The 53,927-nt window shown below is 68.1% G+C and carries 58 protein-coding genes and 8 pseudogenes (1 of these 66 running past the window's edge); 37 read left to right on the top strand and 29 right to left on the bottom strand.

The window, feature by feature from the left end:
- The first annotated feature begins 192 nt into the window (after window positions 1-192).
- On the top strand, window positions 193-747 hold the full coding sequence (locus tag ACIA8E_RS34155) for an SMI1/KNR4 family protein (RefSeq protein ID WP_399304073.1): 555 nt from the start codon (window positions 193-195) through the stop codon (window positions 745-747).
- A 118-nt stretch (window positions 748-865) separates the two neighbouring features.
- A pseudogene (locus tag ACIA8E_RS34160) lies at window positions 866-1,348 on the top strand (transposase); the annotation flags it as partial.
- Window positions 1,349-1,356: 8 nt separating this feature from the next.
- On the opposite strand, the gene ACIA8E_RS34165 reads toward ACIA8E_RS34160, so the two are convergent.
- The gene (locus tag ACIA8E_RS34165; RefSeq protein WP_399304075.1) at window positions 1,357-1,521 is read right to left on the bottom strand and encodes a hypothetical protein; all 165 of its coding nucleotides are present in this window, start codon (window positions 1,519-1,521) and stop codon (window positions 1,357-1,359) included.
- Between the two features lie 402 nt (window positions 1,522-1,923).
- Window positions 1,924-2,721 (bottom strand): maleylpyruvate isomerase family mycothiol-dependent enzyme, encoded by a 798-nt coding sequence (locus ACIA8E_RS34170; RefSeq protein WP_399304077.1) that lies wholly within the window; start codon window positions 2,719-2,721, stop codon window positions 1,924-1,926.
- Between the two features lie 362 nt (window positions 2,722-3,083).
- On the opposite strand from ACIA8E_RS34170, the pseudogene ACIA8E_RS34175 reads away from it, so the two are divergent.
- A pseudogene (locus tag ACIA8E_RS34175) lies at window positions 3,084-3,359 on the top strand (site-specific integrase); the annotation flags it as partial.
- Window positions 3,360-3,800: 441 nt separating this feature from the next.
- On the opposite strand, the gene ACIA8E_RS34180 reads toward ACIA8E_RS34175, so the two are convergent.
- The gene (locus ACIA8E_RS34180) at window positions 3,801-4,271 is read right to left on the bottom strand and encodes an ArsI/CadI family heavy metal resistance metalloenzyme (protein ID WP_399304079.1); all 471 of its coding nucleotides are present in this window, start codon (window positions 4,269-4,271) and stop codon (window positions 3,801-3,803) included.
- A 96-nt stretch (window positions 4,272-4,367) separates the two neighbouring features.
- On the opposite strand from ACIA8E_RS34180, the gene ACIA8E_RS34185 reads away from it, so the two are divergent.
- The 4 genes and pseudogenes from ACIA8E_RS34185 to ACIA8E_RS34200 all read left to right on the top strand — a co-directional run bounded on the left by ACIA8E_RS34185 (window position 4,368) and on the right by ACIA8E_RS34200 (window position 7,835).
- The gene (locus ACIA8E_RS34185; RefSeq protein WP_399304081.1) at window positions 4,368-4,751 is read left to right on the top strand and encodes an ArsR/SmtB family transcription factor; all 384 of its coding nucleotides are present in this window, start codon (window positions 4,368-4,370) and stop codon (window positions 4,749-4,751) included.
- Window positions 4,752-4,759: 8 nt separating this feature from the next.
- Window positions 4,760-5,169: pseudogene (locus tag ACIA8E_RS34190) on the top strand (aquaporin); the annotation flags it as partial.
- 65 nt (window positions 5,170-5,234) lie between these two features.
- Entirely contained in the window at window positions 5,235-6,233 is a 999-nt protein-coding gene (locus ACIA8E_RS34195; RefSeq protein WP_399304083.1) for an NAD(P)H-dependent flavin oxidoreductase, read from the top strand.
- 564 nt (window positions 6,234-6,797) lie between these two features.
- Entirely contained in the window at window positions 6,798-7,835 is a 1,038-nt protein-coding gene (locus ACIA8E_RS34200) for a YihY/virulence factor BrkB family protein (protein ID WP_399304085.1), read from the top strand.
- 229 nt (window positions 7,836-8,064) lie between these two features.
- Here the strand turns inward: ACIA8E_RS34200 and ACIA8E_RS34205 are convergent, their stop codons facing one another.
- Both ACIA8E_RS34205 and ACIA8E_RS34210 read right to left on the bottom strand, forming a co-directional pair.
- Window positions 8,065-9,045 carry an aldo/keto reductase gene (locus ACIA8E_RS34205; RefSeq protein WP_399304087.1) on the bottom strand — a complete coding sequence of 327 codons (981 nt, stop codon included), beginning with the start codon at window positions 9,043-9,045 and terminating at the stop codon, window positions 8,065-8,067.
- 303 nt (window positions 9,046-9,348) lie between these two features.
- The gene (locus ACIA8E_RS34210; protein WP_399304201.1) at window positions 9,349-11,379 is read right to left on the bottom strand and encodes a prolyl oligopeptidase family protein; all 2,031 of its coding nucleotides are present in this window, start codon (window positions 11,377-11,379) and stop codon (window positions 9,349-9,351) included.
- 804 nt (window positions 11,380-12,183) lie between these two features.
- On the opposite strand from ACIA8E_RS34210, the gene ACIA8E_RS34215 reads away from it, so the two are divergent.
- From ACIA8E_RS34215 to ACIA8E_RS34225, 3 genes are all read left to right on the top strand, one after another.
- On the top strand, window positions 12,184-12,393 hold the full coding sequence (locus ACIA8E_RS34215; protein WP_399304089.1) for a hypothetical protein: 210 nt from the start codon (window positions 12,184-12,186) through the stop codon (window positions 12,391-12,393).
- A 69-nt stretch (window positions 12,394-12,462) separates the two neighbouring features.
- The gene (locus tag ACIA8E_RS34220) at window positions 12,463-12,618 is read left to right on the top strand and encodes a hypothetical protein (protein WP_399304091.1); all 156 of its coding nucleotides are present in this window, start codon (window positions 12,463-12,465) and stop codon (window positions 12,616-12,618) included.
- Between the two features lie 56 nt (window positions 12,619-12,674).
- Window positions 12,675-13,211 carry a nuclear transport factor 2 family protein gene (locus tag ACIA8E_RS34225; protein ID WP_399304093.1) on the top strand — a complete coding sequence of 179 codons (537 nt, stop codon included), beginning with the start codon at window positions 12,675-12,677 and terminating at the stop codon, window positions 13,209-13,211.
- Window positions 13,212-13,460: 249 nt separating this feature from the next.
- Here ACIA8E_RS34225 and ACIA8E_RS34230 read toward each other — a convergent pair whose 3' ends face one another.
- Window positions 13,461-14,012: an HD domain-containing protein gene (locus ACIA8E_RS34230; protein WP_399304095.1), complete on the bottom strand. Its 552-nt coding sequence runs from the start codon at window positions 14,010-14,012 to the stop codon at window positions 13,461-13,463.
- Window positions 14,013-14,368: 356 nt separating this feature from the next.
- A complete protein-coding gene (locus ACIA8E_RS34235) occupies window positions 14,369-14,935 on the bottom strand; it encodes a TetR family transcriptional regulator (RefSeq protein ID WP_399304097.1) in 567 nt (188 codons plus the stop codon).
- Window positions 14,936-15,083: 148 nt separating this feature from the next.
- On the opposite strand from ACIA8E_RS34235, the gene ACIA8E_RS34240 reads away from it, so the two are divergent.
- The 5 genes from ACIA8E_RS34240 (at window position 15,084) to ACIA8E_RS34260 (ending at window position 20,253) form a co-directional block, all read left to right on the top strand.
- Window positions 15,084-16,019: an SDR family oxidoreductase gene (locus ACIA8E_RS34240; RefSeq protein ID WP_399304099.1), complete on the top strand. Its 936-nt coding sequence runs from the start codon at window positions 15,084-15,086 to the stop codon at window positions 16,017-16,019.
- 63 nt (window positions 16,020-16,082) lie between these two features.
- Entirely contained in the window at window positions 16,083-16,925 is an 843-nt protein-coding gene (locus tag ACIA8E_RS34245; protein ID WP_399304101.1) for a DUF1206 domain-containing protein, read from the top strand.
- Between the two features lie 569 nt (window positions 16,926-17,494).
- Window positions 17,495-18,640 (top strand): PP2C family protein-serine/threonine phosphatase, encoded by a 1,146-nt coding sequence (locus ACIA8E_RS34250; protein WP_399304103.1) that lies wholly within the window; start codon window positions 17,495-17,497, stop codon window positions 18,638-18,640.
- 154 nt (window positions 18,641-18,794) lie between these two features.
- On the top strand, window positions 18,795-19,562 hold the full coding sequence (locus ACIA8E_RS34255; RefSeq protein WP_399304105.1) for a D-Ala-D-Ala carboxypeptidase family metallohydrolase: 768 nt from the start codon (window positions 18,795-18,797) through the stop codon (window positions 19,560-19,562).
- A 223-nt stretch (window positions 19,563-19,785) separates the two neighbouring features.
- On the top strand, window positions 19,786-20,253 hold the full coding sequence (locus tag ACIA8E_RS34260) for a DUF5990 family protein (protein ID WP_399304107.1): 468 nt from the start codon (window positions 19,786-19,788) through the stop codon (window positions 20,251-20,253).
- A gap of 120 nt (window positions 20,254-20,373) precedes the next feature.
- Here ACIA8E_RS34260 and ACIA8E_RS34265 read toward each other — a convergent pair whose 3' ends face one another.
- Window positions 20,374-21,081 carry an SDR family NAD(P)-dependent oxidoreductase gene (locus ACIA8E_RS34265; protein WP_399304109.1) on the bottom strand — a complete coding sequence of 236 codons (708 nt, stop codon included), beginning with the start codon at window positions 21,079-21,081 and terminating at the stop codon, window positions 20,374-20,376.
- A 101-nt stretch (window positions 21,082-21,182) separates the two neighbouring features.
- Here ACIA8E_RS34265 and ACIA8E_RS34270 point away from each other — a divergent pair, with 101 nt between their 5' ends.
- On the top strand, window positions 21,183-22,013 hold the full coding sequence (locus ACIA8E_RS34270) for a helix-turn-helix transcriptional regulator (protein WP_399304111.1): 831 nt from the start codon (window positions 21,183-21,185) through the stop codon (window positions 22,011-22,013).
- 163 nt (window positions 22,014-22,176) lie between these two features.
- Here the strand turns inward: ACIA8E_RS34270 and ACIA8E_RS34275 are convergent.
- Window positions 22,177-22,822: pseudogene (locus ACIA8E_RS34275) on the bottom strand (DNA alkylation repair protein).
- A 589-nt stretch (window positions 22,823-23,411) separates the two neighbouring features.
- Between ACIA8E_RS34275 and ACIA8E_RS34280 the strand changes: the two are divergent.
- The 3 genes from ACIA8E_RS34280 to ACIA8E_RS34290 all read left to right on the top strand — a co-directional run bounded on the left by ACIA8E_RS34280 (window position 23,412) and on the right by ACIA8E_RS34290 (window position 25,793).
- Window positions 23,412-23,819, top strand: a complete 408-nt coding sequence (locus ACIA8E_RS34280) for a YciI family protein (RefSeq protein ID WP_399304113.1) — start codon at window positions 23,412-23,414, stop codon at window positions 23,817-23,819.
- 8 nt (window positions 23,820-23,827) lie between these two features.
- The gene (locus tag ACIA8E_RS34285) at window positions 23,828-24,973 is read left to right on the top strand and encodes an RNA polymerase sigma factor (RefSeq protein WP_399304203.1); all 1,146 of its coding nucleotides are present in this window, start codon (window positions 23,828-23,830) and stop codon (window positions 24,971-24,973) included.
- A 313-nt stretch (window positions 24,974-25,286) separates the two neighbouring features.
- Window positions 25,287-25,793: a hypothetical protein gene (locus ACIA8E_RS34290; protein ID WP_399304115.1), complete on the top strand. Its 507-nt coding sequence runs from the start codon at window positions 25,287-25,289 to the stop codon at window positions 25,791-25,793.
- Window positions 25,794-26,523: 730 nt separating this feature from the next.
- On the opposite strand, the gene ACIA8E_RS34295 is transcribed toward ACIA8E_RS34290, so the two are convergent.
- Together ACIA8E_RS34295 and ACIA8E_RS34300 are read right to left on the bottom strand one after the other, a co-directional pair.
- Window positions 26,524-27,519: an iron-containing redox enzyme family protein gene (locus ACIA8E_RS34295; protein ID WP_399304117.1), complete on the bottom strand. Its 996-nt coding sequence runs from the start codon at window positions 27,517-27,519 to the stop codon at window positions 26,524-26,526.
- Window positions 27,516-27,923 (bottom strand): annotated as a pseudogene (locus ACIA8E_RS34300) (VOC family protein). The gene ACIA8E_RS34295 and the pseudogene ACIA8E_RS34300 overlap by 4 nt, the downstream one beginning before the upstream one ends.
- Window positions 27,924-28,237: 314 nt before the next feature.
- On the opposite strand from ACIA8E_RS34300, the gene ACIA8E_RS34305 reads away from it, so the two are divergent.
- Window positions 28,238-29,353, top strand: coding sequence for a histone protein (locus ACIA8E_RS34305; protein WP_399304119.1), 1,116 nt, complete (start codon window positions 28,238-28,240; stop codon window positions 29,351-29,353).
- Between the two features lie 6 nt (window positions 29,354-29,359).
- A complete protein-coding gene (locus ACIA8E_RS34310; protein ID WP_399304121.1) occupies window positions 29,360-30,358 on the top strand; it encodes an SRPBCC family protein in 999 nt (332 codons plus the stop codon).
- On the opposite strand, the pseudogene ACIA8E_RS34315 reads toward ACIA8E_RS34310, so the two are convergent.
- From ACIA8E_RS34315 to ACIA8E_RS34360, 10 genes and pseudogenes are all read right to left on the bottom strand, one after another.
- Window positions 30,358-30,618: pseudogene (locus ACIA8E_RS34315) on the bottom strand (IS200/IS605 family accessory protein TnpB-related protein); the annotation flags it as partial. The gene ACIA8E_RS34310 and the pseudogene ACIA8E_RS34315 sit on opposite strands and share 1 nt — an antisense overlap.
- A 200-nt stretch (window positions 30,619-30,818) precedes the next feature.
- The gene (locus ACIA8E_RS34320; RefSeq protein WP_399304123.1) at window positions 30,819-30,992 is read right to left on the bottom strand and encodes a CsbD family protein; all 174 of its coding nucleotides are present in this window, start codon (window positions 30,990-30,992) and stop codon (window positions 30,819-30,821) included.
- Window positions 30,993-31,009: 17 nt separating this feature from the next.
- Window positions 31,010-31,414, bottom strand: a complete 405-nt coding sequence (locus ACIA8E_RS34325; RefSeq protein ID WP_399304125.1) for a gas vesicle protein K — start codon at window positions 31,412-31,414, stop codon at window positions 31,010-31,012.
- Window positions 31,404-31,655 (bottom strand): gas vesicle protein, encoded by a 252-nt coding sequence (locus ACIA8E_RS34330; protein ID WP_399304127.1) that lies wholly within the window; start codon window positions 31,653-31,655, stop codon window positions 31,404-31,406. The genes ACIA8E_RS34325 and ACIA8E_RS34330 overlap by 11 nt, the downstream gene beginning before the upstream one ends.
- Window positions 31,652-32,467 (bottom strand): GvpL/GvpF family gas vesicle protein, encoded by an 816-nt coding sequence (locus tag ACIA8E_RS34335; protein ID WP_399304129.1) that lies wholly within the window; start codon window positions 32,465-32,467, stop codon window positions 31,652-31,654. Before ACIA8E_RS34335 ends, ACIA8E_RS34330 begins: the two co-directional genes overlap by 4 nt.
- Window positions 32,464-32,886 carry a gas vesicle protein gene (locus ACIA8E_RS34340; RefSeq protein WP_399304205.1) on the bottom strand — a complete coding sequence of 141 codons (423 nt, stop codon included), beginning with the start codon at window positions 32,884-32,886 and terminating at the stop codon, window positions 32,464-32,466. The genes ACIA8E_RS34335 and ACIA8E_RS34340 overlap by 4 nt, the downstream gene beginning before the upstream one ends.
- A 104-nt stretch (window positions 32,887-32,990) precedes the next feature.
- A complete protein-coding gene (locus ACIA8E_RS34345; protein WP_399304131.1) occupies window positions 32,991-33,242 on the bottom strand; it encodes a gas vesicle protein GvpG in 252 nt (83 codons plus the stop codon).
- A 9-nt stretch (window positions 33,243-33,251) separates the two neighbouring features.
- Window positions 33,252-33,965 (bottom strand): GvpL/GvpF family gas vesicle protein, encoded by a 714-nt coding sequence (locus ACIA8E_RS34350; protein WP_399304133.1) that lies wholly within the window; start codon window positions 33,963-33,965, stop codon window positions 33,252-33,254.
- Window positions 33,966-33,968: 3 nt separating this feature from the next.
- Window positions 33,969-34,424: a gas vesicle structural protein GvpA gene (locus ACIA8E_RS34355; RefSeq protein WP_399304134.1), complete on the bottom strand. Its 456-nt coding sequence runs from the start codon at window positions 34,422-34,424 to the stop codon at window positions 33,969-33,971.
- A gap of 72 nt (window positions 34,425-34,496) precedes the next feature.
- Complete coding sequence (locus tag ACIA8E_RS34360) at window positions 34,497-34,898, bottom strand: gas vesicle protein (protein WP_399304136.1); 402 nt, start codon at window positions 34,896-34,898, stop codon at window positions 34,497-34,499.
- Window positions 34,899-35,437: 539 nt separating this feature from the next.
- On the opposite strand from ACIA8E_RS34360, the gene ACIA8E_RS34365 reads away from it, so the two are divergent.
- Window positions 35,438-35,593 carry a DUF6131 family protein gene (locus ACIA8E_RS34365; RefSeq protein WP_093770747.1) on the top strand — a complete coding sequence of 52 codons (156 nt, stop codon included), beginning with the start codon at window positions 35,438-35,440 and terminating at the stop codon, window positions 35,591-35,593.
- 29 nt (window positions 35,594-35,622) lie between these two features.
- On the opposite strand, the gene ACIA8E_RS34370 is transcribed toward ACIA8E_RS34365, so the two are convergent.
- Entirely contained in the window at window positions 35,623-36,192 is a 570-nt protein-coding gene (locus ACIA8E_RS34370) for a type 1 glutamine amidotransferase domain-containing protein (protein WP_399304207.1), read from the bottom strand.
- Between the two features lie 766 nt (window positions 36,193-36,958).
- Window positions 36,959-37,120: a hypothetical protein gene (locus ACIA8E_RS34375; protein WP_399304138.1), complete on the bottom strand. Its 162-nt coding sequence runs from the start codon at window positions 37,118-37,120 to the stop codon at window positions 36,959-36,961.
- A 195-nt stretch (window positions 37,121-37,315) separates the two neighbouring features.
- On the opposite strand from ACIA8E_RS34375, the gene ACIA8E_RS34380 reads away from it, so the two are divergent.
- The 9 genes from ACIA8E_RS34380 (at window position 37,316) to ACIA8E_RS34420 (ending at window position 44,513) form a co-directional block, all read left to right on the top strand.
- Window positions 37,316-37,690 carry a DUF2255 family protein gene (locus ACIA8E_RS34380; protein ID WP_399304140.1) on the top strand — a complete coding sequence of 125 codons (375 nt, stop codon included), beginning with the start codon at window positions 37,316-37,318 and terminating at the stop codon, window positions 37,688-37,690.
- Window positions 37,691-37,746: 56 nt separating this feature from the next.
- Window positions 37,747-38,412 carry an SDR family NAD(P)-dependent oxidoreductase gene (locus ACIA8E_RS34385; protein WP_399304142.1) on the top strand — a complete coding sequence of 222 codons (666 nt, stop codon included), beginning with the start codon at window positions 37,747-37,749 and terminating at the stop codon, window positions 38,410-38,412.
- A gap of 295 nt (window positions 38,413-38,707) precedes the next feature.
- Window positions 38,708-38,917 carry a ferredoxin gene (locus ACIA8E_RS34390; protein WP_326746178.1) on the top strand — a complete coding sequence of 70 codons (210 nt, stop codon included), beginning with the start codon at window positions 38,708-38,710 and terminating at the stop codon, window positions 38,915-38,917.
- Complete coding sequence (locus ACIA8E_RS34395; RefSeq protein WP_399304144.1) at window positions 38,907-40,280, top strand: NAD(P)/FAD-dependent oxidoreductase; 1,374 nt, start codon at window positions 38,907-38,909, stop codon at window positions 40,278-40,280. The genes ACIA8E_RS34390 and ACIA8E_RS34395 overlap by 11 nt, the downstream gene beginning before the upstream one ends.
- Before the next feature lie 31 nt (window positions 40,281-40,311).
- On the top strand, window positions 40,312-41,517 hold the full coding sequence (locus ACIA8E_RS34400; RefSeq protein ID WP_399304146.1) for a cytochrome P450: 1,206 nt from the start codon (window positions 40,312-40,314) through the stop codon (window positions 41,515-41,517).
- A 92-nt stretch (window positions 41,518-41,609) separates the two neighbouring features.
- The gene (locus tag ACIA8E_RS34405; protein ID WP_399304148.1) at window positions 41,610-41,864 is read left to right on the top strand and encodes a hypothetical protein; all 255 of its coding nucleotides are present in this window, start codon (window positions 41,610-41,612) and stop codon (window positions 41,862-41,864) included.
- Between the two features lie 110 nt (window positions 41,865-41,974).
- Window positions 41,975-42,445, top strand: a complete 471-nt coding sequence (locus tag ACIA8E_RS34410; RefSeq protein WP_399304150.1) for a MarR family winged helix-turn-helix transcriptional regulator — start codon at window positions 41,975-41,977, stop codon at window positions 42,443-42,445.
- Complete coding sequence (locus tag ACIA8E_RS34415; protein ID WP_399304152.1) at window positions 42,442-43,920, top strand: MFS transporter; 1,479 nt, start codon at window positions 42,442-42,444, stop codon at window positions 43,918-43,920. The genes ACIA8E_RS34410 and ACIA8E_RS34415 overlap by 4 nt, the downstream gene beginning before the upstream one ends.
- A complete protein-coding gene (locus ACIA8E_RS34420; protein ID WP_399304154.1) occupies window positions 43,917-44,513 on the top strand; it encodes a cysteine hydrolase family protein in 597 nt (198 codons plus the stop codon). The genes ACIA8E_RS34415 and ACIA8E_RS34420 overlap by 4 nt, the downstream gene beginning before the upstream one ends.
- A gap of 150 nt (window positions 44,514-44,663) precedes the next feature.
- On the opposite strand, the gene ACIA8E_RS34425 is transcribed toward ACIA8E_RS34420, so the two are convergent.
- Entirely contained in the window at window positions 44,664-45,278 is a 615-nt protein-coding gene (locus tag ACIA8E_RS34425; RefSeq protein ID WP_399304156.1) for a GNAT family N-acetyltransferase, read from the bottom strand.
- A gap of 313 nt (window positions 45,279-45,591) precedes the next feature.
- On the opposite strand from ACIA8E_RS34425, the gene ACIA8E_RS34430 reads away from it, so the two are divergent.
- Window positions 45,592-46,617, top strand: coding sequence for a PP2C family protein-serine/threonine phosphatase (locus ACIA8E_RS34430; protein WP_399304158.1), 1,026 nt, complete (start codon window positions 45,592-45,594; stop codon window positions 46,615-46,617).
- Window positions 46,618-46,807: 190 nt separating this feature from the next.
- Here ACIA8E_RS34430 and ACIA8E_RS34435 read toward each other — a convergent pair whose 3' ends face one another.
- The gene (locus ACIA8E_RS34435; protein WP_399304159.1) at window positions 46,808-47,239 is read right to left on the bottom strand and encodes a DUF6083 domain-containing protein; all 432 of its coding nucleotides are present in this window, start codon (window positions 47,237-47,239) and stop codon (window positions 46,808-46,810) included.
- A 596-nt stretch (window positions 47,240-47,835) separates the two neighbouring features.
- Here ACIA8E_RS34435 and ACIA8E_RS34440 point away from each other — a divergent pair.
- Together ACIA8E_RS34440 and ACIA8E_RS34445 are read left to right on the top strand one after the other, a co-directional pair.
- Entirely contained in the window at window positions 47,836-48,237 is a 402-nt protein-coding gene (locus ACIA8E_RS34440; RefSeq protein WP_399304161.1) for a PPOX class F420-dependent oxidoreductase, read from the top strand.
- Window positions 48,238-48,371: 134 nt separating this feature from the next.
- Window positions 48,372-49,304, top strand: a complete 933-nt coding sequence (locus ACIA8E_RS34445) for an aminoglycoside phosphotransferase family protein (protein WP_399304163.1) — start codon at window positions 48,372-48,374, stop codon at window positions 49,302-49,304.
- A gap of 345 nt (window positions 49,305-49,649) precedes the next feature.
- Here the strand turns inward: ACIA8E_RS34445 and ACIA8E_RS34450 are convergent, their stop codons facing one another.
- Window positions 49,650-50,969, bottom strand: coding sequence for a hypothetical protein (locus tag ACIA8E_RS34450; RefSeq protein WP_399304165.1), 1,320 nt, complete (start codon window positions 50,967-50,969; stop codon window positions 49,650-49,652).
- 400 nt (window positions 50,970-51,369) lie between these two features.
- Here ACIA8E_RS34450 and ACIA8E_RS34455 point away from each other — a divergent pair.
- A pseudogene (locus ACIA8E_RS34455) lies at window positions 51,370-51,557 on the top strand (IS481 family transposase); the annotation flags it as partial.
- A gap of 149 nt (window positions 51,558-51,706) precedes the next feature.
- A complete protein-coding gene (locus tag ACIA8E_RS34460; RefSeq protein ID WP_399304167.1) occupies window positions 51,707-52,072 on the top strand; it encodes a DUF4440 domain-containing protein in 366 nt (121 codons plus the stop codon).
- A 103-nt stretch (window positions 52,073-52,175) separates the two neighbouring features.
- Here ACIA8E_RS34460 and ACIA8E_RS34465 read toward each other — a convergent pair.
- From ACIA8E_RS34465 to ACIA8E_RS34475, 3 genes and pseudogenes are all read right to left on the bottom strand, one after another.
- Window positions 52,176-52,490: pseudogene (locus ACIA8E_RS34465) on the bottom strand (pyridine nucleotide-disulfide oxidoreductase); the annotation flags it as partial.
- Entirely contained in the window at window positions 52,487-53,266 is a 780-nt protein-coding gene (locus tag ACIA8E_RS34470; RefSeq protein ID WP_399304169.1) for an aquaporin, read from the bottom strand. The gene ACIA8E_RS34470 and the pseudogene ACIA8E_RS34465, both read right to left, overlap by 4 nt.
- Window positions 53,267-53,304: 38 nt before the next feature.
- The gene (locus ACIA8E_RS34475; protein WP_399304171.1) at window positions 53,305-53,619 is read right to left on the bottom strand and encodes an ArsR/SmtB family transcription factor; all 315 of its coding nucleotides are present in this window, start codon (window positions 53,617-53,619) and stop codon (window positions 53,305-53,307) included.
- A gap of 86 nt (window positions 53,620-53,705) precedes the next feature.
- Here ACIA8E_RS34475 and ACIA8E_RS34480 point away from each other — a divergent pair, with 86 nt between their 5' ends.
- Window positions 53,706-53,927, top strand: the 5' portion of a protein-coding gene (locus ACIA8E_RS34480; protein WP_399304173.1) for a hypothetical protein. It continues 75 nt past the right edge of the window; 222 of the gene's 297 nt are visible here — the first part of the coding sequence; it begins with the start codon at window positions 53,706-53,708; the stop codon falls past the right edge of the window.

Consider the following 53,927-nt stretch of genomic DNA (forward strand, 5'->3'; position numbering starts at 1 on the left):
CCGCTACGAGAAGCGCGCCTACATCTACCTCGGCACCGTCACCCTCGCAGCCCTCGTGATCTGGCTCCGAACATGATCCGAGAAACAGTGCCTAGGCCGTGTATCGAAAGTGGATCTTGAGTGACGGATGGGGGCGATTCGCTGCCGGGCCGTAGGGTGCGCCGTGAGGTAGACGTTCAGAGAGGAATGGCCATGGGGGACGTGCAGCTGGCGTGGCAGCGACTGGTGGACTGGCTGGAGACGAATGCACCGACGACTGCATCGTCGGTTCTCGCTCCCGCTCCGCCGGCAGCGATCACTGCGGCAGAGAAGCGCATGGGCGTCGTTCTCCCGGTCGACCTTCGGACGTGGCTCCTGGCCTCCGGGGCCGACAACGGCCCTGTTGGTGTCACGGAGGGGGTCGTGCCCGGCAACAACCGCGATTTGCTGGGACTCGCGGCCATGGAGCGGACGTACCACTTCAAGATGGAGATCGAGCGCGACGACCCGTCCCCCGATCCGGAGTTTCCGTTCTGGCATGAGCAGTGGATTCCGATCATCTCGGACGAAGATAGTTGTTACGGCAAATTCCTGGATGCGCGTAGCGGTCAGATCGGTTCATTCGGCGATGGGGATGAGCCATCTTTCGGAGTTCACGAGTCACTGACCGCTCTGTTCAGCGAGATGGTCGCCCTCATGGAGCAGATTTCTGCGGGGGAGCAGCGCGCTGCTGGACGTGTTCAAGACGGCAGGCTCATCTGGGACTGATGATCGGCGTACGCACGTAGGCCCACGGTGCCGACCGACATCTCCCACCGTGATTTGAACCTTCGCCGCACCGTTCGAGATCCACTTCCGATACACGCCCTAGGGGACCCGGGCCCTGATCGGCGCGGTGTTCGGCCCGACCAGAGAGGGCGAGACCGACTATGCCCGTCGGCTGCTGCACCACCTGCGCCCGGACATGCTGGTCCTATGGGACAAGAGCTTCGACGCCAACACCTCCCTCGCCGCCGTGGCCGGCACCGGCGCCCAGTTCCTGGGCCGGATCCGCGCCAACCGCCGCACCCCCGTCCCTGTCCGTCTCGCGGACGGCTCCTATCTGTCCGTCCTTGGCTCCGTCGCGGTCCGCCTCGTCGAGGCACAGATCGTCGTGACCTGCAAGGACGGCACCTCGTTCACCGGCTCCTACCGCCTCGCCACCACCTTGACCGACGCTCGCCGCTACCCGGCCGGGGCACTGGTCGCGCTCTATCACCAGCGGTGGGAGCATGAATCGACCTACTACGCGCTGCGGCACACCCTCCTGCGGGGCCGGGTGCTCCGTTCGGCCGACCCCGCCGGTGTCGAGCAGGAGCTGTGGGCTCAACTCGCGCTCTACCAGGCCCTGCGGACGGTCATGGTGGAGGCCACCGAGTCCCGGCCCGGCACCGATCCGGACCGCTGCGGCTTCACCACCGCCCTGCACACCGCCCGTGACCTGGTCGTCCAGGCCGCCGGCGTCACCGGATACGGGACGACCGGTGTCATCGGCCAGCGCATCCTGGCCGGGCTCCTTCCGCCGAGGCGGCCCCGCGTCAGCACCCGCAAGGTCAAGTCGCCCATCTCCCGCTACCACGCCCGCCAGGACGACCGCCCGGATACCAGCCGCACCGTCACCGGCCTCGACATCTCCATCCTCGAACCCGAACCTGAGCTGCCTGCCGCCTCACACGACGACCGTCACACCCCGCCGGACGACCGCCTCCGACAGCGTGTCCTGGACGTCCTCGACACCGACCCCGACCGCCACTGGCACCCGCGTGACCTCGCCCGCCACCTCGGCGACGTCACCCTGGGTCCGGCGCTGACCGCTGGGGTTCGTGCTTGTTGGTGTCAGCCGCTGGTGTCAGACGCCGCATGCAGTCTTGACAAGGCTTACTTCGCCGCTCTACAGCACCCGTCCTACTCCTCCGGGTCCCACGCGCGGAGCAGGTCGAACAAACCTGCGTCTCCCTCGATCTGCAGGGAGTCCGCCGGGATACGGTCGTACACGAAGAGAACCAGCTCACTGGCCGTGCCGCGAACGGAGACGCCAGCCGCGTTCGGGCCCTCGTCGGCAGCGGCGACAGGCGTCGTGCCGGGCGCGGAGATACGGGTGGAGCGTGCGCCGTCGCCGTCGACCGTGAGGCACCAGGAGCGGCCCTCGGTGGCGTGGAAGTCGAAGGCAGTGGGCTTGTGCGGCCAGGCACTCGTCGTTGCGACGCAGGTGGACAGGAACTCCTCGACACCGTCGAGTGCCACCTCATCCGGCAGCGGCTCCGGGGCACCCACAGTGACCTGGGCGTCGTAGGTGTGCACCGCGATCTGCTGGAGCTGGTGCCGGGCTACGGCGCCACAGGTCTGCGGCGACTGGGACGCACCCCACCACGTCCAGCAACCGCGATCCGGGCCGGCCTTCCGCAATGCGTCCAGCAGTTGCTCCGTGGACTCCGCCAACCAGGCCAGCAGGGCCTCGCGCTCCCGAGGCGCAGCCGGGGCGCCCTCCGCTGCGGACTTGGCCGGAGCAGGCCCTGCGGCGACGGTGGCGGCCCAGGCGCGGCGCCCCTCGCCGATGTGCTGCGCCAGATCGAACAGCGTCCACTCGGGGCAGGTCGGCACCTGTACGTCGAGGCTGGGCGCGGAGGCGACCGCGGCGCGGAAGGCAGTCGACCGTTCGTCGATCAGTCGCAACAGAACGGGGAACGTAAGTGTCGTTGTCACATGGACTCTCTATCACTGTGTTACGACAATCGGACAGTGATTTTCACAGCGGAGGCAACGAGCGCGCGGCACGGGCCGGGCGCCCTCAGTGACGGCGTGTCCACATTCTGAAACGATCAGTGAGTCACGCAACGCCGCACCGGCAAGGCCTCATTAACCGCTCTTACCGTGCCCAACTTGAGGTTTCCGATTGACCCGCGGGTCTGGCTCCGACAGGAACCACAACTGTCCCTGCTGCCATCCCGTCCGCCTTCGACCCACACACCGTGGAGCGGGCGTGGTTCAGGGCGTCAAGGTGGAGCGCGCCACTGTACGAACGACTGTGAGGATTGGTCATGGCACCGCTCGGCGGCCTGACCCATCGCCAGTGGCGTCCTGCTCTACGCGCTGCTGGCGTGGTCACCGAGCGGGATAACGGAATGCACGCGCTGCGGCACTTCTACGCGTCCGTACTCCTGGACGCGGGCGAGAGCATGAAGGCTCTCAGTGAATACCTCGGCCACCATGACCCCGGCTTCACGCTGCGTACCTGCACGCATCTGATGCCTTCGAGCGAGACCCGTACGCGGGCGGCCGTAGACACAGTTCGGGCCGCCTCGGTTGCCGATAACGGCCCCGAGACGGCCCAAGAAAGCTGATAGGTCGCCGACCTGCGAAAATCTCAGAAGCCGAAGGACTGACACGCCGGGTTCCCAGCCCGCGGTCACGTAAACGATCAACCCTGTGAACTGCTGCCGAAATGCCGGCAGTTGTCAGGGCTGGTCATCCTTGAGCGCCCTTCCACGGCCCATGACGACCCCGGGAGGGCGCTCCGCGGTGCGATGTGGCATCCACTTTCGGAATTCGGGCGTGGCACCCGCCGTGGCAGCTCCGATCCGGGCGCCACGCCCGTTCAAGCCCATCCAGCACTGCAGTTGTGGGCCGCCGTTGATGGTTATGGATGTCGGAGTGACCGCTCGGCACGTCTCAGTCGCCGCGACCGACGCTTGTCCTGCCGGGCCCACCGCCACCCATCGAAGCGCGTCCGGACTCGACGTGGTAGCCCACCCGTCGACGATTTGACCTGGTGCGCTGCTGCACTAACTGCCGCAGGCGCATCCGGTACCGGTGGCGACGGACTCGGCCTGCTCGTCGGAGGTGCAGCAGGCGGCCAGTGCGCTGTCGGCGCTCTTACCGAGGGTGCCGGCGTCGGCCTTGACGACGTAGACCTCCCAGGGCTCCTTGCCGGGCCCTGAGACCCAGACCTTGTCCTGGAGGGCGTAGCAGCAGGAGGTGTCGTTCTCCTCGAAGGTGGTCAGGCCCGCTTCCTGGAGTCGGCCGGTGGCCGCGGTGACCTGGTCGGCGGACTCGACCTCGATGCCGAGGTGGTCCAGGCGGGTGTTCTGGCCGTCCTCGCCTTCGATCAGGACGAGCTTGAGCGGGGGCTCGGTGATGGCGAAGTTGGCATAGCCGGGGCGGAGCTTGGCGGGCTCGGCGCCGAAGAGCTTGGAGTAGAAGGCGATCGAGCCTTCGAGGTCGGCGACGCGCAGGGCGAGCTGAACGCGGGACATGACTGTCTCCCTCATCTGACTCTGCATCGACATCTATCGATACAGCTCGACAAGCTCGAGGTTGCCACCAGAATCGACAAGCGTCAACATAGACACATGTCGAAATCAGAGCTTCGGGTTCTCGCGCAGATCGACCAGGCGGTGTGCTGCTCGCCGATGGTCCACGAACCGCTGGGCGAGGCGGACGCCGTCGACATGGCGCGCATGTTCAAGGCGCTCTCGGACCCGGTGCGGCTGCGGCTCCTGTCGCTGATCGCCTCCCACGAGGGTGGCGAGGCCTGCGTGTGTGACCTGACCGGGCCGTTCGACGTGTCACAGCCAACGATCTCGCACCATCTGAAGGTGCTGCGAGAAGCAGGCCTGGTGGGCTCCGAGCGGCGAGGCACCTGGGTCTACTACTGGGTGCTGCCGACGGCACTGGCCCGACTGTCCTCGCTCCTGCAGACCCCTGCCGAGCCGACCGAGGTCGCGGCCTGCTGACGACTTCCATAGCCTCTCTCGGCCGCCGCGGCGCAGCCGAGTTCATCGGTACGCCCGCCCTGCTGACGGTCGTGGTGGGCTCCGGCATTCAGTCAACCGAGCTGCCCCGCGGCGTGGGCGTGCAACTGTTCGCCGACTCGCTGACAACCGTGATCGGTCTGGCCCCGCTCATCGCTCTGCTCGGCCTGGTCACCGGCGCCCACTTCAACCCGGTCCTCACCCTCGCCGCATGGTGGACCGGCCGCTCGACGGACGACAGGTCGACTGTCCGCGAGGTCGCCGTCACCTGTCCGCCCAGATTGCCGGCGCCATCGGCGGCGCGATCCTGGCCAACGCCATGGTCACCGAACCCCTGGTGCGCTTCTGCACCCATGACCGGCCCGCAGGGCACTTGTGGCCGGGCGAAGTCGTCGCGACCAGGCATCCAACGGCCCCCTTGACATGCCACCCGTCGGCGTTTCGTCAATCCGCTAGTGTTCGTCCATGTTGCAGACGAGATTCACCGATATGTTCGGGCTTGCCCATCCGGTGATGTCGGCCCCCATGGCTCTGCACAGCGGCGGCACACTCGCTGCCGCGGTCTCCGCCGCCGGTGGACTCGGCTGTTTCGGGGGTACGCATCCCTGGGAGGGGCCCGGCTGGATCCGTGCGGAGATCGCGACCATCCGTGCCACGACGGACCGGCCGTTCGCAGTCGGTTTCATCACGCCGTTCCTCCCTTTCACCGAGCCGCTGTTCGACGCCACGCTGGAGGAGCGGCCAGAGGTCGTCGCATTGTCGTTCGCCGATCCCCAGCCGTGGCTTGCCCGGGCCAAGACCGCGGGAGCCCGGGTGATGTGCCAGGTCCAGAACTACAAGGACGCCGAGGCGGCGGTTGCTGCAGGGGTCGATGTCCTCGTGGCGCAGGGCAACGAGGCCGGCGGTCACACCGGGACGATGGGCCTGCTGCCGTTCCTGACCGGGATCGTGCGGAGGTATCCCGACGTCCCGGTGCTGGCCGCAGGCGGCATCGGCGACGGACGAACGCTCGCGGCCGTCCTCACCGCCGGTGCGGACGGCGCCTGGCTGGGCACGGCATTCCTCGCCACGCCCGAGGCGGTCGAGGTACACGACATCCACAAGCGTCTGATCGTCGAGAGCGACGGCGGCGACACCGTGTGGACACGGGCCTACGACATCGTGTCAGGACTGCCGTGGCCGATCGGTATCGGCGAACGCGTCCGCCGCAACCGGTTCACCGACGAGTGGTCGGAACGCGAGTCAACGCTGCGGGACCGCACGGAGGAATTCAGGCCTGCGGAAGGCGCCAACCCCTTCGCCGCCCCGCCCGATCCCGACACCAGCGAGATCATCTACGGTCAGTCGGCGTCCTTCGTCGATGCCGTGCGCCCGGCCGCTGACGTGGTCCGCGCGATCAGCGACGAGGCCGAAGCGATCCTGGACTCGCGGCCCCGCTCGCTACTCGGCCGACCTACAACCTGATCGGTGTGGCAGCCGGCCCGATGGAACGGCCACACGGGCCCATGCTGTGTCGCCAGGACATTCAGCATCCCAAGCGCCGCCCCCATGGAAGCGGCACGTTTCGTCAGGCGTGTCGTCGCGCTGGGCAGCACGCCGGGTGTTCGGGGCGTCAGGTGCGGAGCCAACACGTCGGGCGTCGTGGGAGCAGTCACCAAGGATCCGCCCCGATCCGCGTTCGTCCGCCGCTGTGATGTCAGCCGCTGATGTCAGACACCGGTGGGCCGCTCAGCGGTCGCCAGCCCGTACTGCGGCCCTGGCCCCCGAGGTCGCGTTCGCCGGACGCGCATCCGCCTCGCTTCTCGTCGGTGATCCATTCCACGCAGGTGGGGTCGGCTGGTCCGGATGGGCGCCATCCAGTCGCCGGTACCCAGCTCAGTGAGTGTGATGGAGATGCGGCCTCTCGGCCGCTTCAGCGGGCTGCATTCTGCGCACCTGCTGGAGGCAGCGATGTTGCATGCATGCGAAGCAGAGTGCACCTGAGCGCGTCGGCCATCGCGAGCACCGGCGCTGGACGAAGGAGTCCATATGGCAACGCCATCCTCTGACGGGCCGGACCACGCACGCCCTGACGTCAACGGCGCAGACCACGTCGGCGGCGCGGGCCGGCCGCCCCACGACGGCGAGGGTGGTGACGGCGGCGATACCAGCCGCCCATCCCGGGAAGGTGCCGCGGAAGGCGGTTCGTCCAAGGGCGCTGTGAAGCGCACATTGCGGGAGTTCAAGGAGGACAACCTCACGGACTGGGCAGCTGCCCTGACCTACTACGGAGTCCTGGCGATCTTCCCGGCCCTGCTGGCTCTGGTGTCCATTCTGGGTCTGCTGGGCCCTGCCACCATCGACAAGCTGATCAAGAACCTCTCCAGCATCGCGCCCGGGTCCGTGCGCGACGTCCTCACCACGGTCCTGGAGCAGCTCAAAGGCGGTCAAGGGAAGGCCCTGCTCGCGTTGATCATCGGTGTCGTCCTGGCACTGTGGTCGGCCTCCGGCTACGTCGCTGCGTTCATGCGGGCATCCAACATCGTCTATGACATCGGCGAGGGCAGGCCGGTCTGGAAGACGCTGCCGGTCCGCTTCGGTATCACCGTGGCCGTGGTGATCCTCCTGGCCCTCACCGCGGTCGGCGTCGTCTTCACCGGCCCACTGGCCAAGAAAATGGGGTCGTTCCTGGGGCTGGGCGACACGGCGGTGACCGCGTGGAACATCGCCAAGTGGCCCGTCATGTTCCTCCTGGTCGTTCTGATCATCATGCTGCTGTACTGGGCCGCCCCCAACGTCAAGCGGCAAATCCGACGCGTGATGCCAGGCGGTGTCCTGGCCGTGGTGATCTGGCTCATCGCCTCGGCGCTGTTCGCCCTCTACGTCGCCAACTTCAGCAGCTACAACAAGACCTACGGCGCCTTCGCCACCCCCATCGTCGCGCTGATCTGGCTGTGGCTCACCAACATCGCGATCCTGCTGGGGCTGGAGTTCAACGCCGAACTCGAACGTGGGCGTGCCATCGATAGCGGTCACCCTCCGGGTGACGAGCCTTACGCCGAGCCCCGCGACACCCGCAAACTCTGATGCCGGCCGCTTCGGTCTCACGATGTGACTGTGGCTGGTTCCTGCCCCGTGCAAGGGAGAGATGGCGCGCGAGGTGGGAACACCCCGCGCACGTCTCCATCACGGCCACGGTCTCTGCTGAAGCCTCCGTGCCCGCGGCGGATCCTGACTTCCCGATCTTGCGCTTTCGCGTGGAAAATCGCCCAGTAGTTGATTTCTCGACGCGCGGAGCGGCGCTTTGCCAGACCTCTTACTGCAGCAGCTCAGCGACCTCGGACAACTGGGCCTTGGTCAGGGGGCCGCGCTGGAGGGCCCTGGCGTTCTCCTCGGCCTGGACGACGCTGCGGAAGCCGGGGATCGGCACCGTCCGCGGGCTACGTGCCCACAGCCACGCGAGGGCGCCCTGTGCAAGCGTGCGGTCGTCGGCGGTGAGCACGTCCCGCACGGCGTTGATGCGCGCCCTCCACTGCGCTGCGGGCACGCCACCCTCATCGAACCAGCGCAGCCACGCAGGCGGCACCGAACGGATGTCACCCGCGGCGCCGCGGCCCGAGGAGCCCTGTTTGCCGGTGAGCAGACCCATAGCGAGCGGGCTGCGCACGATGGACGCGAGTCCGCGCTGCTCGCACAATGCCAGCATTTCAGGCGCGTCCACCAGCACATTGCACGCGTGCTGGACGCCCACGCAGTGCTCCCCGTGGGCGAAGAGCGCCGCTCGCCCGGGATCGTCGGTGCTCCAGGCGTACGCGCGGATGAGCCCTTCTCGTACGAAATCCTCGCAGACTTCGCGCAGTTCGGTTGCCTCGTCCAGCGGTACGTCGCCCAGATGCAGCTGGTAGACGTCGATCCAATCGGTGCCCAGCCGCCGCAGCGACGCGGTCAGTGCGCGGCGCGCGTACGCGACGGTTGTGTCCTCACCGGTCAGTGTGCGGGTCTCCGCGTCGAAGACGTTGCCCCACTTGGTGGCGATGACCACCTCGTCCCGCCGACCCGCGAGCGCCCGCCCCAGTACCCGCTCGCTGCGGCCGGTACCGTACACGTCCGCGGTGTCGAAAAAGGTGACCCCGAGCTCCATCGCGCGCCGGATCGCCGCGATGGATTCCTGGTCGTCGACGGTGCCCCATCCGAGGGGGTTCCCGTCGGCGTCCTGCCACTCACCGCCGATGGCCCAGCACCCGAACCCCAACGCACTGACCTCGATCTCGCTGTCTCCCAGCGTTCTGTTCTCCATGCCTACGCACGCTACGAGTTGGAGCGCACACGAGGGCAAGGCCGCCGAATGATCCAGAGTTCCTTGTCCATCGAGTGGATCGATCGACCGCTCGACGCCACCGGCCCGACTCCGAACCCGGGGAGCCAAGCCGGTCATGGCAGTTGAGATCGGGAGCCTGTGGAACACCACGTCAGTTCCTGCCTCCCCGCGGACTGCCGCCGGACGCCGGGCGCGGCATCGGCGGCTGTCGACGGAATCGCAGCGGAAGAGCTCGGCTTGGACTCAGCGCGCTCCCCTCGGGTCCAGATGAGTTCCGCCCGGTCAGCCGGAGGCCGGCAGAACCGGTTGGGTGAGATGCCGCCGCAAGAAGGTATGCACCAGCGCCTTGTTGTGGGCGGACTGTTCGTTGTCGCTGGCGCCCGCGTGGCCACCGCCGGTGTTCTCGTGGAGCAGGACCGGGTGGCCGAGTTCGCGCAGCCGTGCGGCCGCCTTGCGGGCATGGCCCGGGTGGACGCGGTCGTCACGGGTGGAGGTCGTCAGAAGAACCGGCGGGTAGACCTGGTCTGCGGTGAGCTGGTGGTACGGGGAAAGCGCGCGGAGGTGGGGGCGATCGGCTTCGTCGTCCGGGTTGCCGTACTCGGCGATCCAGGACGCACCGGCGAGAAGCTTATGGAAGCGGAGCATGTCCAGGAGCGGTACCTGAGCGACGATCGCGCCGAACAGCTGCGGGTAGCGGGTGACCATCGCGCCCATGAGCAGGCCGCCGTTGCTGCCCCCCGCGGCGCCCAGCATGCCCGGGGTGGTGATGCCCCGCGCGATGAGGTCTGCGGCGACGGCCGCGAAGTCCTCGAAGGCTCGCGATCGGTCCGCGCCGAGCGCGGCCTGGTGCCAGTTCGGTCCGTACTCGCCGCCACCTCGGATGTTCGCGGTCACGTAGGTGCCGCCACGCTCCAGCCACGCCCGGCCCGTCACCGCGTCGTAGAAGGGGGTGAGGGAGACCTCGAAACCGCCGTATCCGTGGAGCAGGGCGGGTCCTGGGCCGGTGAGGGAACGGTCGGGGCCGATCACGAAGTACGGCACCCTCGTGCCGTCCTGGGAAGTCGCGAAGAACTGCTCCGCCGCCAGACCAGCCGCGTCGAAGCGGGCCGGAGCCTGCTTAAGGATCTCTGTATCGGCGCCGATCTGCCCGCGGTAGAGAGCGGCGGGCTGCAAGAACCCCGACACGTCCAGGAAGTACTCGTCGGAGACGTCCGGGTCCGTGTCCACGACAGTGACGGCGGACAGCGCCGGAACGTCCGCGAGCGGCTTGCGTTCCCACCCACCGACGGGGGTCGGGGTGAGGACCTCGATGCGGGTACTGACGTCGCGCATCGTCTCCAGGATCAGATGGTGGCGGGTCCATGAGTGCCCGGTCAGAGCCGTTCGCTCATCCGGGGTGAACAGCACCTCCGCGGTACGGTCGCCCGCCAGGAAGGCGTCGAAGTCGAACGCCAGCAGAGAGCCCGCCCTCTGTCCGAGCCAGTCGGACTTCAAGGTGACGATCAGATGCTGCCGATGGAAATGGGTACTGGCGTCCTCAGGAACGTCGATCCTGACGAGCGTGGCATCGGGAGTCAGGAGGTACACCTCGCTGCGGAAGAAGTCCTGCGACCTGGCGACGAAGTCCCGCTCGAAACCGGGTGTGGTGTCGCGCCAGCCCCAGGTCGACACATCTCCCGTCTCGCCCTCGAAGACCAGGGCGGCTTCCTCCAACGGCGTGCCGCGTCGCCACCTGCGAACCGTGCGCGGATAGCCGGCGTCGGTCAGCGAGCCCGGCCCGAAGTCCGTGCCGATGAAGACGGTGTCGGCGTCGATCCACCCGATCCGCGTCTTCGCCTCCCCCACCTGGAACCCGCTCTCGACAAAAGCCCGAGTGGCGAGGTCGAACTCGCGCACCACAACGGCATCACCACCGTCGCGCGACAGACGCACCAGCGCCCGGTCGTAATCGGGATGGCGCACCTGCGCACCGGCCCACACCCACTTCTCGCCCTCCGCGGCAGCAAGCGCGTCGACGTCGAGAAGGACCTCCCACTCCGGGGCATCCTTGCGGTACTGCTCCAGCGTCGTACGCCGCCACACACCACGCACGTGCCCGGCGTCCCGCCAGAAGTTGTAAAGGAACACTCCGACACGGGCGGTGTACGGGATGCGGTCCGAAGCGTCCAACACCTCGCGCAAGCGCTCCTTCAAGGAACTGAACCCGGCGCCGACAGCCAGCACGGCCTCCGTCTCGGCATTCCGCTCGGCCACCCACTCGAGCGCGGCCTCACCCTCAACGTCTTCCAGCCACAAATACGGGTCGTCATCCATCACAAGCCGAATTGTGCAGGCCCGGAACGCGTGGTGGTACCACATCCGCCCAATGTCCGGGCGTGCGCTCTCGGCTGTGGTGCCATCCGGTGCGTCCGCTCGGGCATACCGGACGTACCCGATGGCCACCACCGACGCTGCCCCGGCTGACCGGCGCTCGCCGCGCCGGCCAGGAACGTCATGTACGACGAAGGAACGGAAACGGGCAGACCGGTCCGCGGTCACGAAGACCTGACCGCCGCTTTGCGGCTGGTGTCTGAACTGGGACTCCAGGGCCATGATCCCGTGGGTTCAGGGAAACCGAAGGTCCTTCAGCGCGAACCCGCGGCCCGCCGGCGTGCGTCAGGCCGATGCGTCCGTGGGTTCGGGTGAGACACGAGGATGCTGAGCGATCCGCAGCGTCAAGCTGACCGACGTTCCCGCGGATCGTTCCGTCCGTTTGTGCCAGAACCCGAGTACCGACAGCAGTTGTTCAGCATCTCGGGAGGCAGCCGAAGGGCAGCACCGGCTGCCGGCCGTCCCGCGACGCCGCAACGACGTCACCCGGATCCTCAAGCACGTGGTGGTACCCGCGCCGGTGCACCGCTGGTTCGACGCACAGCACCACAGGCCAGGCCGCCCCCTTCCCCGAAGGGGGCGGGATCGCCGCCCGGTCACGGTCAGCCGCTTGCTGTTGCGCGGACCGTGCGGCAGGAGTACCTGACCAGTCCGTGCAAGTCGAGACAAAATACCCGTCGACCAGACGGGCGACGGCAGCCCTGAGCTCGGGATGCTGCGATCAGGAGCCTGGTGCACTCTGGACGGATGAGCGCCCCGATAGTCGTGCACCACTCTGCACCGACCGGTGGTCGGGTGGTCACCATCAACGATGAGATGGTCGGCCTCGTCCACGACGACCACGCCCTGATCGAACTCCTCCGGCGTGCCGGCGTCTACGACGCCGAGAATTGTCTCGACGACCCGACCTGGATCGAATGGCACGGCGGCCCGGCCCACCGGTACGAAGCGCTGTGACGTAAGCCCTGCACATCCGGAAGGAGTCAGGGCTGTCCCGCCCGCGCCAGACGGGGACCGGGACGTGTTTTGGACCGCACCGGCCGTTGTGCGGCCGAGCCCGACGGGCAGCCGATCTCTATCAGCGGCACGGCCGTCTGGGCGGTGCGCGAGGACGGCAAGCTGCAGCACAACTGGGTGGAACGTGCCACTTGGGAGCTGTACCAGCAGCTGACGAGCACCTGAGGGCGGTGAGACGATCACCCCGCCTCGTGGTCACTGCCACGGGGGGCCTCGCTGTCATGGAACGTACCCACTACGAGGTCTGGTCGACAGACGCCCTGGACGGCGCAACAGCGCACGAGTCGGCCACCGCTGCCGAGGTTACGCTGATTCCCAGAAGGCTGGGAGACCGGAATGTCGTCCGATACTTCTGCGATCGGAGGGATGCAATGGGAGACCGGGAGACCCGAGCGGCATTGGACCGGCACTGGGCAGCGTCTGCTGCCGGGGACCAAGACGCCGAGCACGAGATCTATCACGACGACGTCATCACTGACTATCCCCAGTCGGGTGAGCGCATCCACGGCCGCCGCAATCTACAGGCGCTGCGCTCAAACCACCCGGCCGAGCTCACCTTTACCATCCGTCGGATTCTCGGTAATGGGGATCTTTGGATCACCGAATATGTGATCGACTACGATGGGAAACCCGCATCCACTATCAGCATCATGGAATTCCGCGACGGCAAGGTCGCCCACGAGACCCAGTACTTCGCGGATCCGTTCACTCCGCCCGCCTGGCGCGCCGGATGGGTCGAGTCGATGCCCTTCAACTGACGCCTGCTTGCGATCCACTCGCGTGCCACATCGGGACCAGGGCGGAGCGGGGACTCACGGGGCTGTCCCGGCCGGACGGGGCCGAGGTCGTCAGGAATCCGAGCGCGGCGGTACTGCGCGGCACGTAGCGGGGGGACTTCGAGGACCTCGCAAAGTTCTGGCGGTACTCGAAGGCCAGAGCTGGTGGAGACGTAGACAGCCGGACCTCATTGCGAGTGACCTCGGGAACAAGTCCTACGTGGCCCCGTCTCACGCCGCTGCCGCGGCCACACGCTCCACCACTGGACGCCAGCATTCCAGACCCGGCACGCGCAGGCCCACGACTTTGCCCGCATCGTCGGCGCGGCGCAGCGCGACGGCCGCCGTGGAGTCGGGGTCTGCTTCGAAGACGGCGGCTTCCTCCGACGTCATGACGCCGCCCTGGCAGCCGAGGGTGCGGGCGCTCTCCGGGGACAGCACCAGGTGCGCGTCAGTGGCGGCCAAGTAGCGCTTGGCGGGGATGTGGAGGGCTACCAGGCGGGCGACCCGGGCGCCGAGGAGCCCTATGACGGCCGCCGCGGCGTGCTCGCCGTGGCCGGCCTCGTCGCCGGGCAGCAGGTGGTGGCCGATGTCGTGAACGAGCCCGGCGACCTGCAACTCCTCGTCGTCGGGATGGCGCTCGGCGAGGACCGCCGCAACCTGCAGGCCATGGTCGAGGATGTCCACCGGGTCGCCTGAGCCGTCTGGGGTGTCCCAGGCATCCTCGCAGTCGGCCAGCAGTGCCATGAGCTCGTCCACGGACGACAGTCGCTCTCCGTTCATGCCCGCACGCTGCCGAAGTCGTCCGTACGGCGGGTGTACGCGCGCCGTACTCCACGGGGCCGAGCAGCCAAGAAAGCCCGAAGTGGGATCGCTGCTCAGGCGGCGTCCGGTGTCCCAGTCCCCACTTCGGCACAGCGCCGGACCGGCTGCACACGATCGACAACGGACGGAAACACCGCAGCGCTCAGAGGAAGCGGGCAGAGCCGGAGGCGACCACTGCGCCCCGACCGCCTGAGCCCCGGCCCACGGCGCCCGCCGTACGGGCGTGCGCAGTCAACCGCGCCTGGGTGAACGGGCTGTGGCCAACCGCTCGCGCACGGCCCTGCGGTGGCCTGCCGCCCGGACCGGACCTGCGGTCACTCGCCCGCGGCGACCACTTTGAGTTCGTCGAGCGACTCCCGAAAGAAGTCTGCCAGGGTACGTTCCCCGCTGTCGCCGACCCAGCGCTCGAACCCGACCTTGAAGACGGCGATACCCGCCTCCGCGGTGAGGCTCGCGGCCGGGTCCTTGACGCCGCGTCGGCGCAGCGTGGCGGCGAGCGCCGCAGACAGCGACGCGAGCTTGATCAGCTCGCGCTCGCGCAGCTCCGCGTTCGCCATGATGACGGCCTGGCGTTGCCGCGCGAACTCGTGGCGCTCCAGGAAGAAGCCGGCGACGGTCTCCAGCGTCGCGGCCATCGCGTCGATCGGGGCCGCTGAGTCCGGGGTGCCGGCGAGGGTGTCCACGAAGGCCTCCTCCAGCGCGTGCGCACCCCCGAACAGCACCTCGCGCTTGTCGGCGTAGTGCCGGAAGAACGTCCGCTCGGTGAGCCCGGCGCGTTCGGCGATCTGCGCGGCGGTGGTCTGCTCGAACCCGCGTTCGCTGTAGAGATCCAGCGCTGCCTGCTCCAGCCGCCCGCGCGCGTTCGGCTCCCATCTGCCCATGCCCCGATCTTACGTGATGACAGTGACTGACATCAGATGCTACGGTTGATGACAGTCACTGACATAGGCACGTTCGCCGCACATCCAGAGTCCCGGTACCCCCGGTACCGCGCGGCGAGGACGGTCGCCCTACCCGGAGGTTCTCCTCATGCGTGTGTTCATCACCGGCGCGTCCGGCTGGATCGGTTCAGCCGTTGTTCCGGAACTCATCCGCGCCGGCCACCAAGTCGTCGGGCTCGCCCGCTCGGACGCCTCGGCTGCCGCCCTTGCCCAGGCCGGCGCCGAGGTGCGCCGCGGCACACTCGACGATCTCGACACCCTGCGCCGCGCTGCTGCCGACGCCGACGGCGTGATCCACCTCGCCTTCAAGCACGACATCGCGTTCAGCGGCGGCTTCGAGGACGCCGCCGACGCGGACCGGCGTGCCATCGACACGTTCGGCGAGGCGCTCGCCGGCTCCGACCGCCCGTTCCTCATCGCCTCCGGCACCCTCGGGCTGGCGCCCGGACGGGTCGCGACCGAGCAGGACGGCCACGCGACCGGCCCGGTCGGCGCCCATCTGACGGGCGGCCCGGCCAAGCGGCTGGCCAACGCGCACGCGACGGTCGCCCTCGCGGACCGAGGAGTCCGCTCGTCGGTCGTCCGGCTCCCTCCCACCGTGCACGGCGACGGGGACCACGGCTTCCTCGCCACCGTGGTCGCGATCGCCCGCGAGAATGGCGTCTCCGGCTACATCGGCGACGGCGCCAACCGCTGGCCCGCCGTGCACCGGTCCGACGCCGCGCACCTCTTCCGCCTGGCGCTGGAGAGCGCCCCGGCCGGCTCCACGCTGCACGCGATCGCGGACGAGGGCGTGCCGATCCGTACCGTCGCCGAAGTGATCGGGCGGCACCTCGGCCTGCCCGCGGCCTCGGTCTCCCCGGACGACGCGCCCGGGCACTTCAGCTGGCTGGCCGGCTTCCTCGGCATGGACAACCCCGCCTCCAGCGCGCACACCCGCGAACTCCTGGGGTGGCAGCCGACCCAGCCCGGGCTCATCGACGACCTCGACAAGGGCCACTACTTCGCCGTTCCCAAGAACTGAGGTGGAGTGAAGCAGAGAACCGGCTCCAGGAATCGCATACCCCTGCGGGGGCACACGGTGGACATGGCAACTCGACCGGTGAAGGCACGCGGACGCGTGCACGCCCAACGCGCGGCGAACAGCACAGCTGTTTCGGCCGCCGCCCGTGCGGGCTTCGTCGCCCGCGGGGTCATCTACGTACTGATAGGCGTCCTCTCGCTTCGGATCGCACTCTCCGACGGCGGTGGCAAGCAGGCGGACCGCGGTGGTGCGATCGCCGAGATCGCCGAGAAGCCCTTCGGTACCGTTCTGCTCTGGCTGCTCGGCATGGCCCTGGCGGGCATGGCCCTGTGGCGGCTGTCCGAAGCCGCTTTCGGGCAGGCGGGCCCGGACGGCAAGAAGGCGAGCAAGAGGGCAATGGCCGCCGGCCGTTTCGTCTTCTACGGATTCGTCTCGTACTCCGTGCTGTCCTACGCTGCCGGAAACACGGGCAGCGGCAGCGGCGGCTCCGACAAGGACTCCCAGGACGTCACAGCGAAAGCGCTGGACTGGCCCGGCGGGCAGTGGATCGTCGCCGTCGCCGGTATCGCGGTGGTCGCGGCCGGTGTGTGGATCGCGGTGAGGGCGATCATGCATAAGTTCCACAAGCACCTGAAGATGTTCGAGATGTCGGAGAAGGCCCGCAAGGTGATCGATTTCCTCGGGATGTTCGGCGGCGTCTCCCGGGGCATCGTCTTCGCCGTCGCGGGCGTCTTCGCCGTCGCGGCGGCTGTCCAGCACAAGCCCGGCAAGGCCAAGGGCATGGACGACACCCTGCGCTCCTTCACCGAGACCCCTGCGGGGCCTTGGCTGCTGGTACTGATCGCAGTCGGCCTCGCGGCGTTCGGGGTCTTCTCCTGGGCCAATGCCCGCTGGCGCAAGGTCTGACAGGCGGAGGTGGATCCGTGCGGTGCGCGAAGTGGCTGCGGCGACAAGAACTCCTTCCGCTCACCTCGGCAACCCGAACGGAGCGCACCGATACCGGTGGCGGCGAGCTCACCCGACACGGCTGCGGTCACGACGACGCGCCCCGGAAACCCAGCCGGGGCCAACATCTCTTCGCCGTAGCAGCGGACGGACGCAGCGGGCACCGCCGGTCAGGTAGGCGGCGGCCTGCCCTCCGGAGTTCCCGCCGCCGATGACCCCCACCTTGTTGTCCCGGCACAGCTACGCTGCCACCGCACTGGCGGTGCAGAAGACTCCGGCGCCCTCGAAGGCCTCCGACCCCGCACGGCCGGCTGACGGCGCTCCGGCACGTTCAAGTGGTAGCCGATGACCTCGCAACGGCGCGGTCGGTCACTTTCTCACCGAGGCCGTGCAGGACCGATCGCGTCGGTTCCTTCTGCCGGAGCGCCAGTACTGAGCGCGGTGCGCGACGCGCAACGTCCGGCATCACCCTTGATCGATCGCAGCCGGCCGACTCGTCAGCGGCCTCGGGGCGGTGCACTGTGGAAGACGTGGGCCTAAGGGAAGGTGTCACGGGTCTGCGGGAGTCATGGCGGCCGGGCCACGCGCTCCTGGCGATTCCCGTCGCGCTCATCGTCGTGATCGCAACCGTGGACATCCTGCTGCCGGAAGACATCTATCTGGGGCCGCTGCTGGTCATCGCGCCCGCGATCACTTCCTCATTCGAGGGCCCCGTACTGACGGGAGTGGTGGGGCTCCTGGCGGTGGCGGCCCAGGCATTCATCGCCCTGCACTCCGGCGTGCTGACCTCCCGGAACGCTTTGGTGCAGATCGCCGCCCTCGCGATCCTCTCCGCCCTGACCGTGTTCTTCTGCCTGATACGCGAGCGGCACAGCCGACAGCTCGCCCGGGTGCGCTCAGTGGCCGAAACCACACAGAAGGTACTGCTGCGGCCGCTCCCGGACCGTATCGGCCCACTGCGGATCGCCTCCTTGTACCTGGCCGCCGAGGACGAGGCCCAGATCGGAGGCGACCTGTACGCGTCCACCCGCATCGAGGGCGGAACCCGCATGATGATCGGCGACGTGAGAGGCAAGGGCCTGGCCGCCATCGAAGAAGCCGCCCTCCTGCTCGGCGCCTTCCGCGAGGCCGCCCACCAGCACACCGGCCTGCCCGCACTGGCCGCGGCTCTCGATCAGAGCGTCACCCGCTACCACGCCGACTTCGAGCCGGAGGATGAGGACGACGCCGGGGAACGCTTCGTCACAGCGCTGCTGCTGGAGATACCCGAGGAAGGCCCCGTCAGCCGAATGACCAGCTGCGGCCACCCTGCTCCCCTGCTGCTCAGCCGAGGACACGCGGAAGCCGTCCCGAGTCGGCACCCAGCGCCCCCGCTGGGGATCGGCGACATGGGGCCGGCGGGCTACACCGTCGACGTGTTCGCCTTCGAGGCGGGAGACACTCTCCTCCTTTTCACCGACGGCGTCATCGAAGCACGCGACCGAGGCGGCGACTTCTACCCGCTCGCGGAACGCGCCGCCCAGTGGACCGAGAGTCCCCCGGAGACGCTCCTGCACCACCTGCGACGCGACCTCCTCACCTACGTCGGCGGGCGCCTGGGCGACGACGCCGCCATCATCGCGATCCACCGCAGCCCCGTCCCTCATCCGGAATACCGCCCTGGAGATCACCCCTGACGGCTTTTCGTCGCGGCTCCGGAGGAACCAGTACCAACGGACGCCGGCGGGAGCGACGTCGCCAGCGGCGCTCTTCCGCCACACCCGCATGTCCGTGACACTGGCGCAGTTCGCGTCATCCACTGCACTGCGACAGGTCCGTGAAAGGACGAAAATGGCTCCTTCCCGCTCCTTTTCCCTCTTTCCGCACTCGTTCGACCGCCGTACGGCGCTGCGCGGGACGCTGGCCGCCGGCCTCGGTGCCGTACTCGGGCCTGTTCTGCTGTCGGGGGCCGCGCAGGCGTACTCCTGGTCGCGCACCCTGAACCAGGGGGCCACCGGTGCCGACGTGACCGAACTGCAGATCAGAGTCGCCGGGTGGGCCGCGGACAGCGCCAGTCAGACCCGCGTGGCCATCGACGGCAACTTCGGCGCCGGCACCGCGGCAGCGGTCCGCCGGTTCCAGGCGGCCTACGGACTCACCGCCGACGGCAGCGCCGGGCCCGCGACCCAGTCGCAGCTCAACGCCCTGGAGCAGTCGGACGGTTCGACCGTGCACTTCGACTTCAGCGAGTTCACCGACCGGATCAGCGGCACCTTCTCCGGCGGCAAGCTGAGCGCGACCGACGTCAAGGAGAATGCCCGCCGAGCGATGTACAAGCTGGAGGCGCTGCGCAAGAAGCTCGGCAACGTCCCCATCACGGTCAATTCCGGTTTCCGCAGCATCGCGCACAATGCCGACGTCGGCGGCGCCAGCGACAGCATGCACCTGTACGGCACGGCGGCCGACCTTGCCGTCTCCGGAGTGCCCAACAAGACCGTCTACCAGAAGGCGGAGACCTCCGGCTTCTCCGGCCTGGAGACCTACACCGCGGACCACCAGCACGTCGACAGCCGGGCGGACCTCGGCCGGGCCTGGTGGTGGGAGAACGGCACCGTCTAAGGGTCTCCTGAAGACTTGTCGGTGGAGGGGTGTCCCGGTTGAGGGATGCCCCTTCGCTGTTGTGCGGAGATGGTGGCGAGGGTCCAGGTGCGGCCTGTGTGGGTGAGGCCGAGGTTGGTCAGTGGGCGGAGGCTGGGGGCTGCGTAGCCAGCATGAGCATCAGGAAACCTGGCCATCGAAGCCCCAACACACCGGGCTCAGGCGATGGAGGATGATGACCGGCATGCACATCCGCATCGACGCCGTCGACCTGCCCGGCCTCAGCTGCCAGGCCCCCGCCGACGCCAAAGTCCCCGCGTACAGCAACATCCACGTCGCCGTGCAACGCCGCGACCGTCCGGCCGAACTCCTCGACCCGCAGCCGGCCGACGCCGCGTCCGCGACGTGGACCCTGGAGTGCACCGCGATCTCCTCGCCGACCGGCACCGAGGTGAAAGGCCCCTACGTGCAGGACCGTCTGGGCCACCGGTTCATCTACCTGTCGTGGGGCACGGTCGACGAGTCGGGCACCTTCACGATGTTCCGCCGCGCCAAGCTCATGCTCGACGCCGTCCCCGCCGACGTACTCGCCTCCGCCGCACACGACGGCCTGCTGATCGGACGCCTCGGGCTGACCGACGCGTGCGGCAACCCCCTGTGCGCACGGGTGGTGCCCCCGCACATCTCCTGGACCGCCGAGCCCGCCGCGTAGAAGCGGCCGGCCGACTGTGATGCGCGGGCTGTGACCTCGACGGAGAGGAGGCCGCGCCCACCCCGCCGGGCTTGTCGGGGCGGGCGCGGCGGGGTCGAGTGATGGCGGGTCGGTGCGGCCTTACCAGGGCAGGGTGCCCTCGGCGTCGAAGAAGCCCCCTGTGGGGCCGTCGGGGCCGGCCTGTGCCATACGCACAATGATCTCGGCGCCCTGCTCGACGCTCTGGACGCCGGTGTTCCCGTTCAGGTCGGTCTTGGTGAAGCCGGGCTCCACCGCGTTGATCCGCATGTTCGGGAATGCCTTCGCGTACTGCACCGTGATCGCGTTGACCGCTGCCTTCGACGCCGGGTAGGCCACGCCCGGGTAGGCGTACGACGGGGTACCCGCCGCGGTGATCCGGGTCAGCGAGGCCAGGCCGCTGCTGACGTTGACCACGACCGGGGCCCCGGAACGCTCGAGCAGCGGCAGGAACGCGTGCAGGACCCGCACCGTGCCGAACACGTTCGTCTCGAACGTGTTCCGCATGATGTCGGCGGACACGTCCCCGGCACCGATCACGACGTTGCCGGCACCCCTTTCCTCGATGCCTGCGTTGTTGATCAGTACGTCCAGCCCTCCATCGGCCTCGATGGTCCTCGCCGCCGCCTCGACGGACGCGTCGCTGGTGGTATCGAGCTGGACCAGCCGTGCGCCCAGCTGCTCGGCGGCACGGCGCCCGCGTTCGGCGTCCCGGCTTCCGATGTAGACGGTGTGGCCCGCGGCGGTGAGGCGGCGGGCGGTCTCGAAGCCGAGACCCTTGTTCGCTCCGGTGATCAGTGTCGTTGTCATGCCTCCAGGCTGCGGCTGAGTCTCGGCAGCAGCCAGGCGTCCCGTCTTCCTGGGACTGCCAGTACCAGGACGTTCCGCGCGCGGCGGTGCACAGTGGTGACATGGCGAGCACGGGATTCGGGCGCACGGTGCGGCGCTGGCGCGACCGGGTCTCCCCGGAGGCGGCCGGGCTGCCCGCGGGCGGCCATCGGCGCGCGGCCGGACTGCGCCGGGAGGAGCTGGCCCTGCTGGCCGGGATTTCGGTCGACTATGTGACCCGCCTGGAACAGGGCAGGGCGACCAACCCCTCGGAGCAGGTCGTCGAGGCCCTGGGGCGTGCCCTGCGCCTCTCCGCGGCCGAGCGCGAGCACTTGTTCCACGCCGCCGGGCTCGTACCCCCGGGGCAGGGCGCGGTGCCTGCCTACATCACACCGAGTGTGCACCGGATGCTGGACCGGCTGACCGGGACGCCCGTCGCGGTCTTCGACGCGGCGTGGACGCAGTTGCTGGCCAACCCCCTGTACACGGCGCTGATGGGCGAGCGGCATGGCCGGGAGCGCAACGGCGCATGGCGCGTCTTCCTCGGGTCGGGTGATCGCGTCCGCTACACGGCGCAGTCCCGGCGCGCGATGGAGACCGCGGTGGTCGCCGACCTGCGCACGACTGCCGTCCGGTACCCGGATGACCAGCAACTGCGGCGCCTGGTGACAGAGTTGCGCACGAAAAGTGAACGGTTCGCAGAACTGTGGGATGCGGGCGCCTTGGGTCAGCACGAGGCTGCGCGCAAGACCATCGATCACCCGCAGGTGGGCTCCCTGACGTTGGACTGCGATGTGCTCAGCGTGGCGGGCAGCGACCTGCGCATCATGATTTACACGGCTGAGCCCGGCACCCCGGACACCGAACGCCTGGAGCTCCTCGCCGTCCTCGGCACCCAGACACTCGTCGGATAGCCACCCTGCCGCAACCGCTATCTCCTCGCGGCCACTGTCCTCAGGTCACCGGCCTGCGGTGGGGACAAGGTGAGTCATCCTGGGGAACGGAACCCATGCCTGCCTTGCAGTTCCGTTCGAACCATGGGCCGGATAGCAGGCGCCGCCGTGAGCGCGGACCTTCCTACTTGTCGTGCTGTCGGCGCACCATCTCGGTGATCCAGACGGGCGCGAACGGAGACGTGCAGCCCGGGGAAGTCGGGTAGTCCTTGAGCACCTCCAGGCGCTCACCGATGTCGATTGCGCGGGTGCGGTACTCGGCGTGCTCGATCCCGATCTGAGCCAGGCAGTGGTTCATCGCCCACTGCAGGCGTCCCGGGGCGTCTTTCATCTCCGCCTCGATGACATCGATCAGTCCTGCGAGGTCGAGGCCCTCCGGCTTCTTCGCCACGCGTTCGGTGGTCAGCGCCCAGCCGGCACTCGCGACCACTGGATCCGGATCGGCGGCCCAGGCCAGGCGCAGCTCTTCGGAGTGCCGGTTCTTCTTCACCACGTAGTTCACGAGCCAGTCGTGCACCTTGGGTGTACGCGACTCGCGCAACATGACGTCCAACTCGTCACGCTCGAACGCCTTCGGGCGGCAGATCAGGATCGCCCAGCAGTCGCGCCGCGGTGTCATCCGTCTCCCAGAGCCGGCTCGCGAGCTCCTGCTGCGTCTTCAGACGCTTCGCGAGCGCGCGCAGCTTGCTGAGGTTCACACCGTGATCGTCACCGTGTTTCTCGTTCACCACGCGTGTCTTCGGGTCCTCGAGCTCGGCCAGCTCGGCCATCACCCCGGCCACCGTCGTCTCGGTCAGCGCCGTCTCGGCCACATCAGCCTCCCGTCCATCACGCGCGCCATGCAGCCTACGACGGAAGTCGGCCTCCTGTCGTACACGCCGGTTCGGCGGCAGAAACCGACGCGCTTCGTCCACCGTGATGGCCTTCACCCCCGATGCGCGCTTCTTGACGTCGATCGAAGTCTCGGCGTGCTTCTTGTACCGCGTTCCACCAGGTGTGCCGGCGCACCACGAGCGGCCGCGCTATGGCCGACACCATGGTGTCGTCGAGCCGCAGCAGGCCGACCGCCCGCTCCACCGCCCGGCTGGTGGGCTTGGCCCGTGGCGACGCGAATTCGTCCTCAGTAACGCACGCGAGGTCTTCCCTTGATTCAGTTGCTCGGTCGCTGCTGATCTTGGAGGGCCTCGCTCCGTCTCGCCCTCGCCCCACGCCGTGGCCCCGGACGCCGCGAGCCGGCTCACCAGGCTCATGTACGAGAGCCAAAAAAAATCGGACGGCGATGTCGAGAACCCGTGACCGGCTCCGTCCCAGCAATGAACGCGACCACAATGGGTCGCACCGGTACCGAGGAGAAACACGATGGCCAAGTACTTGCTGCTCAAGCACTACCGCGGCGCCCCGGCGGCGGTCAACGACGTGCCCATGGACCAGTGGACGCCGGAGGAGATCTCGGCCCACATGCAATACATGCAGGACTTCGCGGACCGGCTCGAGAAGTCCGGCGAATTCGTCGACGGTCAAGCTCTCGCCGCCGAGGGGACGTTCGTCCGGTACGACGGCGAGGGTCGCCCCCCGGTCACTGACGGACCGTTCGCTGAGACCAAGGATCTCATCGCCGGCTGGATGGTGATCGACGTCGACAGCTACGAGCGCGCCGTCGAGCTGGCCGGGAAGCTGTCGGCCGCCCCCGGGGCGGGCGGGAAGCCGATCCACGAGTGGCTGGAGCTGCGCCCGTTCCTGACCGCGCCGCCCACCATCACGGAGTGACCTCATCAATGAACGAGGCCCTGCTCAGGAGCCTCACACCGAGCGTGCTCGGGGTCCTCGTCCGCCGCGGAGCCGACTTCGCGACGGCCGAGGACGCCGTACAGGACGCGCTGGTCGAGGCGGTCCGCGTCTGGCCGGCCGACCCCCCGCGGGACCCGAAGGGCTGGCTGGTCACCGTGGCCTGGCGCCGGTTCCTCGACGCCACCCGGGCGGACACAGCCCGCCGCCGGCGTGAGGACCTCGTCGTCGAGGAGCCGGCGCCCGGGCCCGCGCCCACGGTTGACGACACGCTCCAGCTCTACTTCCTGTGCGCCCACCCGTCACTGACGCCGTCGTCCGCGGTCGCGCTCACACTGCGCGCCGTCGGCGGGCTGACCACCCGACAGATCGCCCAGGCCTACCTGGTACCCGAGGCGACCATGGCGCAGCGCGTCAGCCGGGCCAAGCGCACCGTCTCCGGCGTGCGGTTCGACCAGCCCGGCAACGTCGCCACCGTGCTGCGCGTCCTGTACCTGGTCTTCAACGAGGGCTACTCCGGCGACGTCGACCTCGCCGCCGAGGCCATCCGGCTCACCCGGCAGCTCGCGGCCGCGATCGACCACCCCGAGGTGGCGGGGCTGCTCGCCCTCATGCTGCTCCACCACGCCAGGCGCGCCGCCCGGACCGCGCCCGACGGCAGCCTGGTGCCGCTGGCCGCGCAGGACCGCAGCCGGTGGGACACGAGGTCGATCGCCGAAGGCGTCGGGATCCTGCAGGCGGCCCTCTCCCGCGACCGCCTCGGCGAGTTCCAGGCCCAGGCCGCCATCGCGGCGCTCCACGCGGATGCGCCCACCGCCGAGGAGACCGACTGGGTGCAGATCGTCGAGTGGTACGACGAACTCGCGCGCCTGACCGACAGCCCGATCGTCCGGCTGAACCGCGCCGTGGCCGTCGGCGAGGCCGACGGACCGCGTGCCGGCCTGGCGGCGCTCGTGGCGGTGGACGACTCACTGCCCCGCCACGCCGCGGTGGCGGCGTACCTCCACGAGCGCGACGGCGACCTGGCGACGGCAGCACGGCTGTACGCCGAGGCGGCCCAAAAAGCACCCAACCTCGCCGAGCGCGACCACCTGACGCGCCAGGCCGCCCGGCTCAACGCCCGCGGGTGTCGCTGACGGTTCACGCTCGGATTTGCCCGCAGCGCTTGGCGCGGTCCCGCGGCCAAAGCGGTCGCCTCAAAGGTAGTAGACGGGTCGAGACCAGCCTCGCGACGCGTTGCCGGCGGGGAAGCTTACGACCGCTCGCACAATGGCACGCCGGGTCCTTCACGTCAGACGCCTCCCTTGCTGCCAACGAGGTCTGGCGAGCCCTGGACAGGTGTGGACCGGCGGTGTTCGATGTAGGACGGTTCAAGACGGGGAGGGTGAAACTGCCATGGCTGGTGCGCCGCCGCTTGTGCGGGTCGTTGCTGCTCAGCTTGGAGAGAGCTTGGCAGGGATCCTGGTGGGGATTGCCGCGGACGTGCTTGTCTTCTCCACCGCGGATGATCTGAGGCTCTCCGGCACCGCCGGGCGCGTCCAGTTCGGCGGCGTTGCAGTCCTGACGCTGTTCTGGGCGGTCAATTTTCTGGTGTCCCGGCCGCGTGAGCTGCGTGCGTTCAGCGCCGCTGTCGCGGTCGAGGATGCGTCGGTTCTGGAGCAGAGCGAGGAGCAGACTCGCCATCTGCGGCGAGGCTGCTTTCGTGTGGCGGCCTTCGTTCTTCTGGTGACGCTGGGATGTACGTACGTCGCGCACTGGCCGCTTATTGGCCTGGGCTTTCAGCTGATACTGGGGCTCGGGCTCGTACACACCTGGCGGACTGTGATCTGGTGGGAGCGTCGGCACGGCGTCCATCTATGGAAGCCGGCATTGTCTGCCGTAGGTCGCGAGAACTGGCGTCGCTCCCCGTACTATGCAACGTCTGCGAGCGCCAGGTCCCTCACGAACAACGGCTAAGGGCTGTCCGACGAAGGCCTCGTGGTTGTCGGCGCGTCTCTCCCAGCGGATGCGCAGTCGCTTGAAACGTGCAGCCAGGCGATGATCGGCTCTGCCCTGCCCGGCAAGCGGCTCAACCAGGCTCATCTACGAAGATCCCCGTTTCAGGAGACGCAGTGAGGGCTGAGCAGAAAAGCTCCCCGTTGCGGCAGCCGGTGACAACGCAAGTGATGCTGCTGCGGATTCAACCAACCGGACATGGCTCAGGAGTTTCCTCGAGTGACCGCTCGTCGGGGACCGGTACGCGGGTGCGCGATGGGAAATGATGACACAGCCGAAGCATGAGAAAATATGGGCGAAGGCCCCAGCGCGCTGATGGGACAGTCCAGTTCACTCCTAGCCTTTGGGCTGACGAACATGAAGAAGACAACCTTGCGGACCATCACTGTCGCAGCGGCGGCTTCCTTGTGCTTGGAGGCCGGCATATTGGGCACATCAGCGAGTGTCTCCGTTGCCTCACCGCAGAATTCCCCGGTCGCGCCGTCGGTGCTTCAGTGCTACACGACCATGAGTGATCCGAACGCGATCGTGTGCTACCGGGTTTCGAAGCGGGTTGTGAACAGGGGCGGCCAGATTGAATTCTTCCCCTTCCTCATTCAGGTGCCCACTCCTTCGAATCCCCCACCCGCGATCGTCGTACACGCTTTGCCGCCACCACCGCCCGATCTTGGGGACGTGTGACTCCGGCGGTCTACTCTCCGCCAGTGGCGAGCAGCGGCACGCGGAGTGAGGACCCGCCGTCCCGCCAGGCGCCGAGCAACTGCTCCCCGAACCGGTCTTCCAACCATCCGGTGGCCGCGATACCGAACGCGACATCTGGTGCCAGATCCGGCTCCACCTGGAGCAGACCGGCGACGACCTCATGTCGCATGAGTTGCTCATGCACGGCGTCGGCCTCGACATGCTCCGTATAGAAGTGGACCGCCGCCGGCCCGGCGCCGGCTCGCTTCAATGCCTCCGCGAGGCGCCTCGACCCCGGGGAGGAGGTGATCTCCACCGAGGCGAAGTGACCGACCAGCGCACCACGATGTGAGCGGTGGAGCCCGAAGAGCGACATGAGGTTGACGGTCGCGAGCATCTGCCGCGATCCGGCGTCGAGGTAGCGCCCGTACGAGGTGTCCAGACGGAGATCTGCCATCAGGTCCGCGAACAACTTCGAGTGGATCCGTTCCGCCCGTCCCGCTCCGAATTCGTCGTACTCCACAGCTACCATTCCCGCCTTGGCCCGACCCGTCAGGCGGGGAATCACCCACACGTGCGGATCGGCCTCCTTCAGGTGGTACAGCGAGCGTTGGGCGGCGTACTCGCGTAGATGCCACAGTTCGCCCTCGTCCCGCAGGAAGTACGACACGCCTTCGGCGTCCACCGGCTCCACAACGGCCTCGTCGAGTGCGCTGCCGACATCCTCGGCAACCGGCACGTCGACGCGCAGAGCCGCCAGAAAGCCCCGCTCCAGCGCGGCACGCACCCTGAGCAGTTCCGGATCCCACTCCCACGCGCCGTCCACCCCGTCGAAGCCGCGGTAGTGCAGCTCGTAGCAGAGATAGAGGGACAGCTGCAGATCACCACCGTACGGATCGGCGCTCCCCACCAGGGACGTGTCGGGCAGCACGCGCCGACCCGGTTCCCGGCCGAACGCCTCGATCAAAGCGGCAGACACCTGTCCTCGGGCCTCCGGCAGTTTCATGGTGCTTCCCTTCCTCGACCCGTCGGCCCGTTCCGTTGCGACACTGCTAGGGGGAAGGAGTGCCCGGCGGGGTCGGCGTAGAAGCGCACGCCGCGTGGCCCACTGCTTTCCATGGTGTCTATCGGCATTGCGCGAGGCTCACCGCCTCGCGTTCCGCCTCGCCCAAATCACCGTGCGTGACGAGTACCCGAAGATGCGACTGCTGGGCGTCCTCCGGCCGCGGAGATCCGGGAGGGGCGTAGCCGTGATCCCGGCGGAGCGCCAGGTGCACGCCGTCGTGGCCGACGATTTCCACAAAATCAGGATCACTCATCGCCTGGATTTCCGCATCGAGGAATGAGGCGTACCTCCGCAAGGGCTTCGGGCTCCGTGCAGTCGAGAACGAGGACACTTGCCTTTGCAATGTCGTGCGATTTCGGGTACCCGCCGATGCTCAGAACTCACAGGCGACGGCCGTGACCCATATGGCGGGCTGTGGAGACACGAATCCCTGGTGGCCCCACCCACGGCTACGGCACGGCCCGCGGCCCGCCCAGACGTCCCGTCACAGAGCGGGATCAGCCTGTTTTGGAGCGTGACTGAAGGGGTCTCATGGGCCGCTCGGGATGCGCGGGCCAGGACACCCGTCAACTCTGGATATGGCGGAGCAATGCCGCTGAGTGGCGGCCCCCTGCGCAGACGCCGATCGGCTGCCTGCCCATGAAAAGGTGACGCACCCATGAATGACGCAAACAAGATCTTGCTCGCCGCAGCCCTGGCCGGCGGCTATGTGCTGGGCCGTACGAAGAAGGGCCGGTTCGCTCTTACGGCGGCGTCCTATATTGCCGGGCGTCAATTCGGGCTTGAACCGCGACAGCTCGTGACTCAAGGGATCCGCAAACTCGGAGAGATCCCGCAGGTTGCGGATCTGGGTGAGCAGCTGCGTGGGGAGGTCATGAACGCCGGTCGGGAGGCAGTCACCGCCGCTGCCAACCGTCGGCTGACGACGCTCGCCGATTCACTCCGGGAACGTACTCTCCAACTCGAAAGCGGCGGGGAAGAACCGGAAGAGGGGGAGGAGGAAGAGCAAGAGGGCGAGGAGGAGTACGCCCGCGACGAGGGCGAGGAGCCGGAAGAGGAATACGAGGAGGAAGAGGAACCCGAGGAGGAATACGAGGAAGGCGAGTACGAGGAGGAAGAAGAAGAGCCCGAAGAGGAAGAAGGCGAGGAAGAGGAGCCGGAAGAAGAAGAAGAGGAACCGGAGGAAGAGGAAGAGGAGGAGGAGGAAGAGGAGCCGGAGGAAGAGGAGCCGGAGGAAGAGCCCGAAGAGCGGCCACGCCGTCGCACTCCCCGAGCTGCTACGAAGCCGGCGCCGAGGAAGCGTACGCCCAGCAAGTCGGCCGCTGGCCGGCGTGACGGGACAAAGCAGGCAGCCCCCGCGAAGAAGGGTGCGGAGAAGCGGGCCGCCAAGAAGGCCACCGCGAAGAAGGCCGCCCCGAAGAAGGCCACCCCGAGCAGGACGGCTACGAAGAAGTCGGCTCCCGCCAAGAAGACCCCTCCAGCTAAGAAGACCGCTGCGAAGAAGTCGGCTCCCGCCAAGAAGACCGCCGCCAAGAAGACTGCCCCTGCTAAGAAGACTGCCGCGAAGAAGACCGCAACCAAGAAGACCGCGACGCAGAAAGCCACCGCCAAGAGGCCAGGGAAAAAGACCGCCGCCAAACCTGCGAAGAAATCTGCCGCCAAGAAGGCGCCTGCGAAGAAGACTGCCGCACGGAAGAAGGCCGCTCCCGCTGCGAAGAAGACCGCCAGGAAGAGCGCCAAGAAGACATCATCGCGCGTCGAGCGCCGGAGGTAACCGGTCATGGCAAAAACGGAACAGGACAACGCGGACTCGGGACTCGACCGGCTGCGTGGAGAACTCGCGGACTATCTCACAGCGTGGGTGGGGGATCTGGCCGAACGGGCCGGCGACAAGCTGATCGATGTGACGGACCAGCTCACCGACGTCGCACAGAACGGCGGATCACTCTCCAAGGTCGGATCCGCCCTCCTCGGAGGTGACTCCCCCCTCAAGGCTGTGCTCTCCGGGACGGCGAAGCATGTCAAGGACAGCGTCCTGGGGAAGGCCAAGGAAGCGCTCGGCGGCGGGCATGGGCGCAAATCAGGCGACAAGAAGGTCACCAACATCATCGAGGTCATCGATGTCGGGGTGCCGTTGCGTACGGCCTACGACCACTGGACGCAGTACGAGAAGTTCAGCAGCTTCACCAAGGGCGTACGGAATGTCTCGAGGACCGACGAGACGTCCAGTAACTGGAAGGCCAAAGTCGGTCCGTCGACTCGGGGTTGGAAAGCGACCGTCCAGGAGCAGGTGCCCGACGAACGCATCGTCTGGACGTCCGAAGGCGCCAAGGGATCAACCCGCGGTGCGGTCAGCTTCCATGAACTGACACCCGGACTGACCCGCATTGTTCTGGTCGTCGAGTACTACGCCTCCGGACTCTTCGAAAAGACCGGAAATCTGTGGCGCGCTCAGGGGCGGCGCCTGCGGCTGGACCTCAAACACTTCCAGCGCCACGTCACCCTCACCGATGAAGAGCCGGATGGCTGGCGCGGCGAAATCCGCGACGGCGAGGTCGTACGGAGTCACGAAGACGCTCTTGAGGACGAAGAAGCCGAGGACTACGACAGCGAAGAGGACGAAGAGGAAGGCGAGGAGGAGGACGAGGAGTACGAGGGCGAGGAGCAAGGAGACGAGGAATACGAGGGCGAGGGCGAGGAGGAAGGAGACGACGAGGAGGACGAGGGCGATTGGGAAGAGGAAGACGAAGAGCAGGGAGACGACGAAGAGGAGGAGTGAGTGGGGATGCCGCGGATGAGATGACGGAACCGCTTCTTGCGGCCGAATTTCTCGCGTGTCTTCCCGTTGGAGAAGTCCAGGTCCTCGACCGCGATCGCGGTCACGCCGGTCCGGGTGGCCCAGCGCAGCGACTGGCTGAACGCGTGGCGCAGTTGCGCGTCGCGATGGTCTGCCGAGCCGGTGAGGTCGTACGTGAACTGGTGAGGGATGCCGACCGGGTTGCCGGGCGTATCGAGTCGGTACGCGGCAAAGTGGTCGGCAGTTCACACCCCTTCGGTCCGAATGGATGCACTGCGCCACTCGGAGCGCACCGCAGCATTCGGACCGTGTGGTGGACGCGCCTTGTCACCCACCCCCGGCCAGCTGAGCATCTGGTTGCGCTGGACGTCCCCGACCGACCCGCCGTTGCTGAGTGCGGCGGGACCAGGGCTGTCAGAGCTTGAGGGCTTGAGGGTCTCCTTCAGAGCCTGAAGGAGTCCTTGCCCTTCTCCACTGCGTGCCTCACCTTTCCCTTGACCTTCTCGGCCTTTCCCCTTCTCTCCATACTCTTGTTGCCCACGGCCTTCCCGGCCATCTCCTTGGTCTTTCCCTCGATGATTTTTCCGATGCTCCTGGTTTTCTTTCCGATGCCCATGTCGTGCTCCTTCACGGTCATTCGGTGGGTGGCAGCAGCGTTCCGAGAGGCCCGAGATCCAGATTGAGGTCCTGCATGGAAAGGTCGTACCGAGCGCAGAGTTCAATCATACGATCGTGCAGAATCATCAGCGTTTCTCCCAGGCGCTCCTCCTGCTCCTCGGTGAGGCCTCCGGCGTCCACCCGCTGCAGGGCCTGGCGTTCCATGAGCTGTCGCAGCAGTTCGACGATCGTGAGGACGAGCTTCATCAGATCTCGTTCCACCGTGTCGCGGTCGGTGGTGATCCGCTGAACCGGCCTGCGGTCTGCCCGACCACAAGTCATGACGTCCTGCGGCGGTGCGGGCAGCAGGCGGAAGGCGCGGGTGGCGGCGTCGGCGACTTCGTCGAAGCGGTTGCCGGGTGGGTGGTCCTCACCTGTCATCGTTGTCTCCTGCGGGTGCTGAAATGGCATGCCACGGGGATGGATTCTGTTCGCTGATGGAGACGATCAGCGCGCGCAGCGATATGCGTACGAGGTCGATATCGGCGATGGAGAGCACGATGTCACCGGTGAGGACCACGCCTCCGCTGAGTAGTCGGTCCAGCAGGTCGATCAGCGCGATCTGCCGCTCCGCCAGCGGCGGTTCCTCCGATATGGCCTGCGGCCTGTCCGGCGCCTTCACGGAACGACCCTCTTCATCGGCTCGGCATCAGCCGGCGTAGCGAAGGAGTAGGGGGCCCAGGGCCCGGTGACTTCGACGCGCACCCCTGGAAATCCTTCCGCAGCCTGCAGGACATCGGCGCGGAAGGACTCAGCATGCTGGAGCGGCACGAGGTACGCGTCGTTGATGACGTTCTCTCCGGGCCCGCGCGCGAGTTCGCCCTGCTGCGGCCGGTGCTGGACCCGGTCGACGGCATGGACACGGGCTGCGGATTCGATCCGCTCGGCTGCCTGTGAGGCGCCCCGATAGACGTCTTCGCGGGCATGTCTTTGTGCTCTGCGGTGGCTGAGGTAGGCCCGTCCCGGGCTCAGACCCGCTTCCGTGGCTGGTTCTGCCGGGCTCGCGGCTGCCTCGGGCGCTTCGACATAGATCTTGACGCCCCACTCCACCTGCGCGGCCAGGGCGGTCAGTCGGCCGGCAAATGCCTCGCGGCGGGCCTGGAGCATGAGGCGAACTCGCTCGTCGTCGAGGTACACCGTCGCCAGACGAAGTGGCAGTACGGTGGTGCGAGCAGCCAACGCGTCGATCACATGGTTATGGGCGCGGGCGACGGACTCCAGCCAGTCCAGGTCCTCGAGATGCACGCGCAGCGCGGCCTCCTGGAAGTCCTCCTCAGGCACCGCGCTCACGACAACTGCCACATCGTCACCTTGTGCTACGCGCACCAGATGCACCGGCGCATCCGCCACCCCCGGAAGCCCCGACAGAACCTCCTCCAATGATCCGTCGGCATCCCGCGCGACTGCGTACGCATAGGTGATGGCTTCGGTCATGGCGCGTCCCGCCTCTCACTGCGGGCTCTGGGCGCTGCACGTTTGGCACGTGAAGTGCGGCGCGGGGCTGCAGAGCTCTCGTCGCCCTCGGCCGGTGGCAACTCACCGCCTTCACGCATCGCATCTATCTCGGCACGCAGCCTCTTGTTCTCCTCGGCGAGTGAGCGGTAGCCGTCGTTGGCGCGTGAGGACAGCGAAGGATCGTGCTCCCACCAGTCGATGCCCATCTCCTTCGCCTTGTCCACCGACGCGATCAGCAGGCGCAGCTTGATGGTGAGCAGTTCTATATCCAGCAGGTTGATCTGGATATCGCCCGCGATGACGATGCCCTTGTCCAGGACCCGCTCCAGGATGTCGGCGAGATTGGCCGAGGACCCCTGACCACCGTAGGGAGTGGCCCTGGACGGGAAGTCGCCCATCCTCCTGGCGACGGGTTCGTTCACGGCGCTGCACCTCTATCCGGGTGTCCCGGCATTGCGACGTGAGCGCGTAACGCGCTCGGGCTCCGCGGCAGCTGCCGCGATCAGGTGTCGGTGCCCTGGACATGGGCCCTGATCTCGTCCAGCCGGTCCAGCAGCTCGTCCTCGCGCCGGTCGAAGGTTTCCTCGTCGATGTCTCCTGCCAGCAGCGCCTTCTCGAGCTCGGCGAGTTCCCGCTCGACGGGGGCTGGGTCGTAGTACTCGTTCTCCGCGGTCTCGACGACGCGCTCCATGACCCAGGCCACGCCGCGCACCGGCGCCAGTGGGAGGGTGGCGAGTTGAGTGAACAGTCCCATGAGGACTCCCTAGACGAAACTGTATGCGGGCAACGGGCCGACGAGCCTGAGGTCGAAGTCCTCCCCCAGCTCCTTGGCGAGACCCTGCTCCTCGCTGAGGAAGCTCTGCTCCTTGTCCCGCTCCACCAGAAAGGACACGCTCAGGAAGTCGTTTCCCGTCGCCTGCGACGCGCGTTCCTCCCGTGCGAACCCCCGCAGAGCATCAAGGACTCCCGCGGCGAGCCGGTCCTGCCGCTCCTGCACTTCCCGGGAGACCAGCTCGCCGAGGGCGAACGACAGGTCCGGGCTGCTGTTGCCGCTTCTGATCTCCTCGTTGAGCCCGCGCGCCTCGTCGGACTCCAAAAGGATCTCTCGTAGCAGGGCGTCCTCGTCCTGGGCAGCCTTCAGGTGATATTCCACGCAGCCCTCCAGTGCCCGCAACCGCTCGTTGAACTCATCCTTGCGGTCCTCCAGGACCGCCCGTACGGCGTCGTCGTCCAGAGTGGTGAAGCCGAACTGCAACGGCAGAACCGTGCCGTCGGCCATCAGCCGCTCCTGCACGGCCTGATGTGCGCCGAGGTCCCTGCGCTTGGGCCGTAGGTCCTCGGGTGAGTCGCTGACGACCGCCGCCAGCTTGTCCGTCTTCACGGTGCGAAGGCTAGTGGGTGGGTTCCCTACCCCGTCGAGGTCGTCCAGGCGCTGCGGATGGCCGGCCGCGACGATGGAGTAGACGTATACGGCCATGACTCACTCCTCACGGCGTCGGGCGGCAGGCCGACGCCTCGGCCGCTCCCGCCTCTCCTCGGGCTCCTTGCGCCTCTCTTCGGACTCCTCGTCGTCGTCTCCGCCCTTGAGCGCGTCGGTCACCACTTCTGCGGCCCCGCTCAGGGCTCCCTTGGCCTTGCCGTGCGCCCCGCCCTCGGTGACTTCACCTACCAGGTCGGTCAGTTGAGCGGGTGCCTTCCGGCCCGATTCCAGGTCGAGGCGGTTACAGGCCTCCGCGAAGCGCAGGTAGGTGTCGACGCTCGCCACGACGATGCGGGCGTCGATCTTGAGGATCTCGATGCCCACCAGCGACACACGCACGAAGACGTCGATGACCAGTCCGCGGTCCAGAATCAATTCGAGGATGTCGTAGAGGTTCCCGGACCCTCCGCCACCGCCCCTGGAAATGGTTCCTCCACCTTGCGGCACCACAGTCATGGTGCCTCCTTTCACGGCTCGCTCCTGGCGCGGCCGTTTCCGTTCATGCGGTGTTGCGTGGCATCCCCGGCCTCAGCCACGTGGGTCGATCTGCCCTCGGGTGTAGCGGCGGGTGCGCTCGTATGCGACCAGTTCGCCCTCCTTGTCCAGCGTCACTCGATAACTCGCCATCACGCTGGTGGTCCCGGGAACACGTTCCAGCTCCATGACTTCCACGTTCGCCTGCCAGCCTTCTTCCGTCGGCTTCAAGGCCGAGACGGACTCGGGGGCGCGGCCAAGAAGCTCCTGGAGCTGCTCAGCCGCGTACCGCATGGCCCGCGGTGCGGAGAGCCGCCGGGACGTGCGCTTCTCTTCGCCTTCGCTCGTTCGGCTGCTTGCCCGTTCGGTGCTGGTCTTCCGGGCGCTTTTCTTGGCGGGCGTCTTGCTGGACGAGCGCCGGACGCGCTCTGTCCCGTCCTCTTCGCCTGCGGCCATGTTCCCTCTCCGGAATCGGAGACGACGACGAGCTACCGCGCCACATTCACGAGGCGCAATTTCATGATATACAGCCTTCGCCAACCTTATCTCGGGCTGTCGCGCGCGGCCTGGGGACCGCCATCACTGCACGCAACGACTGGTGGCCGCGTTGTGCAGTGTTGTGTGCAGGACGCAGGGCGAGGTCGTTCGTGCCAGACAGACCCGAAGCAGGAACAGGAAGCGACTGAGCCGGCTCGTGCCCTCTACGTGGCGTCGCTCGCCGCTGCCAGAACGGAAATCACCGCAGCTTCCATGCGCGGTCGGGTTGGCGGCCAGGACCCACCTCTCATCCGGACGGATGGAAAGAGCTTCCCGGAGCCGTCTGAGCGTCGGGATCGCGGGGCGCCAGACGAATCCGGAGACCATCTCCGAGCGGTCTCCGTCGGACAACGGGTCATGTGAGGCTGGGCTTGTCCCCCGCTTCCCCGAGCAGTTGCCCATGCGGCATTCGGGGATCACAGTGGGAAGTGAAAACATAGGCGAGATCGGAGCACGCTGTGATCGTTCTCGGAGTCATTTTGCTTGTCATCGGGTTCCTGACCGGAATCTCCATCCTGTGGACAATCGGGATCATTCTCGCGGTGATCGGGGTTGTCTTTTGGATCCTCGGATCGATGGGGCACGCGGTCGCCGGTCGAAGGCACTATTGGTAGAAGCCGCTCAGCGGCAGGACCAGTAATGGTCAGTGAGCGTTTACGGCGAGTGCTGCGTCGATCTCACGGAGGAACGGCCCCAGGTCACCTGGGTTGCGCGAGGTGATGAGGGGCCAGCCGCGGGAGTCATCCTTGATGACTGGCTCGTCGACCCATTCACCACCGGCATTGCGGATGTCGGTGGTGAGTGACGGGTAGGAGGTAAGTTTCTTGCCTTCGAGCACACCCGCTTCGACCAGGATCCAGGGGCCGTGGCAGATGGCTGCTACGGGGCGACCGGTCGACGTGAAGGAGCGGACGATCTCCGTCGCCGAGTCCTGCCGACGCAGCCTGTCGGCGTTCAACGTGCCACCCGGCACGAGCAGTAGGTCGTAGTCGGCCGTGTCCACTTCCCTCAGAGTGAGTTCGGGCCGAACGATTTCTCCGGGATCCTTGTCACCGACCAGGGTCTGAACGTCGCCCGCCGACACAGCAGCAACATCCACATCGGCGCCCCAGCCCCGCAGGTGCTCGAGAGGCACCAGGAGTTCGTCCTGCTCGACACCGTAGTTCGTGACGATGGCCAGCACCTTCCGTATGCTCACGTCGTTGTCAGACATTTCCAGATCCTCTCGGGCCAGAAACGATCCGCCGGGAGCCATGTGCTGTCATGGGATCCCTACTCTGAACAGCCATGCGGCCCTGTCGGCGGGACCTGACGGAACCAGTGGCGGGGAGCCTTGACCGCCGCGGGCAATGGTCTCGGAACTGCAGGAGACTCGACGCCGAAGACAGCACCATGGGAGTCACACAACAGGGCCGTGCGGTGATCGCCCTCCGCCGCCCGAATGGTTCCTCCGCCGTACCGGGAGGCCGCCTCCGCCGCCGCGCCGGCGTTCGGTACGGGGAAGTAGACGTTTCCAGCGGGGACCTGATCCGCTCCCCGCTCAGCGGTGCACCGGCCCGTGCAATCCGGACGGCCACGCTGTCGGCATCCTGGAACGCGACACCACGCGTGCTCGTACCGAACCTCGCGAGGCGGACACTGCCCCTTCGTCAGAATGCACGTCCGGCGCCCCGGGGGCGAGCGCACAGCGGGCGTGGGAGGCGGGAAGCCTCTGCACTTGTCGCCGACCACACGCTGAGCTGGGAAATGGAGCTGTTCAGGTAGCGATTTCTGCACCGTGTTTCCGCTGGAGATTCGGTCCGCCGGTTCGTCCGCAATGCATGTCGGCACGGCAGCCGCACGGGGTTACAAGTCTTCGACCTGGTACTGCCGAGCAGGTCCCCGAGGGCTACAGGGCGATGGACGAGCGACGCGCCGTCAAGACGCTCCTCAGGCCCTGAGCCACAGCCGGCCGGCCCTGCACGGCCTTGCGCTGGGTCTCAGGGCCGGGCTGCATCGGTCGCCGGCACGTCGGGGCACGCGTCGGTGCCGCCGTAGGCGGGCAGGTCCGCCTCCCGCGGGGTGTTCCTCGCTCGGCGGCCGGCGAGGAAGTCCCGGATGTCCTTGGTGTAGTCCTTTGTGTTGTCCTTGGTGCTGTCCACAAGATCAGGCTGAAGGCCGGGCTCGACGGCCGGGGGTTCTGCCGACTTGCAACAACCTGCTGACGCGACCCGTCCGGTGCAGGGGCCCGGTATACCGGGTCGATGATGCCGACCGGGGCGGACGGCGACATCACCGGTGCCCAGCCCAGCCCGCTGCGGCCACGACCGCTGCCCAACCCAGAAGGAGGCCCACGGATGACCACCTGGACACCGGACGAACTGTCCCGCATCGCGAGCGCGGACGAACTGAGCATCCAACCCCGTCACACGGACGGCAGCTTGCGCCCACCGACGCCGATCTGGGTCGTGCGCCACGGCGACAACCTGTACGTGCGCGCCTACCGCGGCCGCAGCGGCGCCTGGTTCCGCACCGCCCGGGCCACCCACACCGGCTACATCGCGGCCGGCGGCGTCGACCGGGACGTGATCTTCACGGAAGTCGACGACCCGGCTCCGGCGGAACGCCTGGACGGCGCCTACCGCACCAAGTACGCCCGCTACAGCGCCTACGTCCCGCCCATGGTCGCGGACACCGCCCGTGCCGCGACCCTGCGTCTCACCCCCGCCTGACACCCCGCCCCTTCGCCTGCTCACCGCAGCAGCGACCCCTTCGTGAGGAAGACACCATGACCACTGTCGCCATCATCGGCGCAGGCCCCGGCCTGGGCCTGGCCACCGCTCGCCGCTTCGGGCGCGAAGGCCACGACATCGCGCTGATCGCCCGCACCCCCCAGCACCTGGACGACCTCACCGCGGTCCTGGCCAAGGAAGGCATCCGCGCCCAGGGCTTTGCCGCCGACGTCAGCGACCCGGATTCCCTGCAGGCCGCTCTGGACGCTGCCGCCACCCTGCTCGGCCCGATCGAGGTCCTGCAGTACAGCCCGCTCCCCCACCGCGACTTCATGAAACCGGTGCTGGACACCAGCTCCGAGGACCTGGCCGCCCCGCTCGCGTTCTCGGTGCACGGCCCCGCAACGGCCGTACAGCAGGTCCTGCCCGGAATGCGTCAACTGGGCCACGGCACCGTCGTGTTCGTCAACGGCGGCACCGCGGTACGCCCGCACCCCGACCGTGCCGGCACCTCCGTCGCGTTCGCCGCCGAGAGCGCCTACGGCCAACTGCTGCACGACGCGCTGCAAGCAGAGAACATCCATGTCGCCCAGCTGATCATCCCCGGCGCCATCACGCCCGGGGACCCGCGCAAGGACCCCGAGGTGCTCGCCGACACCCTGTGGCAGCTGCACACCGGCCGCGGCCCCTATCGCACGTTCGCCGAACCCCTGGACGCCTGACCGCCTGACCGCCACCCTCCTGCCGCACACCGATCCGGAGGAGGTCACACCCCAGCTATGCCCACGCCACGCCACTGGTCCAACGGGTCAAACAATTTCCCGACCTGCTGGGGGTCGGTGGGTTTCCTTAGGTGCTGAGCCCACGTCCTGCGAACCGCCTCTGCCACCCCCTGCGGGTACCGCAGAACGAGTGGCGAGGTGGGCACCCGGTGGGACACGGGCGTGAAGGGCGCCCGCTGCGATACCGGCGTAGAAAGGGAAGGGGACGCCGGGACGACTCAGGGAGTGACCAGCCATGCAGATCGTTGTGGACCTCACGCGCTGCCAGGGCTATGCGCAGTGCGTGTTCCTCGCGCCGGAGGTGTTCGAGCTGCACGGTGAAGAGGGGTTGCTGTACGCCACGGCCGTCCCGGACGACCAGGTCGAGCGCGTGCGCCAGGCTGCGGCTGCGTGCCCGGTCCAGGCCATCCTCGCCGGCGAGGGGGTGAGCGCCCGTGCCCGGTGATCTGCGGGGCGGCCGTATCGTCATCATCGGCGCGTCACTGGCCGGGTTGAGGGCCGCGGAGACGCTGCGCGAGGAGGGCTTCACCGGCTCACTCACCGTGGTGGGCGATGAGCCTCATCCGCCGTACGACCGCCCACCACTGTCCAAGCAGGTACTTCTCGGCAAGGCGTCGGCGGACACCACGGCGCTGCCGATGCGCCGGGACCCGGACGCCGACTGGCGGCTGGGAGTAGCTGCCACCGGCCTGGACCCCTTGGAGAAACGGGTGATGCTGGCCGACGGCGAGTCGCTGCCGTTCGACCGTCTGCTCATCGCCACCGGGACCCGGGCGCGCCCCTGGCCCAACCCGGAGGAGGCCTCCCTGGCCGGGGTGTTCACCCTGCGCACCAGTGACGAGGCCAGGGGCCTGGCCGAGCGGTTGGCCGCCGGGCCGGGTCGGGTGCTGGTGATCGGCGCCGGCTTCACCGGTTCGGAGATCGCCTCGGCCTGCCGGGAGCGGGGTATCGAGGTCACAGTCGCAGAACGCGGCCCCGCACCCCTGGTGGGCGCGCTCGGCGGCACCCTGTCGAAACTTGCAGCCGTCATGCATCGCAACCACGGCGTGGACCTGCGCTGCGGGGTGACGGTCACCACCCTGCGCGGGGACGGGAACGGCCGGTTCACCGGTGCGGACCTGTCCGACGGCAGCCGTGTCGACGCGGACGTGTGCGTCGTGGCGTTGGGGGCGGTCCGCAACGTCGAGTGGCTGGCGGAGTCCGGGCTGGCAGCGGGGCCGCGCGGCGTCGCCTGTGACGCCGGCTGCCGGGCCTTCGACATGTACGGGATCGTCACCGACGACGTCTTCGTGGCCGGCGACGTCTCCCGGTTCCCGCACCCGCTGTTCGGGTACCAGATGCTCTCCCTGGAACACTGGGGCAACGCGGTCGCACAGGCCGAGGTGGCGGCCCACAACATGGTCAGTCCAGGGCCCCTGCGTCGCCCGCACCTCGCCGTCCCGACGTTCTGGTCGACCCAGTTCGGGCTCAACATCAAGTCGGTGGGCGTGCCCACCTACTCCGACCACGTGGTCATCGCCCAAGGCTCTCTGGAGGCGCGCCGCCTGGCCGTGGTCTACGGCTTCCAAGGACGGGTCACCGCCGCCGTCACCGTCGACATGGCCAAGTCGCTCGACTACTACAAGCACCTGATCGAGACAGCCGCTCCGTTCCCGCCCCCGCCCGGCTCGGCGGACCGCGCGATCGCGGCCGACATCACGATTCCTTCCGACGTGCCGGACCCGAGCGGGCTGTCCCACGGCCCCACCGTGGCACTCACCGGTCACCTGCCCGATCGCCGACTGACGGTGGTACAGCCCACCCGCTGACCCACGTCCCGCCCAACCACGAGGGGCCACAATGGACTCCGAGACCTTGCTGGCACGGATCACCGACTACGAGAGCCGCCCCAACCCCTACCCGCTGTACGCGGAACTCCGCGAGGCCGGTCCCGTCGTGCGCCAGGCAGACGGCAGCTATCTGATCGGCACCTACCACGAGATCGCCGCTCTGCTCCACGACCCTCGGATGAGTGCCGATCCACGCATCCGCACCGCTCCGTCCCCGTACCCGTCCGGTGAGACGGTGAAGCCACCGTTCCTGCGGCTCGACGACCCCGAGCACCACAGGCTGCGCACCCTGGCCATGCGGCCGTTCGGCCCACCGCACAGCCCTGGCCGGGTCGACGCCATGCGCGGCGAGATCACCCGCATCACCGGGGAACTGATCGAGGAACTCCGGGACCGCAAGCAGATCGACATCGTCGACGACTTCGCCTACCCCCTGCCCATCACAGTCATCTGCCGGCTGCTCGGCGTCCCGCGCGAGGACGAGTCACTGTTCCAGGCATGGACCGACGCCATCGTCGCGACCGCCGACATCGGGCCCGAAGAAGACACCACGGAACGGGACCGGACGGGCCGCCAGGCCCGGCAGGAGATGGGCCTGTACCTGGTCAACCTCGCTGAACAGCGCCGCGACCGGCCCACCGGCGACATGCTCTCCGCCTTCGTCAACGAGCCGGATCCGGCCCTGCGACTCAGCCAGGAGGAACTCGCGGAAACCACTGTGCTGTTGTTCATCGCGGGGCACGAGACCACGGTCAACCTGATCACCAACGGAGTCCTCACGCTGCTGCGCCAACCCGAGCAACTGGACCACCTGCGTCGCGAGCCCGACCTGCTGCCGCGGGCGGTGGAGGAACTACTGCGCTACGAACCCCCGGTTCACATGCGCGAGAGGGTCCCCCATGCCGACATCGACATCGCCGGCACCACGATTCCCCAAGGAACGTCCGTCGTACTGGCGCTGGCCTCAGGCAACCGCGACCCCAGGCGGTTCCACGAGCCCGATCGGTTCGATCCCACTCGGCCGGACAACCAGCACTTCGGCTTCGGCAGCGGCATCCACCTGTGCTACGGCGCACCCGTCGCCCGCCTCGAGGCCGAGGCCGCGCTCGGCGCCCTGATCCCCCATCTGAGCACAGCAAGCCTGGCCCAGGACCCGCCCCCCTACCGGCAGAACGCCATGCTCCGCGGCCCCCGCCACCTGCCCATCCACCTATGACTCGGCTACGTGGCAGCAGGCATGAGTGGCGATCTGTCCCGTGCCCCGCTCGTCAGACCCGCGTCTCGTCGGCTTGGGAACAGAGGGTCGCCGTGCTCGCCGGCCCCGCTCGTGAACGTGACATTGCTCCAGAGTCGGCCGAGGCCGCGCAGCTCCTCGACGAACTCCTCGGCACGGGTGTTGACGCACCCCGCCGCGCCGAAGTCCTGGAGCGGATCGAGGCGGGCGTGGACGCGCTGGCGGAACGGTACCGGAACTTGCCGGCGCTCATCCGCAGCGAGCAGCCGCTCCTGACGACGGCTCCCGACTACCAGTGGCTGGCACAAGCACTGCGCACACACAGCTGAACCTGCGTGAGCCCCGTCCTAAGGGCTGTCCCTTTCCTGGCAACGTTCTGATGCTTGCAAATTCGACAAGCAACTTGGCAAAGTAGCTTGTGGAGCCTTATGCTCGGATCATGAACACGATCCCCAGGCCGCAGCAGACCACTGCGACCGCGCAGCGCCTCAACGACGCGATAAAACGGCTGCGCGCACGCCTGCGCGCGGAATCGGGGCAGCATGCGACCGGCCTCACCGCCACGCAGCTCGGCGTACTGGCAAGCGTGGTACGGGAGGGCCCCGTCACCGCTGCCCGGCTCGCCGCTCTGGAGCACGTCAGCGCGCAATCCATCGCGCAGAGCCTGGCGGTACTCAAGGCCGCCGGGCTGGTCCACAGCGAGCCCGATCCGCAGGACGGCCGCAAGAAGCTGATGAGCGCCGACCCGTCCGCGACCGAACTCGTCGACAATCTGCTCGCGGGACGCGCCTCCTTCCTGGCGCAGGCCATCGACCACGTCGTCGCCCCGGACGAGCAGCAGGACGTGGAGAAGGCCATCGAACTGCTGGAGCGTCTGGCCGCGGCCGACCTGAGCGACGGCGCTCTGTGAGTACCGGCACCGCACACGCCGACTCTGCGACGAACGGGCTCGCACGCAAGCCCTTCGCGTGGACGTTCACCACCCCGCTCTACGTGGGCTCGAGCCTCAACCCGATCAACAGCTCCATCATCGCGACCGCCCTGGTGCCCATCGCCGCCGAGCTGCACGTCTCGGTAGGGGCCACCGCCGTACTGGTCTCCTCGCTCTACCTGGCCAGCGCTGTCGCGCAGCCCACAGCGGGCAAGCTCGCGGAGGTGCTCGGCCCGCGCCGGATTCTTCTGTCCGGCGTCGTGCTGGTGCTGCTCGGCGGTCTCGTCGGCGGCCTCGGCCAGAATCTGGCGATGTTGACCGTCGCCCGCGTACTGATCGGCGTCGGCACCTCGGCCGCCTTCCCCTGCGCGATGGTGCTGATCCGGCGCCGCGCCGAGGAGTCCGGCCTGGGCACGCCGCCCGGCGGGGTGCTCGGCGGCATCGCGATCGCGGGCATGGCCACAGCCGCCGTCGGCCCTCCGATCGGCGGACTCCTCGTGGGCGCCGCGGGCTGGCGCTGGGCCTTCCTGATCAACATCCCGGTCACCGCGATCGCCATGGCGATGGCTCTGCGCTGGCTGCCCAAGGATCCCGTGCCCGATCGCGGACACAGCGGTTTCCGTACGGTCGCCGACCGGATCGACCTGCCCGGCATCCTCGGCTTCGCCGGGTCGATGACCGCGCTGGTCATCTTCCTGATGAGCCTCCCCCACGTCGAGTGGATCGCTCTCGCCGTATTCGTCCTGGCGGCCGTTCCCACGGTCGTGTGGGAGCTACGGAAGACCGCGCCGTTCTTCGACTTCCGCGGCCTCGCCGCCAATGGCGCCCTCGCCCGCACCTACCTGCGCCAGGCCCTCACCCTTCTCGGCATCTACTCCGTGATGTACGGCATGACCCAGTGGATGGAAGCCGCACACGGGTTTTCCACTGTGGGGGCGGGACTCCTGCTCCTGCCGATGGGCGCCGTCTCCGCGCTGCTCTCGCGCCCGCTCGCCAGTCGCAACCTGGTGCGCGGACCGCTGATCGCCTCGGCGGTCACCATGCTGCTCGGCTCGGTCGGCATCGTGCTGCTCACCTCGCACAGCCCGGCGATCGCGATCGTGCTGGTCTCCCTGATCTTCGGTGTCACATCCGCCTCCACCACGGTCGGCAACCAGACCGCCCTCTACCTCGCGGCACCGCCCGACCAGATCGGCACCGCCTCCGGACTGTTCCGGACCTTCGGATACCTCGGAACCATCACCTCCGCCGTGATCGGCAGCATCGTCTTCCACGACGGGGTCAGCGACCACGGGCTGCACACTCTCGGCATCGTGCTGGTCGCGGCGGGCCTCGCGGTCCTGCTGCTGACCGTCCTCGACCGCCGCCTGATGAACCGCGACACGAACCGGCAGGCCGACACTTCCGACGCCTCCGAGCACCCCCAGACCCCCACCAAGGAGAATCCGGCGTGAGCACCCCCACCCAGCCCACGATCACCCCTGAGCGGACCGCCCTGCTGGCGATGGACTTCCAGAACGGGATCGTCCCCCTCGCCCCCGAAGCCGACGCCCTCGTCGCACGGGTCAAGGGCGCCATCGCCGACGTCCGCGCCGCCGGCGGCACCATCGGTTACGTCCGCGTCGCCTTCACCGAGACCGACTGGGCAGCGGTTCCGGAGACCAACAAAGCCTTCACCGCGGTCGCCGCGGGCAAGATGCTCCACCACGAGGACGCTGCCACCCAGATCGACGAGCGGATCGCGCCTGAGCACGGCGACATCGTCGTCCGTAAGATCCGCTACGGCTCGGCTTCCACCACCGACCTCCACCAACAGCTGTCCGACCGCGGCATCGACACCCTCGTACTCGCCGGGATCAGCACCAGCGGCGTCGTTCTGTCCACCCTCATGGACGCCGCCGACCGCGACTACCGGGTCTACGTTCTGTCCGACGGCGTCGCCGACCCGGATCTCAAGACCCACCAGGTACTGGTCGACAACGTGTTCCCGTCCCGGGCCCACGTCATCGACACCACCGGACTGCGCGGGCTGCTGGGGTCCGCCTGACACGTCAGACCCCGGCGGCCCTGGCCGCGCAGAGCGGATACGGCCTCCTCCGGAGCGCGCCTCTTGGTCTCGCGCATTCGTCGTCGGGTCTGGGCAGTTCGTGTGTTCGCGCTGGTCGTGGATGGCCGGCTGAGTTGGCCCGGCTGAGCGTCAGGGTCGGCCCGCAGGCGGGCCGCCCTCCTTCTCGCCTGCGGGGCTGTAGGGGAAGTTCGTGAGCTGTCCTGCTGTTCGCGCCATCTCAGCAGTGATGGCCCATCGCTCGTGGTCCCTCCATTCACCATTGACGTACTGGAAGGCAGTCGAGTAACCCTCGCGCTGGAAGCCCAGGCGTTTGACGAGGTTCAGCGACGAGGTGTTGTCAGGCTGGATGTTCGCCTCCAGTCGGTGCAGTTCCAGGGGGCCGAAGGCGAACTGGACCACGAGCCTCAGCCCCTCGGTCATATAGCCACGGCCGGTCGTGGAGGCGTAGGAGGTATAGCCCAGGGTTCCGCTCTGGAGGGTGCCCCTGGCGATGTTGTTGATGTTGACGCCGCCCACGATCGCGCCGCTGCCGCGCAGACAAATCACCAAGCCCTCATGGGTGGGCTGCCCGAACCGCTCAAGGTAGCTCGCGAACGCTTCTACCGTGTTCTCGCGGGCGCCGAGCCAGCGGCGATGCATCTCAGCGCTCTCCTGGGCCAGCGCTGTGAGCTCGTCGTAGTCCTGACGGCGGACGTGGCGTATGACCACCCGCGGCCCTTGCAGGAGGTGACTGGTGATTGCCATCCGGGGATCCTACGCAGCCTGCTCGTGCACGCGTCCGGTGGCTCGTGAACAGGTGCACCGCGAGTCCGGCGAGGACCATCCCTCTCGGGGCGGCCGGGCTGTCCCTCCGGATTCAGCGCAGGACCCGCACAGATCCGCTCGTACGCTCTGACACTTCGTCACCCGCAATGCGAAGAAACAGATCTGATGTGCATAAGGTTCCCTTATGTCACATGCTGGTGAGGGAGGTGCGGGAAGGAGCAAGGGGCTGCCGCGGTGGCGGCCTCGGCCTGGCAGCGACAGGACGTGGGTCTGGTGGCTTCCCCTGTGGCTGATGGCCGTGGACGTGGTGGTGGACCTGATGCTTGTCCAGAACCGCGAACCTCTGAGCTTTCTGCTGGTCGGAGCCCCACCGCTGGCTGCAGCCACCCGGAGCCCGCGGCACACCGCCGGGATTGCCCTCGTATGCCTGGGGATGGAGATGTGGCTGGCATCCCTGCGCCCCGGGCACTTCGGGGAACAGCACCACCTGGCCCTCTACATCGCCACAGTGCTGATCGGTATCGCCAGCGTCGCACTGTCCCGCCAGCGGATCCGGGCCGAGGCCAGCCTGGTCCACGCCCGCTCCGTTGCCGAGGCGATGCAGATGACACTGCTGCGCCCGTTCCCGGAACGGCTCGGTCCGGTGCAGGCAGCGGGTTTCTACCAGGCCGGCGAGGGCGGCACGCTGGTCGGTGGTGACTTCTACGAACTGTGCGAGACCCCGTTCGGCGTCCGGGTCATCCTCGGAGACGTACGCGGGAAGGGGCTGGATGCGGTCCAGACGGTCGCCTGTGTCCTGGGGAGCTTCCGGGTATCCGCCTACGAGTGGAGAGACCTGGGCCGTCTCGCGGAGCGCCTGGAGCTCAGCATCGCCCGCAATTCCGGATGCCCGGCCGGCGACGAGGAGCTGTTCGTCACGGCCCTCCTTCTGGAGTTCCCACCTGACGAAGGATCGGTGAGGATCGTCGACCGCGGGCATCCGTCACCGCTCGTGCTCACGCCGCACGGCACGCAACGCCTTCGTACCGCCCCCGGCCTGCCTCTGGGCCTGGGCGAACTGGGCCCCGTGAGCGCCGAGGTCACCACCCATCCGTTGCGGACCGGGGAAGTGATCCTGCTGTACACGGACGGGGTGAGCGAGGCCCGGAACGCGGGTGGCGAGTTCTATCCGGTGATCGACCGGCTGACAGATCACTTCGGCGACGGTCGCAGGGCTCTGGATCCCGAGGCTCTCGTGTCCTTCATCAAGGCCGACACGGAAAAGTGGTCGGTCGGAGCGGACGACGACCGGGCCGTGATCGCTCTCAGGCTCACGTAGCAGTCCAGTGGCCTTCCGGACCCCGATGCACGGAGTCGGCCCAGGGCGCCGACGCAGACGTGCAAACGGCGAACCATCCCCTGCCCCAAGCAGTGACCGACGAGCTTGCCGCAGCCCGGACCGACGCGGGACCAGCCACTGGATCGTGGAACCCGCCGCAGGACGCGGTATCGGGATGATCACGCGGACGTCAGCCCGTGTCGGGGAGGTACCGGTCGTCGGGCAGGTTGAACAGGCGCTGCGCCCGCCGTTCGTTCTCCTGCCGCAGCATGGTGGTCCAGGGCCAGGGGTCCTCTGGTCCGAGGTAGGGGCAGGCCATGCGGTGCGCGATGCGGCACTGGGCGCCCGGAACGGGCTCGGCGTCCCACAGGTTCATCGCGTTCCCGTCGGGGGTGATGATCCAGCGCCGGCGCGGGGGCGCGGTGTGGGCGGGGACGACGATTCGGGGTTCGAGGAGGACCCAGTGCCCCTCATGCAGGGTGGGGTAGCGGTCTTGGGGCAGTGCACAGTGCGGGCAGTCCGGCGGTGCGGGAGGTGGTGGGGCGGTCGCGCCCTCCAAGGCGGCCTGCAGCGCGTCGTCGGGTCGGTCCGGGCGTTCCGCGGTGTTCTCGGTGTCCCCCATGCCCTTCAGGGTCCGGACGTGCTGTCTGCTGCGGTAGGACGCGAACCGGCCGTGTCGGGCGGGGGAGAACCTGCCCGGAGCGCCGTGCGGCGCCACACGAGGCGTACGGCGGCACAGCAGTCCCGCTGGGTCAGGCCGAGCCGGCGTACGCGATCGCCACGGTGCCGGCGACGGGGGCCGTGCAGCATCCTCGGCTTGGCACGGAACAGTGACTGACCGGTGTATTCCTCACTCCGCTTGTACGTGCTCGGTCAGTTCGTCGACGCCGCGCCGGTAGACGCGCGCCGGCAGGTGGTGCCGTGGAACACCGCGTCCACGTCCGTCCGTAACGGGGCGAGCTGTTCGGGCGATCCGGCGTGACCATCGCGGCGGCATGTCGATGCGGGAGCTTGAGCGCAAGCGCAAAGTGATGTGGCCGACGGTGCGGAAGGCACTCGATTCGGCCTGGCCGGAGCCAGGCAGGAAGCTGCCGGCCCAGGCGACCGCTCTGGATCCGTACAGCCGGTGATCGAAAGTTCAGGGCGGCGGAGGCCGGGTTCCCAGCCGCGGCTACCGTTACCCCAGCACCCCAGCGAACCGACCCCTGGAGAACTCCCGTGCCCGTACCCCTCGGCGAGGACGTGGTGGCGCTGCTGCGCCGCCCCAGCACCTGCTACATCGCTACAACGATGCCCGACGGCTCGCCCCAGCTCACCCAGACTTGGGTCGACACCGACGGCGAGCACGTCCTGATCAACAGCGTCGAGTCGCATCAAAAGACCCGAAACATCGCGCGCGACCCGAGGGTGGCCGTCGCGATCGCCGACCCCTCGGAACCGGCTTCCTACGTCCAGATCCGCGGCCGTGTGGTGCGTGTGACCACCGAGGGGGCGGTCGACCACATCGAGGCGCTCGCGCAGAAGTATCTCGGCGGGCCCTACCCGTGGTTCGGCGGCCGCGACCAGGTCCGGGTGATCTATGTGATCGAACCCGAACGGATCAGCAGCCCCCGCGGCTGACGATCGTGACGGATGGGTCTTCCGTCCCGGCCCCACCCCCCGTGAACGGGCAACTCGATATTCGGCGGGACAACCTGCCGATCGCCAGGTTCGGTCATCGATCAGCCCTCGGGGCCGGCGCGTAGGGTGCCTGGATGATCGGGATACCAGAGGCGTTCGTGCGGAGCACCGTCGAGCGTGAAGGGGAGCGCGGAGCGGCGTGGCTCACCGAACTGCCCGGGATCGTCGGGGAGTTGCTGGAGTGCTGGGGATGCGTGCCGGACGGCGAGGTGATGCACGGGGGTGTCGGGGTCATCATCCCGGTGCGACGGCGGGCTGAGGGGACCGCTGTGCTGAAGGTGTCGTTTCCGCACCCCGGCAACGTGCATGAACCGGACGCATTTTCGGCGTGGGGCGGGCGTGGAGCTGTCCTGCTGTACGAGCGCGACGACGAGCGGTTCGCGATGCTGCTGGAACGGATCCGGACGTCGACCCTTGCAGAGGTTCACGGCGGCGATGAGGTGGTGACGGTCGCCGGGCGGATCAGTCGTCGACTGGCCATACCCGCGCCGCCCGGCCTGCCCCGGCTGCGGGAGCAGGCCGGCGCCTGGGAGGCGCAGCTGCGCAGGGATGCCGGGGAGCTGGCGCACACACTGTCGCGTTACGTGGTGGACGCCGCCGTAGCGGCCGTCCGCGAGCTGGGCCGCGTGCAGCCGGACACCCTCATCCACGGCGACCTCCACGCCCGGAACATCCTGCGCGCCGACCGTGAGCCATGGTTGGCCGTCGACCCCAAGGGGTACGCAGGAGACCCTGCTTACGACAGCGGCACGCTGCTCAAGTCGCGTGCCCTGACCCTCCTCAACGCCGACGACCTGCGCAAGGCCGTCCACCGCACGCTGTACGTCTTTGCCGAGGCTGCGGAACTCGATCGCGAACGCGCCCGACGCTGGGCCCAGTTCCATGCCGTCCAGGCCGCGTTCTGGGGCCGCCGACACGGGTTCCGTATGGCCCGCAGCGGATCGCGACTGGACTGGCTCACCGAATTCGTGGACCACCTGGCGGAGTTGCTCACGGAAGGCTCATAGGCCCATCGCCGCAGGCATCCTGCCCGGCTACGCCACCCGCACCTTGACCGTCCTCGCGATCGCATAGGACGGTTCAACTGACCTTGCTGCAGGGGCAACACTCAGGGCTACAGACCGCTGAGGGCCCGCAGACGGTCCTCCGCCTGCGGGCCCTCGGTACACATCTCCGGATCAAGTACGGGTTCAGCGCCCACGACGGGTGCCTCGGGTCCAGGCGGCGCTGCGATGTGCCCGGTGAAGTGCCACAGGTGGGCGAAATCCGTCGTGGAGCGGGGGTCCGCGAGGCAGACAGGTGGCCTCGACCCGTATGTGTGGCTGGGGCCGAAGTCCCCTTCGGGTTCGGTGTCAGTTCACGCAGCCGGGGACAGCGCCCGTGGGCGCGCATTGGTTGGGATGGTTGTTCGCAACCTTCGTCCGGTCGATCATGACGGTGCTGCCGGGCTGCTCGTAGATCCCGCCGCCATTACCGCTCGCGCCGTCGGCGCGGTTTCTGATGACCTTCGAACGGTTCAGCGTCGCGGCTCCCGAGTTGGTGAACAGGCCGCCACCCAAAGAACCCGCAGCGGTCGTCCGGTTGCCCTCGAGCTCGGTCCCATCGAGGCTGGTGGTGCCGCCGCTCCAGACGCCACCGCCCTGGCTGCCTGCACTGTTGTCCTGGACCGTGCTTTTCCGGACGTCCAGCTCCTGCCTGCTGAGGATGCCGCCGCCCTGGTCGGTCGCGCTGTTTCCGATGACCCAGCTGGAACGAAGATTGATGATCGAGCTCCCGAAATCAAGGATGCCGCCACCGTCTGCTCCCGCGCCCGTCGCCTTGTTCCTGCTCACATACGTGGATTCAAAGGTGCCAGTTGTGCCGATGAGGTATACGCCGCCACCGCCGGTGCTGTCAGTGGCAGTGTTTCCGTTCACCTTGCTGTGGCTGAAGGTGACGGGGCCTGAGACGGCGACTCCGCCGCCAAAGCCGGCCGTGTTCTTGCCTACCTCGGTGCGCGTGAGGGTGACAGTGCCGAGCGATGAGATTCCGCCGCCAGCGCTACTGGCGGTGTTCTTCTCCAGCTCGCTCGACGTGACGGTGACGGTGCTCCCTGACTGTCCGTTGATGGCGCCGCCCTGTTGGGTGCCGTGGTTGTCGGTCAGCTCGGAGCTGTTGACGGCGAGGTCGGCCCCGCTCAGGAGGATGACGGCGCCGCCGAAGGTGCCGTGGTTGTCGGTCAGCTTGGAGCTGTTGACGGCGAGGTCGGCCCCGCTCCCGACGAGGACGGCGCCGCCGAAGGAGTTGATACTGCCGTTGCGGAGGGTGAGGCGGTTGAGGGTGAGCTCGCTGTTCGGGCCGGTGACCTCGAAGAAGCGGAACTGTGGGGTGCCGGGTGCGGTGGAACGCTCGATGACCGTGTGCTTGCCACCCTTGAGGGTGATGTCGGTCGTGATGGTGGGAAAGCCGTTGTTGCTGCCGACGGTGTTGGCGTCGGTGAGGGTGTACGTGCACTCGGGTGCCAGATCGATGGTGCCGCCGCCCGTGCCGTTGGCGGTGTCGATCGCATCCCTGAGCTCTTCGACATCGCAGCCGACGTGGACAACGGCTGCGTAGGCGGGGATGGCCGGCACCACAGCAAGGCCGAGGGACAGTGCCGCGACGGCGCCGCCCGTTCTCGCGACGAGTCTCATGAACACTCCAGACATGAGTGAGGCCCGAGGGCCGGTCCCCGAATACACCAACGGCATCCGGGAGCAGGGAAGATTGACGACAGCCACAACCGGGGCGGGAGAGGGGGCCGTGCCTGCCGGGTGCGAGACTTAACCGGGCCGATCAACCCGTAAACACATCTGCCGCCAGGCGGATCAACCCACAGCCCGCCTGACACGGCATCAGCCTCGACGGCCCATGCGGGCGAGGCCTCGGCAGCTGGAACCTGATAGAGCCCAGTCCGGATGCCTGGCGGGCACTCAGCTCATGAGCCGCTCTTGCACAGCCCGCTTTCGTCGGTCAGGTACTCCCCCGCCTCCTGCCGACACGGCAGCGGCCCGGCAAGCAGCGGCGGTCGGCGGCCCGAACAAGAACCTCCTCAACGGCGTCGGATACGCCTACCTGCATGCCGTCCTGGACGACCACACCCGCATCGCTCACACCGAGGACCTGCCGACAGGACCACCTCGCCCTGCGCCGGCTTCCTGACCCGCGCCACAGCGTGGATCGCCGCACGAGGCATCACCGTTGAACGTGTCCTGAACGACAATGCCTGGGCCCACCAAGAATGACAGCACTTGTGCCTGGGTTCCGGGGGCAGTTGGTGCTCAGTCCAGCCACACATGTTGATGGGAAACGACGTCGTCGCCCGTGTCCGCTGCCTGCTGCGTGAACCAATTCGCTATGACGTGATGGGGAACGTCCGTAGGGTCCGTACATGACAGACGAGAGTGAGCGTGCCGTTCAAGCGGCCATTGAGGCGGAGATGCGGCTTCTCGACCCTGACGTGCGTGCTTCGCCGTCCCTGGTCTCCGAGCTCCTGGACCCGGAGTTCCTCGAGATCGGAGCATCGGGGCGGCGCTGGGACGTGACGTCGATTCTCACGGTGACGAGCGACGGTTCGGTGGGCCCTGAAGCTCCGGTCAAGGTCAGTGAGATGTCGGGGGCCGTACTCGCTCCCGGCCTCGTTCATCTGACGTACTTCACCGACCACAGCGGGCGCCGAGCACGGCGGAGCTCCGTGTGGCGTCTGACGGAAGCGGGCTGGCGCATGTACTTCCACCAGGGCACTTTGACGGGCTGAACGATCAGTGGCCGCTGATGTCAGCTCCCTTGGGGGGCCAGGTGGTCAGCCGGATACCGAATGTGCGGCCGGACCCCGATCGCAATCATCAGGGATGAGGTTCGCCATCCCGGAGTACGCCTGCGACCCACCGTTGGACGGGCAGGTCGTAGCATTTTTCGTAGTCGCGCCGGTACGACACCACGTGCGCCACGTCCGGATCCTCCTCGCCCGCGTGCGCCGCGTCAGCCGTCCCGGCAGCGACGAGAGCGCGTCCGGGGAGATCAGGTGCAGCGAGGCCAGGTCCACTGCCTGGCACCGTCCGGCGTGGACCCGGCATCGAGGACGGCGAAGTCCAGACCGAGACGGCGCATGGGTATCCGGCGGCGAGCCCGAACCGGCCGCCGCCGATCACTACGACCTGTGTCACCCGCGTCATACGGCGGGCTGCTCGGCGGCGTCCCGTCCTGGCATGAAGATGAGCGCCGCCAGCGCCAGCCCCACCACTGCGCCGACGAGTTGCACGCCGACGAAGCCTGCGACAGAGCCCGGTGCGATGCCCGCGAAGGTGTCGGTGAAGGCGCGGCCGATCGTCACCGCCGGGTTGGCGAAGGATGTCGAGGACGTGAACCAGTACGCGGCGCCGATGTACGAGGCGACGGCCGCTGGGGCAAAGCGCAGGCGGTCGGTGCGGGCCAGGCCGAAGATCAGCAGGATCAGTCCCGCGGTGGCGACGACTTCGCCCAGCAGCAGGTGCCCGGCCGAGCGGTCGTGCGTGGACCACTTCACCAGCGGCTCGCCGAACATCGCGTCGGCCAGAACGGTGCCCGCGATCGCGCCGACGATCTGCGCGGGGACGTACACGGCCGCCTCCCGAAGGGTGACTCCGGCACCACCGCGCCGGGCGGTCCACCACTCGGCCAGCGTGACGGCCGGGTTGAAGTGAGCGCCGGAGACCGGGCCGAGCAGGGTGATCAGAACCCCGAGCCCGAAGACGGTGGCCAGGGAATTGGCCAGCAGTTGGAGCCCGACGTCGTGGGTCAGCTCGGTGGCCTGGATGCCGGAGCCGACCACGACCGCGACCAGGGCCGCCGTGCCGAACAGTTCGGCGGCGGCCCTGGCGACCAGTGGGGTACTGGGAGGGGTGGCGCCCGGAGCGGGCTGCGGCTCGGCCGCTATGGGGGACCCCGCGGCGGACTCGTGAGTGGCGGTCAACAAGGACTCCTCGGTGCTGTCGCAGCGGGCGACGGGGATCAGGGGCAGGACCGCTTGACGTTGTTCTCGGCGGTGGCGCGCGCGGCCTCCGCGAGGTCGGCGAACTGGCCGGCGAGGGAGGCGATGACGTCGGGCTGGAGCCGGTAGTAGGTGAATCGGCCGCACGGCTCCGTCTCGACCACGCCCGCCTCCCGCAGCACCTTCAGATGGTTGGAGAGGTTGGTCTGCTTGGCACCGGTCTCCTCGACCAGATGTGTGGTGCAGAGCGTCTCCTGGGCGAGCAAGGTCACGATCCGGAGTCTGAGCGGGTCGGCCAGAACCCGGATCAGATCAGTGTCGACTGACGTCATCATGGACTGATACTCTCACATCACTCCGAGCTGATACCGGCCCGGCCTGAACCCTGGGACCCGAACCCCAGCGAGCGGATTGTCATGACTTGGTCCCCACCTCTCGTTGGGCCCGCGGCTCGGCCGGTGGTCGCGCAGGCCATGACGAGGCAGGCGCCGACATCGCCCCTCGCTTCCGCAAGCCGCTGAACGACGAGGTGATCCAGACGGCCGACAACGCCATCGCCATCGGCTGCGGTGACGCAAGCCCGGTGGGGCCCGGCCGTTGCCACCTCGACTGGCCCGTCGCCGACCCGCAGGGTGCCCCGATC

Source organism: Streptomyces sp. NPDC051664, assembly GCF_044453545.1.
GTDB lineage: Bacteria > Actinomycetota > Actinomycetes > Streptomycetales > Streptomycetaceae > Streptomyces.

Bases quoted from the DNA above. Each gene is read 5' to 3' on its own strand.
- ACIA8E_RS34185 (WP_399304081.1), top strand. From the start codon at position 4,368: ATGTCGAAATCAGAGCTTCGGGTTCTCGCGCAGATCGACCAGGCGGTG.
- ACIA8E_RS34215 (WP_399304089.1), top strand. From the start codon at position 12,184: ATGAGCGCCCCGATAGTCGTGCACCACTCTGCACCGACCGGTGGTCGG.
- ACIA8E_RS34425 (WP_399304156.1), bottom strand. From the start codon at position 45,278: ATGGCAATCACCAGTCACCTCCTGCAAGGGCCGCGGGTGGTCATACGC.
- ACIA8E_RS34435 (WP_399304159.1), bottom strand. From the start codon at position 47,239: ATGGGGGACACCGAGAACACCGCGGAACGCCCGGACCGACCCGACGAC.
- ACIA8E_RS34475 (WP_399304171.1), bottom strand. From the start codon at position 53,619: ATGATGACGTCAGTCGACACTGATCTGATCCGGGTTCTGGCCGACCCG.
- ACIA8E_RS34445 (WP_399304163.1), top strand. From the start codon at position 48,372: ATGATCGGGATACCAGAGGCGTTCGTGCGGAGCACCGTCGAGCGTGAA.
- ACIA8E_RS34460 (WP_399304167.1), top strand. From the start codon at position 51,707: ATGACAGACGAGAGTGAGCGTGCCGTTCAAGCGGCCATTGAGGCGGAG.
- ACIA8E_RS34320 (WP_399304123.1), bottom strand. From the start codon at position 30,992: ATGGGCATCGGAAAGAAAACCAGGAGCATCGGAAAAATCATCGAGGGA.
- ACIA8E_RS34265 (WP_399304109.1), bottom strand. From the start codon at position 21,081: ATGACAACGACACTGATCACCGGAGCGAACAAGGGTCTCGGCTTCGAG.
- ACIA8E_RS34210 (WP_399304201.1), bottom strand. From the start codon at position 11,379: ATGGATGACGACCCGTATTTGTGGCTGGAAGACGTTGAGGGTGAGGCC.
- ACIA8E_RS34305 (WP_399304119.1), top strand. From the start codon at position 28,238: ATGAATGACGCAAACAAGATCTTGCTCGCCGCAGCCCTGGCCGGCGGC.
- ACIA8E_RS34200 (WP_399304085.1), top strand. From the start codon at position 6,798: ATGGCAACGCCATCCTCTGACGGGCCGGACCACGCACGCCCTGACGTC.
- ACIA8E_RS34340 (WP_399304205.1), bottom strand. From the start codon at position 32,886: ATGGGCGACTTCCCGTCCAGGGCCACTCCCTACGGTGGTCAGGGGTCC.
- ACIA8E_RS34225 (WP_399304093.1), top strand. From the start codon at position 12,675: ATGGAACGTACCCACTACGAGGTCTGGTCGACAGACGCCCTGGACGGC.
- ACIA8E_RS34350 (WP_399304133.1), bottom strand. From the start codon at position 33,965: ATGGCCGTATACGTCTACTCCATCGTCGCGGCCGGCCATCCGCAGCGC.
- ACIA8E_RS34195 (WP_399304083.1), top strand. From the start codon at position 5,235: ATGTTGCAGACGAGATTCACCGATATGTTCGGGCTTGCCCATCCGGTG.
- ACIA8E_RS34230 (WP_399304095.1), bottom strand. From the start codon at position 14,012: ATGAACGGAGAGCGACTGTCGTCCGTGGACGAGCTCATGGCACTGCTG.
- ACIA8E_RS34345 (WP_399304131.1), bottom strand. From the start codon at position 33,242: ATGGGACTGTTCACTCAACTCGCCACCCTCCCACTGGCGCCGGTGCGC.
- ACIA8E_RS34180 (WP_399304079.1), bottom strand. From the start codon at position 4,271: ATGTCCCGCGTTCAGCTCGCCCTGCGCGTCGCCGACCTCGAAGGCTCG.
- ACIA8E_RS34325 (WP_399304125.1), bottom strand. From the start codon at position 31,414: ATGACAGGTGAGGACCACCCACCCGGCAACCGCTTCGACGAAGTCGCC.
- ACIA8E_RS34240 (WP_399304099.1), top strand. From the start codon at position 15,084: ATGCGTGTGTTCATCACCGGCGCGTCCGGCTGGATCGGTTCAGCCGTT.
- ACIA8E_RS34385 (WP_399304142.1), top strand. From the start codon at position 37,747: ATGACCACTGTCGCCATCATCGGCGCAGGCCCCGGCCTGGGCCTGGCC.
- ACIA8E_RS34400 (WP_399304146.1), top strand. From the start codon at position 40,312: ATGGACTCCGAGACCTTGCTGGCACGGATCACCGACTACGAGAGCCGC.
- ACIA8E_RS34255 (WP_399304105.1), top strand. From the start codon at position 18,795: ATGGCTCCTTCCCGCTCCTTTTCCCTCTTTCCGCACTCGTTCGACCGC.
- ACIA8E_RS34370 (WP_399304207.1), bottom strand. From the start codon at position 36,192: ATGTCTGACAACGACGTGAGCATACGGAAGGTGCTGGCCATCGTCACG.
- ACIA8E_RS34310 (WP_399304121.1), top strand. From the start codon at position 29,360: ATGGCAAAAACGGAACAGGACAACGCGGACTCGGGACTCGACCGGCTG.
- ACIA8E_RS34430 (WP_399304158.1), top strand. From the start codon at position 45,592: ATGGCCGTGGACGTGGTGGTGGACCTGATGCTTGTCCAGAACCGCGAA.
- ACIA8E_RS34270 (WP_399304111.1), top strand. From the start codon at position 21,183: ATGGCGAGCACGGGATTCGGGCGCACGGTGCGGCGCTGGCGCGACCGG.
- ACIA8E_RS34450 (WP_399304165.1), bottom strand. From the start codon at position 50,969: ATGAGACTCGTCGCGAGAACGGGCGGCGCCGTCGCGGCACTGTCCCTC.
- ACIA8E_RS34280 (WP_399304113.1), top strand. From the start codon at position 23,412: ATGGCCAAGTACTTGCTGCTCAAGCACTACCGCGGCGCCCCGGCGGCG.
- ACIA8E_RS34335 (WP_399304129.1), bottom strand. From the start codon at position 32,467: ATGACCGAAGCCATCACCTATGCGTACGCAGTCGCGCGGGATGCCGAC.
- ACIA8E_RS34205 (WP_399304087.1), bottom strand. From the start codon at position 9,045: ATGGAGAACAGAACGCTGGGAGACAGCGAGATCGAGGTCAGTGCGTTG.
- ACIA8E_RS34155 (WP_399304073.1), top strand. From the start codon at position 193: ATGGGGGACGTGCAGCTGGCGTGGCAGCGACTGGTGGACTGGCTGGAG.
- ACIA8E_RS34295 (WP_399304117.1), bottom strand. From the start codon at position 27,519: ATGAAACTGCCGGAGGCCCGAGGACAGGTGTCTGCCGCTTTGATCGAG.
- ACIA8E_RS34410 (WP_399304150.1), top strand. From the start codon at position 41,975: ATGAACACGATCCCCAGGCCGCAGCAGACCACTGCGACCGCGCAGCGC.
- ACIA8E_RS34165 (WP_399304075.1), bottom strand. From the start codon at position 1,521: ATGCGCTGGCCGATGACACCGGTCGTCCCGTATCCGGTGACGCCGGCG.
- ACIA8E_RS34380 (WP_399304140.1), top strand. From the start codon at position 37,316: ATGACCACCTGGACACCGGACGAACTGTCCCGCATCGCGAGCGCGGAC.
- ACIA8E_RS34360 (WP_399304136.1), bottom strand. From the start codon at position 34,898: ATGGCCGCAGGCGAAGAGGACGGGACAGAGCGCGTCCGGCGCTCGTCC.
- ACIA8E_RS34260 (WP_399304107.1), top strand. From the start codon at position 19,786: ATGCACATCCGCATCGACGCCGTCGACCTGCCCGGCCTCAGCTGCCAG.
- ACIA8E_RS34285 (WP_399304203.1), top strand. From the start codon at position 23,828: ATGAACGAGGCCCTGCTCAGGAGCCTCACACCGAGCGTGCTCGGGGTC.
- ACIA8E_RS34235 (WP_399304097.1), bottom strand. From the start codon at position 14,935: ATGGGCAGATGGGAGCCGAACGCGCGCGGGCGGCTGGAGCAGGCAGCG.
- ACIA8E_RS34390 (WP_326746178.1), top strand. From the start codon at position 38,708: ATGCAGATCGTTGTGGACCTCACGCGCTGCCAGGGCTATGCGCAGTGC.
- ACIA8E_RS34355 (WP_399304134.1), bottom strand. From the start codon at position 34,424: ATGACTGTGGTGCCGCAAGGTGGAGGAACCATTTCCAGGGGCGGTGGC.
- ACIA8E_RS34245 (WP_399304101.1), top strand. From the start codon at position 16,083: ATGGCAACTCGACCGGTGAAGGCACGCGGACGCGTGCACGCCCAACGC.